This is a genomic window from Halorubrum amylolyticum (assembly GCF_004114995.1).
In the GTDB taxonomy this organism is placed as follows: domain Archaea; phylum Halobacteriota; class Halobacteria; order Halobacteriales; family Haloferacaceae; genus Halorubrum; species Halorubrum amylolyticum.
In genome coordinates this window covers 1-41865 of the sequence record NZ_SDJP01000026.1, presented here as the reverse complement: position 1 = coordinate 41865, position 41865 = coordinate 1, and the positions used below count along the sequence as shown (strand labels likewise).

Genomic DNA, 41865 nt, shown 5'->3' with positions numbered 1-41865 from the left:
GAGGATGTAGACTGACTCCCTGCTGGCAGACCATGTGTCTGTCATAGGCCACCACCTACGAGATAGTGACGAAATCAGACGGGGCTAAACACGTACTTTATTTAGATACAGAGACGGTGATAGATGTATTAGTATCAAATAATATTAACTTATTGTTGATGAATCGAACAACGTGGACGGCACGGCAAAACGAAATCGTACAGACGTACGAAAAACTAGGTTCTCAGACAGAAGTCGCAGAACGGCTCGAAATCAAACAACAGGCTGTTTCAAAAGCGCTTGACAGTATCTCTTACTCACAAACAAAACTGTTGAGAGATTACCTTCAGGAGGTAATTGCGGTGGTGTACGATGGATAACTCGCCCCGGGGAGGGGGATACATATGGACATATGATATGATATTTCTCGTTGGTGCCGTCCTGTTATGTATTGCTCAGCTATGGCTTGTCGACAGAACACCAGACGTGTTTGTGGATAAGACACCGTTGATTATAGGAGGACTCTTTCTTCTAGGTACGAGCACCGCCATAGTGAATTTCGGACTGAATAAATTAACGGGGAGTGATATCGATTCGAACGACGATCTCGATCAAGATACTGGATGGCTTATTGGAAAGTTGGAGAATGTCCTGATTATTTCGTTCGTCTATGTTAGTGCGTATACTGGCTTAAGCATCATATTTGCAGCAAAGTCGTTCGTGAGAAAACAAGATACAGGGAGTGAGGACACGACGTACTATTTATCTGGAACGCTGTTGAATTTCACATACTCGTTATGATTCGGGTTCTTATTATCTTCCTTTTGAGAATTTGCCGTTGTAGAACAAAGTACCCTCACCGCGACGCTCCGACGCAACCCTTACGCGTCGTGACCCGCTAAACCGGGTATATGACCGACGAACGCGACGACGACCGCCACGAGTTCTCCGCCGGGCAGGGCGTCGACGCCGACTACGAGGAGTTCACCCTCGACCCCGAGGAGATCGACGCCGACCCGAACACGGTCGACCCCGTCGACTCCCGCGTGCTCACCGACATCCTCGACCGCCGGAACGTCGAGAGCGACGCCATCGACGTCGAGCGGCTGATCGACGTGGGACTGTCGTACATGGGGATCAACCGCCACGAGGAGGCGACCGAGACGTTCGAGCGCGCCGCGCACTTCGCCGAGGAGGACTCGCTGGAGGCCCAGGAGGCGTGGGTGAACAAGGGCGCGGCCCACGCCGAGCTGGAGGAGTTCGACCAGGCGATCGGCGCCTACGAGGAGGCGCTGCGGATCGACGACGACTCCGAGCACGCCGCGACCGCCGAGACCAACCTCGCGTACGCGCTCTGGGAGTCGGGCCGCGGCGAGCAGGCGCTCGAACACGCCGAGCGCGCCGTCGAGACCGACCCGCGCTTCGCGGAAGCGTGGTACAACCGGGGGTTCCTGCTGGTCGAGCGCGGGCTCGCCGAGGACTCCGTCAGCTGCTTCGACAACGCGATCCGGCTCGGCTACCGGAGCGCGGGCGTGTTAGAGGAGAAGGCCCGCGCGTTAGAGGAGGCCGGCGAACACGAGCAGGCCGAGGAGGTCGCCGACCGCGCCGAGGAGATCCGCCGCGAGGCGGAAGAACAGATGGTCGAGGAACAGACCGGGCAGGCGCCCGGTCCCGGCGGACAGGGCCGTCAGGGCGGTCGACCCGGTCCCGGTGGCCAGCCCGGCGCAGGCGGGCGTGGCGGCCGCGGCGGAGAGGGTGGCGCGAGCGAGGAGCCGGAGCGAGAGCTTCAGGGCGAGGAGCCAGAGGGCTTTTAGATGCTCCTCCGCGAGCGAGAGACCGCCGAGGGACGGCTCGTCTCCGTCTGTGACGCCGACTGTCTCGGCGAGACGTTCGACAACGGGCGTGCGACGATCACCGTCAGCGAGGAGTTCTATGGCGGCGACGACGCGGTCGAGGCGACCGCCGAGGAGGTCGTCGCGGGGCTCCACCGCGCGCAGGTCGCGAACATCGTCGGCACCGAGGCCGTCGGCGTCGCCGTCGAGGCCGGGCTCGTCGACGAGGAGACCGTCTTGGAGTTCGAGGAGACCCGACACGCACAACTGCTCTGGCTGTGAGATCGGCGATGGCGCGATGAAGCGACTGACGAGAGCCGAACTGGCCGAGCGCGTGGGACCGCGACCGCCGTCGGACGCGTTCTGGGGCCGCGTGATCGCGGCCGAACGGGGGACGATCAGCGTCGGACCGGAGGTCGTCGGCGACGCCGACCGCCGGGCGCGAGAGAACCGGCGGCGGCGCGGCGAGGCCGGCGACGACGGCCCGCTATCTCCGGGCGACATGATCGACGTCGGCGAGGAGTCGTTCGTCGTCGTCGCGGTCGAGGAAACGGACCCGGGGGGTCGGCGGTACCGGATCGAACTCGTCGAGCCGCGGCAGGACGATTAAGAGGAGATTCCGACTAGTCGTCCGCGCTACAACCCGGCGACGTCTTCGATGACGTCGGTGAGCGCCTCGACGCTCTCGACCGTGTGCTCGCCCATGTGGCCGATCCGGAACGTCTCCTCGCCGAGCTGCGAGCCGTAGCCGTTCGAGAAGGCCATGTCGTACTCCGCGCTCACTTCCTCGATGGTCGCGGCGACGTCGATCCCCCGCGTGTTCTCGATGCAGGCGACCGTCTGTGACTCGTACCCCTCCTCGGGGAACATCGCGAAGTGCTCGTCGGCCCAGTCGTGGACGTACTCGGTCATCTCGCGGTGCCGCTCGTCGCGGGCGCGGTGGCCCTCGTCGAGCATGTGTTTCATCTGCTTGCGGTACGCCAACATGATCGGGATGGCGGGCGTCGAGTGGGTCTGGCCCTTCCGGTCGTAGTAGTCGGTGGTGCGGCGGAAGCCGCCGTACCACGAGGACTCGCCCTTCTCGACCTCTCGGTCGTAGGCGTCGTCGCTGACGACGCAGACCGCGAGTCCCGGCGGCATCGCGAACGCCTTCTGCGTCGAGGCGAAGATCACGTCGATGTCGTGCTCGTCGATGTCGACGTAATCGCCGCCGAGCGCCGAGACGGCGTCGACGACGAAGTAGGTGTCCGGGTAGTCGGCGACCACGTCGCCGATCTCCTCGACGGGGTTGCGGACGCCGGTCGACGACTCGTTCATCACGGTCGCGACCACGTCGTACTGTTTGTCCGTCGATTCGAGGTGAGCGCGGATGTCCTCGGGTTTGACGGCTTCGCCCCACTCGTACTCCAGCCGGTCGACGTCCTTCCCGAGCCGCTCGGCGACGTTGGCGTGGCGCTCGCTGAAGCTGCCGCAGGTCGGCACCAAGATGTTCTCGTCGACGAGGTTGAGCGTCGACGCCTCCCAGAACTCGGTGCCGGAGGCGGTGAGGATCACGACCTCGTTGTCTGTGCCGAGGAACGCCTTCGTGTCCTCGACGATGGTGGTGTACAGATCGGTCATCCGGTCCATCCGGTGGCCGAACATCGGCTCCGCCATCGCCTCGATCACGTCGTCGCGGACCTCGGTCGGGCCGGGGATGTACAGCGTCTTGTCGTCGTAGTCGTCGCGGTATTCGCGTTTCTCGGTCACGGGATCCACCTGATGGATCGTACCGCGTTGCGCGAGGGTATGGACCTTGTGATACGTTCAAAAACGCGGCGTCGATGCGATCGAGATCGATGGCCGGTTCGGAGGCCGCTTCCGCTACGCGGAGCGGTCGAGCCGGCGGATGATCGACCCGATCAACACCGCCACCGGAATGATCTCGAGGCGGCCAACCCACATGTTGACGATCAACATTGCTTTCGCCGTGTCGGGCATGGTCGGGCCGGTGATCCCTGAGTCCAACCCGACGTTGCTCTGTGCGCTCATCACGTCGAAGATCACGTACTCCAGCGGGTACGTCGGAGCGAGGACCCGCAAGAGGACGGCGACGCCGAGGGCGAGGAACGCGAGCCAGAGAACGAACACGACCGTCGCCTCGGTGTACTCGCGCTGCGCCTGCGCCTCGCTGAGGCGCCGGTCACCGATCCGGAGGTAGCTGATCGCGGTCTGGGGCCGGAACACGTCCCGTATCTGCCAGACCGTCCCCTTGATCAGGGTGATGACGCGGATGAGCTTGAGCCCGCTCACCGTCGACCCGGCCGCAGCGCCGGTGAGCATCCCGAGACACGCGAGAAGCGTCGGACCCGCGGTCCAGACCCGCTCGGTGCCGCCGCCGATCGCCGCGCTCCCGAACCCGGTGTTCGACGTCGCGGAGACAAACTGGAACAGGCTCACCCGGAACGTCTCTTCGAGCGTCGCGTACTGGCCGTTCGCGTAGAGGATCGCGGTGAGCGCGAGCGACCCGACGGTGAACCAGATGAACACCCACCGCGTCTGCAGGTCGGCGTAGAAGTTCCGGATCTCGCCTTTGAAGATCAGGTAGTGCACCGGGAACGCGATGCTCCCTGCGACCATGATCGGGACCGTGGCGTACTCGATCAGCGGGCTGCCGTAGTGGCCGATCGAGTCGGCGTGCACCGAGAATCCGCCGGTCGCGATGCCGGTCATCCCGTGGTTGATCGCGTCCCACAGCGGCATGCCGGCGAGGAGGAATAAGGCGATCGAGCCGAGGGTGAGACCGACGAAGATCTTCCAGATCTCCCGCACGGTCGTCACGATGCTCGGGTGGATCTTCTCGGAGCGCGCCTCGCTCTCGTAGAGCGTGTACGACCCGCTGCTCCCGTTTCCCCGGCGGAGGATCGCGACGGTCAGGACGATGACGCCGACGCCGCCGACCCACTCGATGAACGATCGCCACCAGTGGAGCGCGCGCGGGAGCTCCTCTTCGACGGCCGCCATCGTGAGTCCGGTCCCCGTGAAGCCGCTCATCGATTCGAACACGGAGTCGAGCGGGGTGAGGAAGATCGCGGTCGTCGAGTCCATCGGCGGCGTGTTCATCCAGGCGGGGAACGGATCTATCTGGATCGTCCACGCGATGAGGACGAACGGGAGCCCGCCGAGGACGCCGACGAGCGCCCACGCCGTGGCGGCGGTGACCATCGCCTCGCGTTTCGCCGGCGGGTCGGCGCCGCGGTATCGACGGACGAGGCCGGCACCGATCCCGGCCATGATGACCGCGGAGGCCACGAACGCCGGAACGGTGTAGAACTCGCCGTTGACCGCCGCCACGACGAGCGAGATCAGCATCATCAGCGACACCGCCTGGATGATTCGACCCACGTCGCGTCCGACGGTGTCCGTTTTGACCCTCATACCCCTCCTGCGTCGGATGGGTCGGCCCACGAGACCGGCTGGACGGTCACAGTCGCACCCCGTTCGAGCCGTTCTCCTGATCCTCATAGTGGCCGAAGACGTCCGTCACGTCCGGCGTCGCGCCGGTGCCGGAGTAGACGGTCAACAGGTCACCCGTCTCGACGCGGGTTCCCCCACGGGGCGTGATCGGCGAATCCGCGTCGTCTCGTTCGATGGCTACGACGAGCGTCTCGTCGCCGAGGAGCCCCTCCTCGTCGGCTTCGATCAGGGTCTTTCCGGCGATCGGCGCCCCGTCGGCGACCGTGATCTCGAACACCTCGGCGACCTCTCCGACCCGCATGTAATCGACGATGGAGGGGCGATCGACCGAGCGGAAGAGCGACTCCGCGATGAGCCGCTGCGGGTTCTGCATGGTGCTGACGCCGATCTGGCGGAACAGGTTCATGTGCTCGGGGTTGTGGACGACCGAGACGACGTTCGGGACCTCGAGCTCCCGTGCGAGCAGCGAGACCATCACGTTGGTCGCGTCCTGATCGGTCGTGGTAATGATCGCGTCCGCGCGATCGCTTCCGGCGTCGGTGAGGTTCTCTTTGACCGTCGCGTCGGCGTTGAGGACCATACAGTCGTGGTCGCTCGCGACCGCGTCCGCCTTCTCCGGGTCCGTCTCGATGACGACGACCTCGTATCCGGCGCGCGTTGCGATTTCGATGAGCGGTGTTCCGATGTCGCCGGCTCCGACGATGATGATGTACATGGATTGATCTGGTGTCTGGGTCAGCGGATTCCACAGGCGAGTTCCGGCCTCATTCGCACGCTCGCGTCTCGGCCGCGCGGAGGCCGGTCGCAACCGGCGACCGAGCCGATGGCCCGACGAGGCGATTCACGCATCGTCGGCCCCATCGGATGCGTCGTGAACCCGTCCGAGGTAGTGCCACCGGTACCCCCCGTCCCCCTCATCTCTCGCGGGGTCCCAACCGATCCTGTACGCGAACGGCCCGCGCGCGCTCCCCGTCTCGTTCGGACGCTCTACCACGGCGATCGTGTACGCGCCGTGGTCCTCCGCGTGAACGAGTTCCTCCTCGCCTCGCGACTCGATCGCGTCCGTTAGCGTCGGCTGCTCTCGGAGGAGTTGTTGCGCGTAATGGATGATCTCCCTGAGCTGCGTGTCGCTGCAATCCTCGAGCGCAGCGACCACGTCGTCGGAGACGCCGTCCGGGCGATCGGTGTCGGTTGAAGTCATATTTTGAGTGTGTTACGGCTGGTTGGATTCCGGTCGAGGTGGCTCCGGCGTGCGGCCGGGAAACACCACGGGCAGCATTTCGTTACGGAACCTGTATCGCCCGGTTGTTTTGCCTAAAAATAAATATTGCCATCGTATTTTTCCTAAGCGAATTAAAGACGGTGTATTATCTCTCCAGCAAAAACACCAATCTGCGGAAGTGAAATTATGAGAAATCCTTTGTGCCGTCTGACCGTAGTTCGAGCATGGGACACCGCATCGACGAGATCGACAAGCGCATCCTCTACTACTTCGCGGTGGACGCGCGGAACACGGCAACCTCGGACATCGCCGAGGAGATGGGGGTGACGCCGGCGACGATCCGAAACCGGATCGACCAGCTCGAAGAGCGGGGCATCCTCCGGGGGTATCTCGCCGACATCGACTACAAGTCGATCGGTGGGTACATCACCTACCTGTTCAGGTGTACGGCCCCGATCCCGGAGCGGACGCAGCTCGCGCAGTCGGCGCTCGACGTTTCGGGAGTCGTCGGCGTCCAAGAGCTGATGTCCGGTTCGGCCAACCTCTTGGTGACCGTGGTCGGCGCGGACACCGACGACATCAACCACGTCGCCGGCGAACTCTCCGACCTCGGGCTGACGATCGAAGACGAGAGCGTGATGCAGGGGGAGTACCACAGGCCGTACGACCCGTTCGGCCCCGAGACGGTTCCGAAGGGACCGTCGCTGACCGACTTCATGAGCCTCGCGGGCGACGCCGAGGTCGCCGAGTTCTCCGTCTCGGAAGGCGCCGAAATCGCGGGCAACACCATCGAACAAGCGGTCGAGGAGGGACAGCTCTCCCGAGAGACCCACGTGGTCGGCATCGAGCGGGAGGGGAACATGCTCACGCCGAAGGGCGAAACGACGTTTCAGGCGGGGGATGTCGTCTCGCTGCTCTCGACGGCGCCGTTCGAGAAGAACTCGCTGAAGGCGTTCGGAACGCAGCGGGAGTGAGAGCGCGCTCGGCCGCGAACCGACCGCCGGCGGTCGGGACTACCCCCAGTGCCAGAAGTCGTTCCCGTCCTCCTCGACGGGATCGGTTCGCTTGCGGAGGGCGTCGACGTCGTCCGCGGTCGGTTCGTGGTCGTCAGGAAGCGCCTCCATGCACTCGAAACAGAGGAAGAACTCCGAGCCGTCGGTGAGTTCGAGGGTCAGTCCCTGCGTCGACTCGAACGCGAAGTTCCACAGGTCGCCGATCCCGCCGGCGATTCTGACGGACCGCTCGCAGACGAAACACGGCTCCGAGGCCATACGCGAGGTAGGGGTTCACGGCGGTAATGCGTGTCGCTGTCGTACGTGGTTGATACTGGATCGGCGGTGAACACCTCCAAAGCCCCAGCCGCTCGGCTATACGTGGTTCCCGCGGTGAACACCTCCAAAGCCCCAGCCGCTCGGCTATACGTGGTTCCCGCGGTGAACACCTCCAAAGCCCCAGCCGCGAGGACTCGGTGCGCTCGCTGCGGTCCTCGACCACTCACTCCGTTCGTGGTCTGTGGTCCTTACGTCGCGCGCCGTCGTCCTCGCGGCTGCCCCTTTGAGCCCCATCCCGCACCGCTCCGCACCGCACCTCACGCCTCCCCAGCCTCGTCAGTCGCCCTCCCGCTTCGCTCCGGGCGACTGACTCCAGCGAGGGACCGAAGGTCCCTCTGGCAGTCGGGCGAAGCCCGACGACCTCGCACGCGCTGCTCGCGCCCACGGGGCGCTCGCAGGCGCGCGCCACCGCAGTTTTATTTGGAAAACAACCGTCCGTCATGCCCCGTCGACGCTGATCACATGCGCGTCTGCCGGGTCAAAGCCGACGACGACCTCGCCGGAGAGCGGGTCGCGCGTCCGGACCACGAGGTCGCGTCCGCCCCAGTCAAGGGTCACGCGAGTCGTCTCGCCGAGGAACTCCGCGCTCGCGACGGTCGCCCGAACCCGGCTCTCCCCCTCGTCGATCCGCAGGTACTCGGGCCGGACGCAGAAGGTGAGGCGGTCGCCCGGTGCGACATCGGTCGGTTCATCCACGGCGACCCGAAGGGTCTCGCCGCCGACATCGACGCCGGCGATTCGGGGGGCGTCGTCACTCTCGCCGCCGCCCGCGCCGCCCTCGGCCGCACCCTCCTCCACGTCGCCCACCCGTCCCGCGAAGGCGTTGTTGTCGCCGACGAACTCGGCGACGAACCGGGTGGCGGGCTCGCGGTACACCGTCCGCGGGGGGGCGACCTGCTCGGGGGTCCCGTCGCGCATCACGGCGACGCGGTCGGAGATCGCCAGCGCCTCCTCCTGATCGTGGGTGACGTAGACGGTGGTGATCCCGAGTTCCGACTGGATGCGCCGGACCTGCACCCGAAGGCGCTCGCGGAGCTGCGCGTCGAGCGCGCTCATCGGCTCGTCCAGTAAGAGGAGGTCCGGGCCGGGCGCGAGCGCGCGTGCCATCGCGATGCGCTGCTGTTGCCCGCCCGAGAGGCTCTCGGGGTCGCGGTCGGCGGCGTCCGGGAGGTCCACCAGATCGAGCAGCTCCGCGATGCGCTCCCCGCGGCTCATCCCCTCGGGCGGCTCCGCGAAGTTGAGCCCGTAGCCGACGTTCTCGCCGACGGTCATGTGCGGGAACAGCGCGTAGTTCTGGAAGACGACCCCCACGTCGCGGTCCTCCGGGGGGACGCCCGCGACCGACTCGCCCGAGAAGCGGATCGCCCCCGCGGTCGGCTCCTCGAACCCCGCGATCAGGCGGAGCGTCGTCGTCTTCCCGCAGCCGGAGGGGCCGACGAGCGTGAAGAACTCCCCCTCGCGCACCCGGAGGCTCACGTCGTCGACGGCGGCGGTGTCGCCGTAGCGCTTGATCACGCCGTCGAGTTCGACGGCGGGGGCGGCGGAATCAGTGAAGTCGGACGACGGGTCCGGCTCAGAGCCCACGCGTCTCACCCCCGAGCCGCTCGATGACGACGAAGCTGAGTCCGGTGACCACGAGGAGGACGACGCCCATCGCGGTCGCCGGTCCGAGCCGGCGCCCGATGAACCGTTCGATGGCGACCGGCATCGTGTACGCGTCGGCGCCGGTCGCGAGCACCACCGTCGCCGTGAACTCGCCGATCGAGATGGCGAAGGCGAACGCCGCGCCCGCGACGACGCCGGGCCACACGAGGGGGAGTTCCACGTCGCGGATCACCCGCGCCCGCGACGCGCCGAGCGCCCGCGCCGACTCGATCAGCGAGCGGTCGAGCCCCTCCAGCCCGGGCGCGACCGTCCGAACGACGAAGGGGTAGCCCGCGACCGCGTGCGCGACGACGATGGCGACCGCGCCGGTCGCCGCGAACCGCCACCCGGCGATCTCCACGCCGAAGACGAGCCCGCGGAGGAGCCCGAGCCCGACGATGATCCCGGAGACGGCGAGCGGCGCCATCGCGGCCGCGTCGACCAGCTTCCGCCCGCGGAACCGCCGCGTCGTCAGCACCGCGACGACGACCCCCATCGGGAGCGCGAGCAGGGTTGCGGCGCTCGCGAACGCCAGCGAGTTCCGGATCGCGGGCCACGGCCGCACCTGAAACGCCGCGCCCGTCTGCTGTCGGGCGAGGAGGAACCGGTAGTGGTCGAGCGTGAACGCGCCGTCCCCGCCCGTGACGCTCGCGAGCACCATCGAGGCGATGGGCGCGACGAAGACGAACCCCGCGACGCCGACGTAGGCGGCGAGGCCGAGCCGCGGGAGCACCTCCCGAACGGTCGGGGCGTCGGGGAGCAGGGACTTGCGCGGGAGGGGTCGAACGCCCCGCGAGCTGACGGTGTTGCGCGCCTCGTAGCGCAGGTACGCGAGCAGCACCCCCAGCGAGATCGCCAGCTCGACGATCGCCAGCGCGGCCGCCTCGGCGTAGCTCAGGTCGCGGACGAGCCGGTAGACGAACACCTCGACCGTCGCCAGCTGGAACCCGCCGAGCGCAAGGACGATGGGGAAGGTGCCGAACGTGAACACGAAGGTGAGCGCCGCGCCCGTCAACACGGCGGGGTACACCTGCGGCGCGACCACGTCGAAGAAGGCCCGGACCGGCCCCGCACCGAGGCTCCGGGCGGTCTCGACCGCGCTCGCGTCGACCGACTCCCACGCCGCGGTCGTCACCCGCGCGACGAGCGGCGCGTTGTAGAACGCGTGGGCGATCACGATCGCCTCCAGCGTGAACAGCAGGTCGACGGGCGGGAGTCCGACGGCGGCCAAGACCGCGTTGAGGGTTCCGTTGGTGCCGAACGTGGCGACGAAGCCGACGGCGACCATGATCGACGGGAGCACGAACGGGACGATCGTCAGCGACCGCAGGGTGCGTCGGCCGGGAAACTCGAAGCGCGCGAGGAGGTAGGCGGCCGGGAGCCCCAAGGCGACGCTGGCGACCGTCGAGAGCGCGGCCTGATACGCGGTGAACCCGACGATCCCGAGCCGGCGATCGGGCGAGGCGAGCGCCCGTGCGACCGCCGGCGGCGACTCGCCCGCGAACAGCCTCGCGAACTCCCCGAAGTAGAACGGGTCGCGGAACACCTCCGCGAACACCGCGAGGGTGGGGACGCCGTCGACGACGACCGCCTCTATCAGGACGGTTCCGACCGGGTAGTAGAACGCGGCGACGAGCACGGCGCTCGTGACGACCGCGAGCGCGGTCAGGAGGCGGCCGCGGAGGCGTCCTGCGACGCGCTCGCGAAGGGGTCGGGATCGGTCGCCGTCCGTCGCGTCGGCGGCGTCCGTCGCGTCGGCGGCGCCGGGGCTGGCGTCGGACACGCCGCCGTCAGTTCCCGGCGAACTGCCGCTCCCAGTCTTCGACCCACTCACTGACCGAGCCTTGGAGCTCGTCGTACGTGAACGTCACCGGGTCGGACGGCTCCTGCGCCAGTTCGGCGTAGTCCTCGGGGAGCTCGGCCGTGTCGGTCGCGGGGAACGCGACGTTGCGCTCGGCGATCTGCCCCTGCACGTCCGGCTCCAACATGAACGACATGAACTCGCGGGCGAGTTCGGGCTCGTCGGCGTCGGCGAAGACGGCCATCCCCTCCGGGTTGGCGTACGCCTGATCGTTCAGAAATCGGATCTGGTGTTCCTCGAGGTTCTCTCCCTCCATGTCAGCGAACACCTGATCGGTCGAGTAGGAGACGACCATCGGCGCCTCGCCCTCGCTCCAGGCGCTGTAGGCGTCGTCCCACGAGCCGAGCACGCGCACGTCGTTCTCCTGTAGCTCCGCCCAGTAGTCGAGGTAGTCGTAGTCGGGATCGCCGTCGCCGCCCTCCACCGCGCCGTCCGGGCCGTCGCCGAATCGGTGGACCGTGTGGAGCAGGAACGAGCGCCCCGTCGCCGAGGCGCCGGGGTTCTGCGCGATGAGCGCGCCCGCGTGCTCGTCGTCGAGGAGCCCGCCGAACGTCTCGGGCGCCTCGATCGCGGTGCCGTCGTACACGAGGCTCACGTAGCCGGTGTCGAAGGGGACGGCGCGGTCGAACGGGTCGAACAGCAGCCCGTCGCGCACGTCGTCGAACCCCTCGACCTCGCCGCGCTCGGCGAACAGGTCGTCGTCGAGCGTCTCGTCGACGCGCACGAGGTCCTCGGTGGTGAGCCCGACGTAGAGGTCGGCGTCGATCGACGCCCCCGAGCTGGCCCGCTCGACGTAGTGGTTCACCTCGTTGTTCGGGGTCGCCCACTCCAGTTCGGCGTCGACGCGCGACTCGAACTCCTCTTTGAGCCACTCGCCGGGGCTCACCGACGGCGCGTCGATGAAGCTGCTGTAGGTCGCGACCGTGAGGGTGGGAGTCTCCTCGTCGGCGCCGTCCTCGCCGTCCTCCTCGCTCTCGCCGTCACTTCCGTCCGTTCCGTCAGAGCCGTTACTCCCGTCCCCACCGTCGCTTCCGTCCCCGCCGTCCGTCGGCTCGGCGCTACAGCCCGCGAGCGCGACGACCCCCGCCGCGCCGCCGAGCGCGAGGAACCGCCGCCGGGTGGCGCGCCCGGCGTGTCCGGCGTGTCCGGTGCACCCGGGGCTCCCGGTGCGCCCGGGGCTCCCAGTGCGTCGATCTGTGCGTCGGCCGGCGCCACCGCTGGAGACCGTCTTCCGGTCGTCGGAGGCGTCACGCCGGTCCGTCTCGGTCGTGTCGTCGTTGGTCATTACCGAGTTGTTTCACCCGGTAGTTACATAAGCGATCCGTGTCGGCGGCGGCAAGGCGGGCGATGGGGCGACGATCGGTGGACCGACGCGACGCCGTCGATCCGGGACGGGTCCCGCGGCGGATCGGCGGTATCAGCCTCGATAGCGCCGCCGACACCGATTTACCGCGTCCCGGCTTTCGGGTCCTCATGAACGGGAGACCGGCCGGACGGGAAACGGGGGGGTCGGGGAGAAATTCGACCGGCGTCACGCGGCGCCGCCTGCTCGCGGGCGGCGCGGCCGTCGCCGTCGCCGGGCTGGCGGGCTGTCTGGGCACCCGCGACGGACCGGTGCCGGAGCCGGCGGTGACGAGCGACCGGATCGAGGACGGCTGGCGGCTCCTCGACGAGTCGGAGAGCACGGCCTTCGAGCAGACGTACGGCCCGGTGACGGTGACGGTGCTCGAACACACGCGGGTCTACGAGTACGTCTCCGTCGCCGAGGCGCTGTCGGAGGCGTTCGGGGCGAGCGGGTCGCCGGTCGTCTTCTTCGCCACGCGGATCGACGTCCGGCCGGCGATCGACAGCCTCCCGGCCGGTGTCGGGCGGGACCAGCTGCTGTCCGAGGTGGAGTCGGCCGCGGTCGACGCGTTCCGGTCGCAGCTGAACGCGAGCGGGATCGAGAGCGTCGAGGTCGTCGATCGGGGGACGAGCACGGTGGAGACCGGCCACACCGCGACGACGTGGCGGCTGGAGGGCGAGTTCGCCCTCGACGGCGAGGTTCCGCTTCCGGACGGGTCGACCGCGGCGCTCGGCGAGCGCGTGCCGATCGCGTCCCGGCTGGGCGTCTGGCACGACGGGACCGACGTGCTGGTCGCCGGCGGCGCGTATCCTGCGGAGCCGCTCACCGAGGCCGTCGGCGGCGCGTTCCCGGAGGCGGTCGACGCGGAGACCGCGATCGGGACGGTCGCGGACGCGGAGGCCGCCGACGCGCTCGCGACCGAGCCCGGGACCTTCGACGAGGAGATCTCGGCGCTGCTCATCTCGGTGGAGTGATCGCGGTCGCGGGTCGCGAATGCGGTTCGTGGATCTCTCTCGCGTGCCGCCCGAACCGACCCGTTTAATCGGCGCCCGCGACTGTGTCCCGGTATGAGCGGCTTCCCTTCCTTCGAGGTGATCCCCGCCGTCGACGTGCAGGACGGCGAGGTCGTCCAGCTGGTCGGCGGCGAGCGCGGCACGGGCAAGCGGTACGGCGACCCCGTCGAGGCAGCCGAGCGCTGGGTCGAGGCGGGCGCCCAGACGCTCCACCTCGTCGACCTCGACGGCGCGTTCGAGGGGGAGCGCGTCAACGCCGACGCGATCGAGTCGGTGGTGGAGGCCGTCGGCGGCGACGCGGACGGCGACGGCGGGGCCGACGACCGCGTCGCCCTCCAACTGGGCGGCGGCATCCGGACCGCCGAGGGCGCGCGCGACCTCCTCGATCTGGGGCTCGACCGCGTGATCTTGGGCACGGCCGCGGTAGAGACGCCCGAGATCGTCGCCGAGATCGACGAGACTCATCCCGACAGCGTCGTCGTCAGCCTCGACGCGAAGGACGGCGAGGTCGTCGTGAGCGGGTGGACGGAGGGGACCGGCCTCGACCCGGCCGAGGCGGCCGCCCGCTACGAGGAGCTGGGCGCGGGCGCGATCTTATTCACGAACGTCGACGTGGAGGGGCAGCTGGAGGGGATCGACCGCGGGGCGGTCGCGGGCGTCGTCGACGCGGTCGATATCCCCGTGGTCGCCTCCGGCGGGGTAGCGACGATCGAGGACGTGGTGGCGCTGAAGGAGGCCGGCGCGGCCGCGGTCGTGGTCGGGACCGCGCTGTACGAGGGCCGGCTCACGCTGCGGGAGGCGCAGGACGCGGCTGACGACGTTTAAACATCAGACCGCAGGTTCGTCGTTGATCGCTTATAAGTAACTGGCTGCGGATGAGAGTGTCACAGAACGATTCACACAAACCCTATATTTGTGACAAATAGAATTACAAGGCCCATGAAGTATATTGCTAAAACAAACATAGATACTGATAATAATTTGAATATAATACTCAATTTTCGAAGGGAATGCGGGAAAAATTCTGAGAAACCCCATAACAATAACGATAAGCTACCGGATATTACTATATACTCGACGGCACCTACGGAAGCAATCGCCAGTAAGGCGTCATAATTGAACAGTAAACCTAGAGAACCTACTACTAAGAGTCCAATCCGTTGATTGGTAGTAGTTTGTCTCTCTAAGAGTACCCTTTTTATACTCCCCAGCTGATCGTTTATTTCAGTCATTAATACGCTATCATGCTATTAGAATAAATGTGTTTCTCTAAATTTAATGAGAAGACACGTTTTGACGCTTAATCTACCGAATCTTGGATGAAGCCAAAGCCTTGCGAATAGTTCTATAACACCCTTGACTGCGGATTGTTGGTGAATACCTCCAAAGCCCCAGCCGGGAGGGCGGCGCACGCTCGCTGCGGTCCTCGGTCACTCGCTCTGCTCGTTTCCTGCGGTCCTTACGTCGCCTGCGCCGCCCTCCCGGCTGCCCCTTTGAGTCCCACCCGACCGCAGCCGCACCGCAGCCTCACGCCTCCCCAGCCTCGCCGCTCACGCCCTCGGGCGTTCGCGGCGTCCCTCGCGCATGCGACTCGCGGCCTTTCGGCCGCTCGCAGGCACGCGCCACCGCATCCCATTTATAAATAAACCCTCAACTCCCGCACCACGCTCACTTCTCTCGGACCCGAATCCCGCCGCACCCGCAACCGACTTACCAATCCCCCGTGACGGGTCAGTATGAGCGAGCACGACCGGAGCGCGGCCGTCACCCGCGAGACCAGCGAGACAACGATCGAACTCATCCTCGCGATCGACGGCGACGGCGACAGCGAGGTCGACACCGGGGTCGGCTTCTTCGATCACATGCTGGCGTCGTTCGCGAAACACGGCCTGTTCGACCTCACCGTCAGCTGCGACGGCGACCTCGAGATCGACGACCACCACACGGTCGAGGACGTGGCGATCTGCCTCGGCGAGGCGTTCGACGAGGCGCTCGGCGACAAGCGCGGCATCCGACGCTACGCCGACCGACGCGTCCCCCTCGACGAGGCGGTCGCGAGCGTCGTCGTCGACGTGGCGGGCCGACCGTACTACGAGTTCTCGGGGGAGTTCTCCCAGGAGTCGGTCGGCGAGTTCACCAGCGTCATGGCCGACCACTTCGCGCTGTCTTTGGCGCACAACGCCGGCCTGACCCTCCACGCCGCGATCGAGTGCGGCGACAACGCCCACCACGAGGTCGAGGCGCTGTTCAAGGCTCTCGCGCGGGCGCTCGACGACGCGACGCGGCTCGACGGGCGCCGCAGCGACGCGCCGAGCACGAAGGGGGAGCTCTGACGGACCGCCGAACGGTCCCGGCGCCCGCCGATCCCTTTTGAGCGTGCGAACCCTTCGTACGGCCGATCACGATGGAACTCCGCTGCGAGGGCTGCGCCGGCTGCTGCGTCGACTGGCGACCGCTCGCGCCCGAAGCGGCCGGCTCCGACCGCACCGACCGCCGCCCGCCCCTCGACGACGCCTACGACCTCGTGCCGCTCACGCGCGACGAGGTCGCCGGGTTCCTCGACGACGGCCTGGGCGACGTGTTAGTCCCCCGGCTGTTCGCGCCCGCGGAGGGCGACGCCGCGGTCGGGATCGACGGCGTCGAGGTCGCCGCCGCCGGCGACCGTCCCGTCTTCGCGGTCGGCCTGCGGAAGCCCCCGAAGTCGGTCGCGCCGATCGACGCAGACGGGCACCGCTGGCTCGACGCCTGCGTCTTCCTCGATCCGACCACGCTCCAGTGCCGGATTCACGGGGGAGCGCGCTACCCGCGGACCTGCTCGACGTATCCCGTCCACGGCCTCGAACTGGACGCCGAGACCGAGTGCGAGCGCGTCGAGGCCGCCGGCGGCGGCGACCGCCTCCTCGACGACGCGGTCCCCGACGACACCCCGCCGCTCCCGTTCGGCCCGCACGCCGCCGGCGCGACCGTCTTCGCGTACCCCGACCCCGACGACCTCGACGGCGTGATCGACCGGCTCCGCGGAGACCGGCTCACACCCGACGACCGCGCCCGGTTCGTCGGGGCCGCGGTCGGCTCCAGTCCCGGCTCGCTCTCCGTCGACCGCGACCGGATGGCCGAGGCGCGGGCTCGCGCCCGCGACGCCGACTCGTGGGCGGGCCGAGCGATCCGAGCGTGGAGCGAGCGAGCCGCGGGCGACGGCGATCCCGTCGGGCTCGACCCGGACGACCGCGAACGGCTGGTCCGCGAGCTGGAGGACGACGCGGGCGCCCCCGAAACGCCGGGGTGGGAGTGACGGCGAGACGGGAGGAGTCGATCCGGTGTCGCCGTGTCGGCCGGCTCACACCGCAACGGTCACCGACTCACTCAGCCACGGAGAGCACGTCGTACCCCTCTAACACCTTCCCGAGCCGGAACATCGAGGCGACGACGGCGTCGCACACCGGCCGGACCGCGTCCTTGGGAACGAACCCGATCGCGACCCCCGCGACCTCCAGCATCGGGAGGTCGTTCGCGCCGTCGCCGACCGCGACCGTCTCGGCCATCGGGATTCCGAGGTCGTCGGCGAGCGACGCCAGCGCGTCGTCCTTCGTCCCCTCGATGAGCGGCCCCTCGGCCTCCCCCGTGAGCGTTCCGCCGGCCATCGGGAGTCGGTTGGCGACGACCGTGTCGGCCTCGACGCCCTGCTTCGCGAGCGCGCGCTCCACTCCGCGCTCGAACCCGCCCGTGAGCACGGCGACGTGGTGGCCCTCGGCCTGCAGGCGCTCGATGAGTTCCCCGGCGCCCGGCCGGAGCACCACCTCGTCGAACGCGGCCGCGACCGCGTCCTCGTCGAGCCCGGCGAGCAGCTCCGCCCGCTGATAGAGGCTCTCGGCGTAGCTGAGTTCGTCGTTCATCGCCCGCTCGGTGATCTCGGCCACCTCGTCGGCGACGCCTGCGCGCTTCGCGAGCAGGACCGTCATCTCGGAGTCGGAGAGCGTACCGTCGAAGTCGAACGCGATGAGGCTCATGGGCTCCGTTCGACGTGGAGGGGTTTTGAAGCACCTGATCGCGCAACGGTGACGCGCCCCCGGTGGGCTTTTTGCCCGTCGCCGTCGTCGCTCCCGTCATGGACCGAACAGCCGCGGACCGCGCCGACGTCGACGTCGACGACCTCCTGAAGGTAATCCTCGTGCTCGCGATCGCGTGGCTTCTCTTGGAGATCGTTGACACGGTGCTCGACCTGACGTTCGCGCTCTTGGACGCGATCCCGCGCCTGATCGCCGTCGCTATCGTCGTGCTGATCGCCTTACGGCTCGCCGATCGGATCTGAGGCGTGTTCAGCCTGAACGTCCCGCTCCCGCCCGCCGTCGACCGGCTCGCGGCGGATCTCCACCCGAAACTATCGGGGTTCGAGCGGGTGCGCGACCGACGCACGCTCGTCTGCAAGCGATTCGGCGTCGAGGACGTGCCCGACCGCGTCGCGGGTGACGACCACGGTGGGGTCGGTGCGGGCGCGTCGGCTGGCCCTCCCGCCGGCGGACCGTCACCGCCCAAGCCCGCCGCCCTCGACGCCCTGCGCGACGACCTCCACCCGCTGCTTGCGGGGACCGATCCCTTCCCGGTCGCCGTGACGGGTATCGATGTCTTCGACGCGCCCGCGTCGGGGTCCGGACCGGTGCTCTATCTGGCCGTCGAGAGCGACGCGCTCGTCCGGGTCCATCGGCGGCTCTGCGCCGCCTACGGCGCGGTCGAGGGGATCGAGGGAGAGGAGTATGTGCCGCACGTTACCGTGGCGCGCGGTGGTGATCCCGAGCCGGGCGTCGTCGCCGACCTCGTCGGTGCCGAGTTCGAGCCGGTCCGGTGGCGGGTCCACGCGCTCGACCTGTACGACCCCGAGTTCCGCGAGGTCGCGGCGTCGATCGAGCTGTAAGTGGTTAGTGGTAGATCGGCGGCAGATGCGTCCAAAACACCGGCTGATCGTGGATATGTCATCGACTCCGCGGTGAACACTTCCAAAGCCCCGGCTGCCCCTTTGAGTCCCAGACTGCACCGCAACCCCACCTCTCACTCTCGGCCGATTGCGTCGGCATCTCCTTCGCCGTCGCTCTCGCCCGACTCGTCGACCGCGTGATGCGTCCCGACCGGGCAGTGCGTCGGACAGACGCCGGCGATCGGGGTCGCGTTGAGACAGCAGGCGCGCTGTCGGCTCGCGACGGCACCCCGCGAGAGGGGTTGCCCGCAGAGCCGGCAGTACGACTCCGTCTCGCCCGCCATCGCTCAGCGCTCGCGGATCCGCATCGGCACCGGGTGATCGGGGTGCATCGTCAGCGACCCGCGCAGCGAGAGGTCGGGCCCCTCGTACTCCAGATCGTACTGCGAACACACCTTCGCGAGGATCAGCTTGGCCTCCAGCAGGGAGAACGACTTCCCGATGCAGTGGCGCGGGCCGCCGCCGAACGGGAAGAAGGCGAATCGGGGGCGCCGGCTCCGGCGTTCCGGCTCCCACCGGTTCGGGTCGAAGGCGTCGGGGTCGTCGTACCACCGCGGCGAGCGGTGGACCACCCACTGCGGGCACATCAGCGTGGCACCCGCCGGAATCCGGTAGCCCCCCAGTTTCACGTCGACCTTCGGCTCGCGGAAGAGGGTGTAGACGGGCGGGTACAGGCGCATCGACTCGTTGAGGACGCGCTCGGTGTATTTCATCTCGCGGGCGTCGGCGGCGGTGGGGGCGCCGTCGGCGGCGGTCGCGTCGTCGGCGGCGGTCGCGTCGTCCACTGCGCGACCACCGCCGGTCGCCGCCGCGGCCTCCCGCGCGACGCGCTCTCGGGCCTCCGGATGGTTCGAGAGCAGGTAGAAGGTGTACGTGAGCGCGAGCGCGGTGGTGTCGTGGCCGGCCAACAGCAATGTCACCAGCTCGTCGCGGAGGTTCTCGTCGGTCTGCTCGCCGCGGTCGCGGGCGCGCAGCAGGACCGAGAGCAGGTCCATGGGGAGGTCGCCGTCGCCGTCTCCCGCGGGGCCGTCTCCCGCGGGGCCGCGCACCGCGACGCCCTCCGGGCCGGCCGGGTCGACGGCGGGGTCGCGCTCGGTCCCCTGCCGGCGCTCGACGATCCCGTCGATCACGGATTCGAGGGTGTCGACCGCGGCCGCGAACTCGCGGTTCTCGCGGGTCGGCGCCCAGTCCGGGATCAGGAACCGGCGCGGGTCGGGCTCGAACCGGGCGCCGAGCGGCTCCAGCTTCTCCTGAACGGTTCGGACCTCCTCGTCGGTGATGTCGGCGCCGAACATCGCCGAGACGATGATCCTGACGGTGAGCCGGGCGACTTCCAGCTGGACGTCGACGACCTCGCCGTCGGCCCAGTCCGCGAGCTGCGCCTCGGTGTGGTCGACCATCGTCCCCGCGAGCGCGCCGATCCGGCGGCTGTGGAAGGAGGGGTTCGCGAGCCTCCGTTGGCGCTGCCACGTCTCTCCCTCGCTCATGAGGAGGCCGTCGCCGAGCAGTCGCCCCATCGCGCCGTCGCCGAAGTTCGGCTTGCGGTACCGCTCCGCGTCGGCGACGAGCACGCGCTCGACGTCGGCGGGGTTCGCGAGCAGGTACGTCTCGCGCGGACCGAGGTCGAACCGGGTCACGTCGCCGTAGCTGTCGGCGCAGGCGCGCATGAACGAGAACGGGTCGTCTGCGAACCGGCGGCCGCTGCCGACGAGGGGGTCGCCGTGCGGGCCGGGCGGCGTGGCGGACATGGAGGGATCGGAGGGCTCGCCGCGGTTAAACGTTCGGCGGCGGGGAGAACGGGGACGACCGCTGGCGCCGCGAAGGGCGAACCCTGACGCCGCGAAGGGCGAACCCCGGCGCCGCGAAACCGGCCTACTGCTTCGCGTCGAGCCGCTCGACGCGGGTGATCAGCTCGTCGACGGCGACCTCCTGATCGTCGGTGGCGTCGACGATGCGGTCGGTCGCCTCCTCGGTGCGGTCGGAGCGCTCGCGGACCGCCTCCAGCGACGAGGTGAGCTCCTCGACGGTGGCGGCCTGATCGTCGGTCGTGCGTGCGACCTCGGCGACGCCGGCGGCGGCCTCGTCGACCGCGTCCGCGATGTCTTCGAGGGAGTCGAGCACCGTCTCGATCTCGGTGCCCGCGTCCTCGATGCGCTCGTGGGAGCGCTCGACCGCGGTGCTCGTCTCGTCGGACTGCGCCTGCAGCTCCGCGAGGCTCTCCGTGATCTCCTCGGTGTAGCCGCGGGTCTCGTCGGCGAGCTTCTTCACCTCCTCGGCGACGACCGCGAAGCCGTCCCCGCCCTCGCCGGCGCGGGCGGCCTCGATGTTCGCGTTGAGCGCGAGCAGGTTCGTCTGCTCGGCCACGTCGGAGATGACCTCGATGACCTCCTCGATGTCGTCCATGCGCTCGGAGAGCGCGCCGACGCTCTCGACGAGCTCGTCGCCGATCTCCACCACGTCCTCGGTCGCCTCGCGGGCGTCCTCGCTGGCGTCGAGCCCCTCGTCGGCGGCCTCGCTGGCCGCGACCGCCGCGGAGTCGACCTGGTCGGCCGTCGCGGCGACCTCCTCCATCCCGGCCGAGAAGGACTGCATCTCCGAGACGCTCTCCTCCAACAGCTCGTTCTGCTCGTCGACGTTCTCGGCGATGTCCGCGGCCGCGCTGCTGGCCTTCTGGACCGTCCGATCGATCTGGCGGGCCTGCTCGTGGACGCCCTCGGAGAGGTCCTGGAGGTTCTCGGCCATTCGGTTGACGACGTCGATGACGCTCAACAGCTCCTCGTCGAGGATCTCGCACTCCTCGTGACGGACGGCCCGCGCCTCGAGGTCCCCCTCGCCGATCGCCTCCGCCGTCTCGCGGACCTCGGTGACGAGGGTCTCGGTCGCCTCGCGCTGGTTGATGTTCTCCGTCCGGTCGATGACGACCTCGGTGACGCCGACGAGCTCGTCGCCCTCGTACAGCGGCGTCGCCGTGAACTCGATGTGCTTCTCGTCGCCGTGGCGGTCGACCATCGTGCTGGTGTCCCGGTAGCGGGTCTGCGCCGAGTCGCAGCGCTCGACGCCGTCCACCTCGTCGGCGGTCTCCGGCGCGTCGAGCACCTTGTCGGCGAGCGTGTCGGCCCGCCGGCCGTCGGGATAGAACAGCTCCGAGACGTGCGCGTGACCGACCGCGTCCTCGCGCTCGTTTCCGGTGAGCGACGCGATGGACTCGTTCCACTCCGCGACGTTCCCCTCGCGGTCGAGGATGAACGTCGGGACGCCGGTCGAGTTGAACACCTGTTCGAGACCGGCGGCGGCGAGCGTGCCGGCGCGGTCGGTCCCGTCTTCCTCCGTGACGTTGTACTCTCCCTCCCCCTTCGCGCCCGCGTCCGCGTCTCCCGAGCGTTCCGCCCCGGCCGAGTCGTCGACGACGACCCCGCCGTCCGGAACCGACCGCGAGTCCCGGTCCCGACCAAGCGCGCGTCGGAGCAGCCCTCGAAGTCCCCTCATATCTACGTGGGGCTCTCACAAGCACCCGCATAAACCGTTCCCCTCGGTACTCACGTTTGATAATTGGCGGGGCGGCCGTGACGGGAGCGGCGACGCGGCGCCGCCGTACCGGTCGCCCGCAGCGTTCAAACGCGTCCGGCGGCTACCGGGACCCGATGGACGCCGACGCCGTGCGCGAGCGGGCCGCAGACCTCCCGACCGACCCCGGAGTGTACCAGTTCCGGGCCGGGGAGGCGACCCTGTACGTCGGTAAGGCGGTCGATCTCCGCGACCGCGTGCGGTCGTACGCCGACCCGCGCTCGGGGCGCATTCGGGGGATGGTCGGGCGCGCCGACCGGATCGAGTTCGCGGTCACCGACACGGAGACGCAAGCGCTCCTGCTGGAGGCGAACCTGATAAAGCGGCTCCGGCCGCGGTACAACGTCCGGCTGAAAGACGACAAGTCGTACCCGCTGGTCGCGATCACGGACCACCCGGTCCCGCGGATCGAGGTGACCCGCGACCCCGAGGAGGGCGCGGTCGCGTACGGCCCCTTCACCGACGTGGGCCGCGTGGACGCCGTCGTGAAGGCGATCCGAGACGAGTACCGCCTCCGCGGGTGTTCCGACCACAAGTACGCGAACCGCGACCGCCCCTGTCTCGACTACGAGATGGGGATCTGCTCGGCCCCCTGCACCGGCGAGATCGATCCCGAGAGCTACGCCGAGGACGTGGCGGCCGCCCGCCGGTTCTTCGAGGGCGAGACGGGCGTCCTCGCCGACCCCCTGCGTCGGCGGATGGAGGCCGCCGCCGAGAACGCCGAGTTCGAGCGCGCAGCGAACCGCCGGGACCGGCTCGAAGCGGTCGAGGCGTTCCACGGCGAGGGCGGCGAGGCCGTGAGCGACCGCACCGACGACCGCACCGTCGACGTGCTCGCGGCCGCCGTCGAGGGCGACACCGCCCGCGTCGCCCGTCTCCACAGCGAACGCGGCCAGCTGGTCGACCGCAGCCGACACCGGTTGGACGCGGCGGCGGTGGGGGACGAATCGATCGACGGCGACACAGACGGGACCGATCCCGCCGACCCCGCCGTCCCCGACGCCAACACCCCCGCCGCGGTGTTGTCCGCGTTCCTCGCGCAGTACTACGCCGAGCGGGAGTTCCCGGACGCGGTCCTCCTCGCCGAGCGCCCCGCCGACCCGGACGTGATCGACTGGCTGGAGGCGGAGGGGGTCTCGGTCCGGGTCCCCGGCGCGGGACGGGAGGCGAAGCTCGTCGAACTCGCCCTGAAGAACGCCCGCAAGCGCGGCGGCCGCGAGGACCCGGTCGGCGCGCTCGGCGAGCGACTCGGGAGCGACCGCCCCGCCCGGATCGAGGGGTTCGACGTGAGCCACGCGCAGGGGACCGCGGTGGTCGGCTCCGACGTGTGCTTCGTCGACGGGAGCGCGGAGACGAGCGGCTACCGCCGGAAGAAGCTCACCGACCGCAACGACGACTACGCGAACATGCGCGAGCTGGTCCGGTGGCGCGCCGAGCGCGCGGTCGCGGGCGAGGACGACCGCCCGGACCCCGACCTCCTCCTGATCGACGGGGGCGAGGGACAGCTCGGAGCCGCCCGCGACGCGCTCGCGGAGACCGGCTGGGACGTGCCCGTCGTCGCGCTCGCGAAGGCCGAGGAGCTGGTGGTGACCCCGACCGGCACCCGCCGGTGGGACGACGACGCGCCCGAACTGCACCTGCTCCAGCGCGTCCGCGACGAGGCGCATCGCTTCGCCGTCTCCTACCACCAGACCGTCCGCGACGAGGTCACGACGGTCCTCGACGACGTGCCCGGCGTCGGCCCCGAGACGCGCCGCCGCCTCCTGCGCCGGTTCGGCTCGGTCGAGAGCGTGCGCGAGGCGTCCGTCGACGACCTCACGGACGTCGACGGCGTCGGCGACGCGACCGCCGAGACGCTCCGGAGCCACCTGTAATTAGATGTAATTAAGATTTATCAGGCCGGCGCGACACCCTCCCGGTAATGAGCGACTACACCACGATCTCGCTGCGCAAGGAGTTCGTCGCGGACGTCGAAGAGCACATCGAAGACGAGCCGTTCGGCTCGGTCAAGGAGTTCGTGAAACACGTGGTCGTTCGGGAGATGGAGGCGGACGACGCGATCTCCGAGTCGGAGGCTCGCCAGATCGCACAGCGGCTCCGGGACCTCGGGTACATGGACTGATGAGCGGGTCGACCGCTCTGGACCCGCCGAACGCCCCGGGGCGCGCCGACCTGCTGCTCGCGCTCGTCCCGATCCTGTTCGTCGGGGGGTACGCCCCCGCCGCGCTGGTCTTCGACGCCTGGGCGATCCCCGTCGCCGTCGCGTCCCTCGCCGCGAGCCTCCCGATCGCGGACGGCCTGTTCCTTCACCCCCCTCGCGGTCGCTGACGGGCGCCGCGCGCCGCGTGGATCGTCCGCGGCGGGCACCGGCAGCTTATTGCACAGCCGCGCCCGATCCGGGGTCGTCCATGCGCGCGTTCTTCGCCGTCGACCCGCCGGACGAACTCGCGCCCGCCGTCGCGGAGGCACAGACCGCCTTTGAGGACGCCGACGGCCTGCGGTTCGTCGATCCCGAACAGACGCACGTAACGCTGAAGTTCCTCGGCGAAATCGACGGCGGCGGCGAGAACAACGACGACGACACCACACCCGCACTCGACGACGTGATCGCCGCCGGCGAGCGCGCGGTCGAGACCGCCGACGTCGGCCCCTTCGAGTGCGCCGTCGAGGGGTTCGGCGTCTTCCCGAGCCTCGACTACATCTCGGTCGTCTGGGCGGGGATCGACGCGGGGAGCGCGGAGCTGACCGCGCTCCACGAGGCCCTCGAGACGGAGACGACAGCGCTCGGCGTCGATCCCGAGGACCACGAGTTCACGCCGCACGTCACGCTCGCCCGGATGAACGACGCCCGCGGGAAGGAGCTGGTTCGGGAGGCCGTCCGCGAGCGCGACCCCGAGATCGGCCGGTTCGAGGTCGACGCAGTCCGACTCGTCTCGTCGACGCTGACGAGCGACGGCCCGGAGTACGAGGCCGTCGCGTCGATCGGACTCTAGCGGCGGAGAGCGGCGGAGGAGGGCGGTCGCTGTCGCCACCGACGGCGAGGGTCGACCGGCTCGACGCCTCGGTTCCGAGTTCTCGTCCGTGATACTCGCGGGGGCACGTTTAATCGCGGGGGCGACCGACGCGGCGACAGATGGTTGACGACTCGCGATCGGACCGGGGCGGCGGCGAGCGTCCGCGGGCGTTCGCCCTGCTCGACGAGGGCAACGACGCGGCGACCAGGCTGGAGGGCGTGGAGGCGCTCGGGAACCCGTCGAGCTCGATGGCGGGGAGCGAGCGCCGGATCGCCGACCGGCTGCTTCGAGTCGTGCTCACCGACGAGGACGTCGCCGTCCGCGCGGAGGCCATCGACGCGCTGTACTTCCACGGGGACCGGTACGTCGACGAGCTGGTGTCACGCGTCGCCGACGCGGTGCGGCAGCGCGACGACGACGACCCGGTGGCGGTGTTCTCCCGGTGGCTGACGAGCGACCACGCGGCCTACCGGATGGCCGGCGCGACCGGGCTCGGAGCGGTCGGCGTCGAGGGCGCCTCGGACGCGATCGACCGGCTCCGCGGGGCGTTCGACGACGGCGACGCGCGGGTACAGGCCCGCGCGGCCCGGTCGTACGCGCGGCTCGGGGGCGAGGCCGTCGAGCCGCTCCGGCCGCTGCTGTTGACGCGGAACGGACTCGTCCGCCGGGCCGCCGTCGACGCCCTGGTGACGGTGGGGACGAACGAGGCCGCGGAGCTGCTGGCGGCCGCGGCCGACGACGGGAGCGAGCGCCTCCGGACGACCGTCGTCGAGCGACTCCACGGGCTCGATCGCCCCGAGTCGGCGACCGTCCTGCTCGACGCGGTACGGGACCCCTCGGCCGCGGTCCGGCGCGCCGCCGCGGCGTCGCTGGCGCGGCTCGTCGCGGAGGGCGACGCCGTGCGGGGGCGGGACGTCCGCGAGCGGTTGGTAACCGACCGGGCGCCTCGGCGCGACGGGGACGTCTCGGCCGCGCGGCTGCTCTACGAGGTCGCGTCGGGCGACCGGGCGGACCGCGTCACCGCGGCGACCGAGCGGCACGCGATGTGGCTGTGCTGTGAGCTCGTCGAGCGGGACGAGGGGGGACCCGGACGCGCCGCCGTCCCGTGGCTGCTCGACGCGCTCGCGCACGACGACCCGTACGTCGCCGACATCGCGGCCGCCTACCTGCCGCGGCTCGACGCGCCGCCGCTCGAACGGGAGGTCCGCGCGCTCGCCGGCGATCCCGACCGGGACCCGGACGCGAGGGAGCGGGCGCGGTCGGTCCTCCGGCGGCTCAAGCGACAGACCGCGGCGTCGGCCGCGGACCGGTCGATCGAGTACGTCTACGTGCGGCGTCCGGCGGACTACACGGAGAAGCACGCCGAGTAGTCCGAGCGCACGAGCCGGGGGACGCGGGAGGTCACCCCCGCCGCACGAACCGCCCGTCGTCGGCCGCGACCTTCAGATCGATCTCGTCGTCGAGGAAGTTCAGCACCGTCGAGACGTTCGGGTCCGCGTCGGCGTCGACGTACAGCTGGAGGACGCCGCCGTCGCCGTCCAGCCGGGCCGAGAGCATCCGGACGAAGTCGCAGGCGGTCCGGAGGTCGAACGAGCGCACGATCTCGTGGAACACGCTGACCTCAAGGGATATCTCGTCGCCGTCGACCCGGTTGGCGTCGATGATCCGCGACACCGTCTCGCCCAGGTCGTCCGGCCCGAGCCGGGGGTCGAGCTCGACGACCTCGATGGGGACCTCGGAGAAGTCGAGGTCGGGCGCCTCGTCGAACGGGTACGCCTCCGTGCTGACGACGACGGTCCGCCGCGGCCACGCGTCCAGCTCCTCGTGGAGCAGGCGGACGGTTCGCTCCGGGTTCGCCGTGACCGCGATCACAAGGTCGCCGCCCGCGTGGAAGTGAGCGCGGAGCGCGTCCGCGTCCGCGCTGTCGACCGGCGCGGCGACCTGAACCGTCCCGTCCCACGAGACGCGGTCGGCGACGTGGACGCCCTCCTCGATCCGATCGGCGACGTGCTCGTGGAGGTGCGCTTTGAATTCCTCGACCGCGCCGTCGGTGTCGTAGGCCGTCTTCGCCGTCGCGCAGTACGGGCAGTCCCACGTCGTCCGGAAGTCCGACCGACTGACGGCCTCGGAGTGATGCGCGAGCAGGTGCGGGCCGGTGACCTCCCGCATCGACTCGCGGTCCGGCGTCCACGCGACGAACCCGCACCGGTCGCACCCCCATCGAGCCATCATGATCGAGAACGTATACGATCAGATTCCGTCCGACGAATATGTATGTTGTGTTACGAGAAATCGACGACTCGGCCGAGTCACTCGTCGTCGCTCTCGGTTCCGATCCTCGGATGCCCGACGCGGACCCGCGTCACTTGCGTCGCGATCGCGCCCGTGACCGCGAGCGTCTCGACTCTCGCGCGTGAGGGACGAGGAAGCGATGCGAGTCTGCGCGCAGCGCCGACAGCGCCCGCGCGTCGGACACGATCGGCGGACGGGACCGGGAAGCGGATCGGCGGACAGCGAAATCCGGACCGGACGATCGGTACCCACGAACGAGGGGGTTCCATCCGAAACGAAGGGGTTCGAGATCCGCGATCGCGGATCGCCATGGCCGGCAAAACGGAGCGATGAGGAAAGGGTTAACCTCGCGCCGCCGGTGAAACCGCCCATGAAGGTACTCGTGACCGACCCCATCGCGGACGCGGGGTTGGACCGACTCCGAGATGCCGGCCACGAGGTCGAAACGGATTACGAGGTCGAGGGCGACGACCTGCTCGACGCCGTGAGCGACGTCAACGCGCTGATCGTCCGCTCCGGGACCGACGTGAACGAGGCAGTCTTCGAGGCCGCCTCGGGGCTCGTCATCGTCGGGCGCGCCGGTATCGGTGTCGACAACATCGACATCGAGGCCGCCACCGACCACGGCGTCATCGTCGCCAACGCGCCCGACGGGAACGTCCGGGCCGCCGCCGAGCACACGGTCGCGATGACGTTCGCCGTCGCGCGCTCGATCCCGCAGGCGCACGGCCGCCTCCTCGGCGGCGAGTGGGCGAAAGGCGAGTTCCTCGGCACCGAGGTGAACAACAAGACGCTCACCATCGTCGGCCTCGGTCGCGTCGGGCAGGAGGTCGCTAAGCGGCTCGACTCGCTCGGGATGGATCTCGTCGTCTACGACCCGTACATCTCCGAGGAGCGCGCCGACCGCCTCGGCGCCGAGCTCGTCGAGGACCTCCACGAGGCGCTCGCGCGCGGCGACTTCGCGACGGTTCACACCCCGCTCCTCCCCGAGACCGAGGGGATGATCGGCGAAGACGAGCTGGCTCAGCTGGAGGGCGGCTACCTCATCAACTGCGCCCGCGGCGGGATCGTCGACGAGGACGCGCTCGCCGAGGCGGTCGACGACGGGGTCCTCGCGGGCGCCGCGCTCGACTCCTTCGCCGAGGAGCCGCTCTCGCAGGACTCGCCGCTGCTCGACGTCGAGGAGATCGTCTTGACGCCGCACCTCGGCGCCTCGACGGAGGCCGCACAGGAGAACGTCGCGGTTGACACCGCGGAGGCCGTTCTCTCGGCGTTCGACGACGAGCCCGTGCTCACCGCGCTCAACGCGCCCTCCGTCGACGAGACGGCGTTCCCGCGGATCAAGCCGTACATCGCCGTGGCGGAGACCGCCGGGAAGGTCGCCGCGCAGCTGCTCGACGGCCGGATCACGGAAGTGGAAGCGACCTACGAGGGCGACATCGCCGCGGAGGACGTGGAGCTCGTCACCGCGAGCGCGCTGAAGGGCGTCTTCGAGCCGCTGGAGTGGCAGGTGAACTCGGTGAACGCGCCCCGGCTCGCCGAGGAGCGCGGCATCGACGTGACCGAGTCGAAGACCCGTCAGACCGAGGACTTCCAGAGCCTCGTGCGCGTCACCGTCCACAACGGCGAGGACTCGATCGCGGTCGAGGGAACCCTGTTCGCCGGCGAGGACCCGCGTATCGTCCGGATCGACGGCTTCCGCGTCGACGCGGTCCCGTACGGCCACATGCTGGTCGCGCGCAACACCGACGAGCCGGGCGTCATCGGGCTCATCGGCACCGTGCTCGGCGACCACGACGTGAACATCGCCGGGATGTACAACGCCCGCGAGACGCAGGGCGGCGAGGCGCTCACCGTTTACAACCTCGATCACCCCGTTCACGACGAGGCCGTCGACGCCCTGCTCGCCGACGATCGGATCGTCGAGGTCACCGAGATCACGCTGGACGAGGCCGACGAGCGACAGGCGGAGTAGCGAACCCCGCGCCGCGAACCGGATCTCGAACCGCTCTCCCCGCACCGCAAGTCCCGGTCAGTCGCACTCGGTCGGCGGCTCGCGCTCCTGGTCCGTCCCCTCGCTGATGCGGGTGATTTCTGCGTCCGGCGCCACGATTCGGCTCTCGGCGGCGACCATCGATATCGACCCGTATCCGGTGGCGACGACGAACGCCGCGCCGCCGTCGACGCCCTCCGAGAGCGCGAGCGGCCAGCCGTGATCGACCGCGGTCTCCCGGACTGCGGCGAGTCCGATTCCGGTGCCGGTGTCGCTTCCCGAGTGTCCCCTGTCGAAGACCTGCTCGCGGTCGGCTAGCGGGACCCCCGGCCCGTCGTCGGCCACCACGAACCCGTTCTCCGTGACGGCGACCGTGATCGACACGCCGGCACTGTCGGCCGCCTTCGAACCGGTCTCGTCATCCGGCGACGCGTGCTCGATTGCGTTCCGGAAGAGGTTCTCGAAGAGGCCGCGGAGCCGTCCGGGGATCGTCTCCGTCTCGCCCTCTCCGCGAACGCTGAGCGTCGCGTCGCCGGACGAGATAGAGCACCACGCGTCACGGGCTATCGAGTCGATCGAGACGGTTTCGGATCCCGCGAGAACGGCACCGTCGGTGTCGTCCGTGGCCGACGCCAGCGTCTCGTCGATGATCGCCCCCATCCGCCGATGAGCGTCTTCGATGCGGTCGTAGGCCGTCTCGTCGCCCTCCCGTGCGAGGTCGTGGAAGCCCCGCGCGACCGACAGCGGGTTCCGGAGGTCGTGGGCGATCGCGTTCGCCATCGTCTCCAGCCGTTCGTTCGCCGCTGAGAGCTCGCGTTCGCGCCACTTGAGCCGGGTCACGTCGCGGACGACGACGAGGCGACCGACCGGCCGGTTGCCGATCTGCGGGAGGGGATCGACGAGCACGGTCGCGTACCGGCGCTCGCCGTCGATGTCGAGGCCGACGGGGTCTCGGATCGGCTCTTTCCGGCGGTAGGCGTCGGCGATCGGCGGACTCTCCTCGAAGACCGCGGCCGCCGAGTCGCCGACGGACGCGTCCCCGATCCAGTCGTTCGCAGCCGGATTCGACTCGACGAGTCGGTCTCGACCGTCGAAGACGAACACCGGGTCCGTGAGCCCCTCGACCACGCGGCGTCGACCGACTGGGGCGACTTCGAGGAACCGGGTCCATCGGATCGCGGCCAGGAACACGAGGCCGGTGACGCTGAACAGCAGTTCCGGGCGGATGGACGAGGCGCCAGCGAGCAGGGGAAACTGCGCGAGCCACGGGACGGCGGCGCCCGCGAACAGGGCGGTCACCTGCAGCCTGAAGTGGCCCGCGGAGTCCCACGCGCCGTACGCGAGCCCCGCGAAGCTTCCGACGATCAGCACCTGCGTGTACAGCCAGCCGACCCACCAGACCGGTCCCGGTTCGCGGGCGAGGAGGAGGTCCCCTCCGTGGGCGACCACTTCGGCCGAGGTACGGACGAGCCCGTGGATCGGGTTCGTCCAGCTTAGCACCGCGAGAACGGCGATCGGGGCCGCGAGTGCGACGAGACGACGGTCGGTGAGCCGGGCGTCGTAGCCGAGGTACGTGGCGACGAACGCGAGGGAGGCGACCGGGAGGACGACGACGGGCACGTACTGGACGTTGAGCCAGAACAGCTTCCCGGCGAGCGTCGTCGCCGCGACCTCCAGCGCGACGCCGGCGACCCAGACCGTCGCGGTGAGGAGGTACACGGTCGCGTACGTCCCCCCGGGGGCCTCGCGGTGTCGCCACGCGGCCCCGGTCGCCACGGCGGTGATCGCCGCGGTCGCTGCGGCGACGAAGACCGTGGGTGAAAATTGCATCCGATTGTTCGCTAGACCACTATCAGATATTTAATTGAAACGGAGACAGTATCTCTCTCGGGTAGAAAGTATAATTAACATTCATTAATAATATCCAATCGCATGGTAGACGCGGAGGTCCACGTCCTCGACCGCGGCGGGCTGTACTGTGACATGAACTACATGATGGAGGCGAACACGATCGGGAGCCACGACGAGTCGAACCCCGACACCGAGTACGACGAGATCCCGGTGTGGAACCTCGTCATCGACCACCCCGAGGCGACGATCCTCTGGGACACCGGTTCGCACCACGACGCCGCGGACGGCCACTGGCCCGAGGGGCTCGTGCAGGCCTTCTATCCGCACGACGCGAGCGAGCACCGCCTCGACGACGATCTGGAGGCGGCGGGCTACTCGCTCGACGACATCGACGCGGTGTTCCAGAGTCACCTCCACCTCGACCACGCCGGCGGGCTGGAGTTCTTCGCGGGCACCGACACGCCGGTCTACGTCCACGAGGAGGAGCTGAAGTTCGCCTACTACAGCGCGAAGACCGACGAGGGGAGCGGCGCGTACGTCCTCGACGACTTCGACCACGACCTGAACTGGCGGGTGCTCCACCGCGACCGCGAGGAGCACTTCACCGACCTGGAGTTCGTCCGATTCCCCGGCCACACGCCCGGGCTCACCGGCTCCGTGATCCACCTCGACGCCGACGGCACCGTCGTGTTCACCGGCGATCAGGTGTACATGGACGAGAACTACGAGGCGGGGACGCCGCTCGGCGGCCCCCTTATCTGGCAGAAGGAGGAGTGGCGAGAGAGCATGAACCGCATCCGTGAGCTGGAGCGACACCACGACGCCGAGGTCGTGTTCGGGCACGACCCGGAGCAGTTCGAGGCGATCCTGCCGGGGTGGGGCGTGTGAGCTACGAGCGCTCCGTCTCCGCCGATCCGCACCGGCTCTCGCCGGAGACCGTCTGGGAGGTGCGGATGCCGGCGATCCGCGTGGGGGCGGGCGCGGCCGACGAGCTCGGCTATCAGCTCGGCCAGATCGGGCTCTCCGGTGAGGGGCGCGGACTGATCGTCACCGATTCGGACCTCGTCTCGCTGGGGCACGTCGACCACGTCGCCGACGAGCTGGAGGCCGACGGGTTCGACGTCGACGTGTACGACGGCGTCGAACGCGAGCCCAGCATCGAGGCGGTCGAGGAGTGCATCGCGTTCGTCCGCGAGGAGATGGGCGAGGACGGGTACGACTTCTACCTCGGACTGGGCGGCGGCAGCTGTATGGACACCGCGAAGGCGACGCGGGCGATCGTCGCCAACGGCGGCGACGTGCTCGACTACGTGGCCGCCCCGACCGGCGCGGGCGAGGACCTCACCGAATCGGGTCCGCCGCTGATCCTGTTGCCGACGACCGCGGGAACGGGCTCCGAGATCTCGCCCGTGGCGATCCTCTCGGTGCCCGAAAAGGGGATCAAAGAGGGGATCTCCAGCACGCACGTCCGGGCGGACGCCGCGGTGCTCGACCCGACGCTCACCACGACGCTGCCGCCGGATCTCACGGCGAAGACCGCGATGGACGCGCTCGGCCACGCGATCGAGGGGTACACCACCCACCGCTACGACGACCTGCTCCGGCCCGAAGACCCCGCCGACCGCCCCGTCTACGCCGGCCGCACCGGCTTCACGGAGATGTTCAGCGAGAAGGCGATCGATCTCCTCTCGTCGAACGTGCGCCGCGTCGTCAACAACGGCGACGACATCGAGGCGCGCGGCGCGATGCTGAAGGGCGCGCTGTTCGGCGCGATAGCCGGGCTCACCGCCGGCGCGAGCCTCGCGCACGCGATGGCGTACCCCGTCGGCAACAACTACCACACGTACCATGGGGAGACGATCGCGGCGCTCACGCCCGCGAGCACCCTCGGCTACAACGTCGCCAGCGACCCGCCGCGGTTCGCGAAAGTGGCGGAGATGCTCGGCGCCGACACCTCGGGGATGAGCACCCGCGAGGCCGCCGACGAGGCCCGCGAGGAGTTCGTGCGGCTCCAGCGGGACCTCAACGTGCTCCCGAGCGGGCTCAACGAGCTGGCGGGGATCACCGTCGACGACACCGGTGCGCTCGCCGAAAGCACCGTCGAGAGCCAGCAGCGGCTGCTCCGATGTAACCCGCGGCCCGTGACGAAGGAAGACGTCGAAGAAGTGTTCCAAGACGCGCTCCACAACTGGGAGTAGCGTGCGCGGTCGGCCCGAACCGGCCGCGCGGGCCCGGATCGAGGTGGCCGCGCGAGTCGATCAGTCGCGCAGGTGCTCGACGACGGCGTCCACGTCGTTCGGGACCGGCTCGGGGTCGCCGCCGGCCTCGTAGGCGGCGTCGGGGTCTTTCAGGAGGTGCCCCGTCGTCAGGCAGACGACCCGCTCGTCGTCGTCGACGACGCCCTCGCGGCGGAGTTTCCTGAGCCCGGCGAGGCTCGCGGCGGAGGCGGGCTCGACGCCGACGCCCTCCTCGGCGAGGGCGCGCTGCGCGTCGGTGATCTCGTCGTCGCTGACGGCGACGGCGGTGCCGCCCGTGTTCCGGATGCCCGGGATCGCCTTCGGCGCGTTGACCGGGTTGCCGATGCGGATCGCGGTCGCGCGCGTCTCGACCTCCTCCCAGCGCCGGACCTCGTCGTTCCCCTCTTCGATCGCTTCGACCATCGGCGCCGCGCCCGCGGCCTGCACGCCGGTCAGCTTGGGGACCTCCTCGACGGCGAGCGCGCCCGACTGGACCAGCTCGCGGAACGCCTTGTACAGCGCCGAGGTGTTTCCCGCGTTGCCGACTGGGAGGACGATCCGGTCCGGGAAGGCGCCGTAGTCGTCGCGGAACGCCTCTAAGATCTCGAAGCCGATCGTCTTCTGGCCCTCCAGGCGGAACGGGTTCAGGGAGTTGAGCAGGTACGCCTCGCCGCGGGCGGCGAGTTCCTGCACGATGTCGAGGCAGGCGTCGAAGTTGCCGTCGACTTCGAGGATGCGGGCACCGTGGAGGCTCGCCTGCGCGATCTTCCCCGCGGCGACCTTCCCCTCCGGGAGGAGCACGAGCGTCTCCATCCCGCCGCGACCGCCGTACGCCGCGAGCGCCGCTGAGGTGTTGCCGGTGGACGCGCAGGCGAGCGCGCCGACGCCCAACTCCTCGGCGACGCGGACGCCGACGGTCATCCCGCGGTCCTTGAACGAGCCGGTGGGGTTCATCCCCTCGTGTTTGATCCGGAGCGCGTCGACGCCGACCGACTCCTCGATCCGCGGGACGCGGTGGAGGGGGGTGTCGCCCTCGGGGAGCGTCACGCCCAGGTCGAACGGGAGCGCCTCGCGGTAGCGCCAGACGCCGCGGTCGGGGCCCTCGGAGGAGGCGCCCGCGCCGAACTCCGCAAAGGTCGGCGGGTCGGCGTACCGGACTTCGAGCAGGCCGTCGCACTCGTCGCAGGTGTACCGGACGTCCTCGAAGGGGGCGAACGTCTCGTCGCACGCGATGCAGGCGAGCCACGTCCCGTCGTCGGCGCAGTCGGGCGCCGTCGGGGCCGGGGCGTCGATGGCGAGGTCCATTACGTCGCCGTCCGTGCCGCCGCGGCTTAAGACGGGCGGTCGGGACGGACGTTGCCGTGCGGACGGGAAGCGTGGACGGCCCCCGGCCGCTCAGTCGACGATGATCTCGGAGCTCTCGTCGGACTCGTCGGGGCCGGAGCCGAGCCGGTCCTGATAGCGCTGAATCCAGTCGGCGAAGCAGTCGGGACAGAGCCGCTGGGTGTCGATGTTCGCCCGGTCGACGCTCAGCCGGACGACGCGTGCGAGCGCGTCCGTGGTGGGGTCGCCGCAGCCGTCGCAGGGCTCGGTCGTCGGCGCGTCGCTCATACGCATCGGTCGCGCGGGCGGCTCTTAAAAGTACGTCGGGAAAGCGGCGTCGTGTTAAGTTAGTGAATGAGGCGGTCAGAGTTTCAGATTCCTATGGCCGAAACCGACCGCCTCACCGAGTGTACCGAGTGGATCGACTTGGGTTTTGTGGAGCGAGAACGGACACCCCGCGAGTTCATTGAAAAGGGTATTCGACATCACCTTACCTTCTTTCAGCGAGAGAATCCCGCCCTTCAGGGCGGGCGTGAATCGCGTACGCTTCGTGCCGCAACCGCGGTAAGTGGCCGGGATGGAACCCCAACGTTTAGTATCGGCCGTGCCGACGGTCCACACACGGGTTCCGCCGACTCGCGCCGTCGATACGCGGGGCGAGTCGGACCGCATTCCACCCATGTCTGCGGTGCTCCGCAAGCCCGGGTGATGGCCTTCGGCCGACAAGGTGTGACCGGAGCCGGCACGGAACCGCCAGGTTCGACCGCTTGGGAGAGAGCCGCGTCGAGAAACCGCGCGGCGATGACTCGCTTGCGGATGGGAGCACATGTGACGGTGCCATAGGACGCTCCCGGCCGAGGGACGAAACCCGCCCCGCCGACGCCGGGAGAGACGGTCCTGGAACTGAACCGGAACGACCGGGTTCCCCGCTGTGGAAGGGAACCCCCGCCGTTCACGGCGGGCGAGGACGTCACGATGACCTGCATTCACAGTCAAGTCAGCGAGTCCTTCAAGAACTCGCTGAGGCGTTCAACGGCTGGGACGGTAAACGACGCAACGGAGACACGAGAGCGAACCCGCCCGGCTACCGCAAACACGGTGACGAACATCCGCGTTCGACGGTGACGTTCAAAACTGCCGGCTTCAAACTCGACACCCACTACAACCGAGTTCGGCTCTCAAAGGGGGCGAATCTCAAAGAGTACTGGTCAGACTTCATCCTGTGCGAATACCAGACTCGCTCCGATGTTGATCTCTCTGCCGTAGAGAGCGTTCAACAGGTGAGAGCGGTTTGGACGGGTGATGAGTGGGAACTGCACTTCGTGTGCAAGGTCGAAATCGAGGTGTCTGAAGCACCCGGTGAGAAGTCCGTGGGTGTCGATCTCGGGATCACCAACTTCGCCGCACTCGCATACGAGGACGGCCACAGCGAACTCTACCCACTCAACTGCCTGAAGGAGGATGACTACTACTTCAGCAAGCGGATCGCCGAGTGTGATGATTCGAACTCAGAGCAAGCGACCCGTTTGAACCAGAAGAAGTCGGCTCGCCGCACGCACTATTTCCATACGCTCTCAAAACATATCGTTCAGCGGTGTGTGGACGAAGGTGTCGGAACAATCGTGGTTGGGGATCTCTCCGGCATTCGTGAGAATGAAGAGAACGGCGAGTCGAAGGATTGGGAAAAACACGGGAACCTCGACCTTCACTCGTGGGCGTTCGACCGGTTCACAGATTTGTTAACCTACAAGGCCGAAATGGAGGGTATCACTGTCGAAGAAGTGTCTGAGGAGGACACGTCCAAATCATGTTCATTCTGTGGACGAACGAGTGACACGAACCGTGTTGAACGCGGGCTGTACGTGTGCGATACCTGCGGTACAGTGGCGAATGCAGATGTGAACGGTGCTGAGAACATCCGACAAAAAGTACCTCCGAATCTCGCCTCTGACGGGGGAGATAGGAGTAACGGTTGGTTGGCACAGCCATCGACGTTCCTGTTTAACAAGGAAACTGGTGCATTCGCACCTCAAGAACAGGTCACGTCGTAAACCACAATATCCCACCGGCAGTCGGGAATCCTCGCGCTTCAGCGCGGGGAGGATGTCAATCCGTGCTGTTCGATTTCGCACCGATGAGCATCGACTCCCCTTTGCCCTCTCGGATGGGTGTCTCCGTGACGGAGAATCCGTGTGATTCGAGGGTGGCACGGATATCCGCCACCGAACTCCCCTGTTTTTCGAGTCGGTCCGCGTGTGTCTCACAGTACACTAACCGGCAGTCGGGGCGCGACAGCGTTGCTTCTAACCCGTCGAGCACTGCCTGTTCGGCGCCTTCGACGTCGATCTTGAAAACGGTCGGACGGGGAAGGTCTTCCTGAGCGATCAGCTCGTCACTGCGGATCTTCGGAACCGTGATCGACTCGAGGTCCGGGGACCAGTCGGATACAAGCGTGTGGCCGGCCGACCCGACTTTGTCCAACGCGATCGTGAGATCCGCTTCTCCCGTAGACTCGGCGAGCGCACGCCGGAAGACGGAGATGTCAGCTCCGTTGAGATCGGCGTTGTCTTCGAGCCGGTCGGCGTTGCCGGGATGGGGCTCGAACGCGATAACGGGCCGGGTCACGACATCCGCCACCAGACAAGAGTACAGCCCGAGATTGGCACCGACGTCGTAGAAGACGTCATCGCGACGCAGGTTCGACACGAGATGGTCGAGGATCGGTCGTTCTTTGACCGTCCGAAAATCCGTCCACTCGTTCCGTGTCGGGATGTGGAATCGCGCGCTGGCGCTCCCGACTTCGACCCCGTACGTCTCTCCAGCCAATCGGTACTGGAGGCCACCCCACCAACGGTAGAGCGGCAGCACTACTGGTTTAAGACCGAACGACTCGACGAAGTGCCGCCCCCAGCGGTACAGTCGTGAGGTTACGGAGCCCATACTTGGCACGGTCCGGTACCAGTCGTATTAGTATATATTTGCTAACGCACGCCATCACCCACTCGTGGGGCGATCACCGTGTAACTCTCGTTACCGTGTGTCCCAGATCGTCGCGGCGCGGGATTCACCACGCGCTGGGAATGCGATGGACGCCGGACAGATCCGATTCTCCCGGGAGCACCCGACTGATCGCGGCGTTTCCACACTCGATCGGTCTCGCGAGTCAGCCGCGCGAGTCGATCAGTCGCGCAGGTGCTCGACGACGGCGTCCACGTCGTTCGGGACCGGCTCGGGGTCGCCGCAGCCGTCGCAGGGCTCGGTCGTCGGCGCGTCGCTCATACGCATCGGTCGTGCGGGCGGCTGTTAAAAGTACGTCGGCGGGAAGCGTCGTGAAAAACGCGGTCCGTCGTCAGATGTGAATCCCTGTTCGGGATGGGACCGGTCCTGATACGGCGTTCGGCGGCACACCGCGGGTATGATCGACGACCTCCGTCGAGAGGTGTCGGACGCGGGCCGGTGGTACTGGGACACGCGCCGGAGTCAGGGCGAGGAACAGCGGCGATCCGACAGCACGGCTCGCGGCGAGCGAGCAAAAGTGCTCGGCGGGGGACAGATGGACGGCTTCGCTGGCCTCGTGGAGGACATTCTCGTGGACGAAGCCGACGTTCCGCGGAATTCGGTGAAACACGACTACCACGCCACGCTTCCGGGATACTACCGTCACGAGAAGGAGTGGGACACGGCGGTCGTCCACGACGGAGAACTGCTCGCGGCGATCGAGTACAAATCACAGGCGAGTTCGTTTGGGAACAACCTCAACAACCGGACGGAGGAAGCGCTCGGCAGCAACACCGATCTGATTCAGGCGTACGAGGAAGGGTTGTTCGCCCCGTCACCGCAGCCGTGGATCGGGTACCTGTTTCTCATGGCCGACGTAGAGGAGTCGCGCGAACCGAAGTCGCTCCGCGAGCCAAACTTCGACGCAGACGATGCGTTCAAAAGCGCATCTTATGTCGATCGGATGGAGATCCTGATGACGCGGATGGTCCGACAGCGGTTGGTTGACAACGCGGCGTTCATTCTCAGCGACCCGGAGCGAGGTACAAACGGCGAGTTTTGGGAACCCAACGAAGAACTTCAGTTCAACCGGTTCGCCCGGTCGCTCGCCGCCCAAGTAGCAGGTAACATCGATATCCAGCAGGAGTTCGACGAGTAGAACGGGGAGGTGGTTCACGCACATTCAAGTGCCGAGACGACCCATTCGGTATCGAATGAAGGGGCACGTCCCGACACCGGACGATCTGGCGGAGAAGATGGTCCGACGGGTGTTTTGCGATCATCCGCCCGATACCGGCGACAGCGTGCTGTATCCGGGAGCGGGGACTGCACCGTTTGCTGCGGCCGTCGAACGGATTTGTGAGACACGCGAATGGGAGACGCCCGAAGGGTATGGGGTCGAGCCAAATCCGGATCACCTCAGCGAAGCCAGAGACCGCAGGCTGAAACACGTTACATTCGACGAGCGAGACTTTTTGGCCCCAGAGATGCTCGAAGAGGGACCGTTCGAGTACGTGATCGGCAATCCACCGTACGTGCCGATAGAGGGGCTGTCAGAGGACGAAAAGAAACGATATAAAGACAGCTTCGAGACGGCGTCCGGGAGGTTCGATCTGTATCTCTTATTCTTCGAGCGAGCGCTTTCGCTGCTCGCACCCGACGGAGTATTGTCGTTCATCACTCCCGAAAAGTTCGAGTACGTCGGCACGGCCGCGCCGCTCAGACGCTTACTGACAAGCGGAACGTATCATGTCATAGAGATCGAACACGTCGCCGAAGATGCGTTTTCCGGACTCGTGACGTTCCCGTGCGTGACTACTGTTCAACGCGGCGGGTCCGGCAAGACGACGATCCGGCTTCGAGACGGCACGACACACGAGACGACACTGACGACGGGAGACAGCTGGGCGCCGAAGATACGTAACGCGGACTTCGAAGCGATGCAGACGGGAGCGACGCTCCGAGACATTACCGAACGGATCAGTCCGGGGATCGCGACCGGAGCCGACCACGTGTTCGTATTTGACAAAAACGAGGTACCTGAGGAAGTCGACGAAAAGTGGCTCCGGCCGACTGTATCGGGGAAACAGCTGCGAGAGTTCGACAGTCCGTACACCAACTCCGTGTTCGTGTGTCCGTACGGTGACGACGGATCGTTGCCCGACGAAGACGAACTGGGGTCGTTCGGCGAGTGGGCTGAAGGGCATCGTGACCGGTTAGCGGAGCGATCGTGCGTGAAGAAAGGCGGAAAGCGGTGGTACGCGTGGCACGAGACGCCCCCGATGGAGGACATTCTGCAACCGAAGATCGTGTTCAAGGACATCGCGAAGGAACCTCGGTTCTGGATCGAAGAAACGGGCGACGTCATCCCGAAACACAGCGTGTACTATCTGATTCCGCGGGAAAGCGTCCCGTTCGACGGGCTCTTGGAGTATCTGAACACACCGAAAGCTCGGATGTGGATGGAGGCGAACTGTCAACGGGCACACAACGGATACTACAGACTACAGTCGCGCGTCCTCGGTGATCTCCCGGTTCCGGCCGAGTGGGCGGACACGTTTCAAGCGACGCTGTGACCCGAGAATCGATCGCGTCTTTCATAGTGATTACTGCGAGTCTTTACCGCCGTGGCGATCTGCATCGGCACTGAGATCCGCCGAATCGGCATCTCTCGAGACCGTCCCTGAAACTATTCGCAGTAATCACTATCAGACCGTCCGGAACGCGCGGTCGCCCGCGTCGCCGAGTCCGGGGAGGATGAACCCGTCGTCGTCGAGGCGGTCGTCGATGGCGACCGTCAGCAGGTCGGCCTCGGGCACCGACTCGCTCACGCGAACGAGCCCGTCGGGCGCGGAGACCGCCGAGAGGACGAACAGGTCCTCGAAGTCGTCGGCGTCGTCGAGGACGTGGTCGAGGACGGCGCACATCGTCGATCCGGTGGCGAGCATCGGGTCCGCGACGATCACGGTGTCCTCGGGCCGGATCTCGGGGAGCTTCACGTAGTCGATGGTGATCGGGAACTCGCCGTCGGCGGTCATCCCGGCCTCCTCGTCGCGGCCGGCGGAGATGACGCCCTGTTTCGCGCGGGGGAACGCCTTGAGGAGCCCCTCGACGAACGGGGTGGCGGCCCGGAGCACGTTGATGATGACCACGTCGTCGAGCCCCTTCACGCACTCGCCGGTGGTCTCCGCTAAGGGGGTCTCGACCGGGACGTACTCGGTCTCCATCGCGCCGTCGATGATCTCGTAGCCGCAGATCCGGCCGAGCTTCACGAGCCCCTTCCGGAACGCGACCTGCTCGGTCTCGACGTCGCGGAGCCGCGAGAGGGTGTCCTTCGCCAGCGCGTGCGTGATGAGGTGCGCGTCGTCGCGGTCTTCGATCGTCATTGTCGGGAGAAGCACCGCGTTCGAGTTAAAGGATGGCGAAACTCGCCGGTACGTCGGAGCGCGAGGGAGTCATATTCTCCCCTCGCCGCGCTCACCGCAACACGGTGACGTACGTCAGCGCGAAGACGATCAGCGCGAGGGACGCGACGTTGGTCGCGGTGACCTCGGCGATGTCGAGCAGCTGGAGCCCCCAGAACGCGGTCCACGCGAACATGCCCGAGAGGACCGCGTTCAGGAGCAACACCACCCGCGGATCGCCCTTCGACCCCTCGACGCCCTCGCGAATTCCCTTCGGGTCCCCGCTCGTTCCCTTCTGATCGTCGCTCATACGCCTACGCCCGGCGGAGCGTCACTTAGCTTTTCGCCACGGTGCCCGCGACGCTCTTGGTCCTGCGGGCCGAAGGGCTACTCACACCGATCGAGATGCACGGTCACATTGACATCCTCCCGCGCCTTTAGGCCTGTCTCTTACCCATAACTCACTATCAGAGCGTAAATTCAATGTGGAGAGGTGAGAGAAGAATGAATTGGTCAGATCTCCGTCAATATCTACCCA

40 protein-coding genes and 1 pseudogene are annotated in these 41865 nt (G+C 67.9%); 22 read left to right on the top strand and 19 right to left on the bottom strand.

What is annotated here, in order from left to right; genetic code table 11:
• Positions 1–351: 351 nt before the first annotated feature.
• From ESO89_RS14725 to ESO89_RS14710, 4 genes are all read left to right on the top strand, one after another.
• Positions 352–780, top strand: a complete 429-nt coding sequence (locus tag ESO89_RS14725) for a hypothetical protein (RefSeq protein WP_128906219.1) — start codon at positions 352–354, stop codon at positions 778–780.
• A 110-nt stretch (positions 781–890) separates the two neighbouring features.
• Positions 891–1793 carry a tetratricopeptide repeat protein gene (locus ESO89_RS14720; RefSeq protein ID WP_128906218.1) on the top strand — a complete coding sequence of 301 codons (903 nt, stop codon included), beginning with the start codon at positions 891–893 and terminating at the stop codon, positions 1791–1793.
• Positions 1794–2093, top strand: coding sequence for a DUF424 domain-containing protein (locus ESO89_RS14715; RefSeq protein WP_128906217.1), 300 nt, complete (start codon positions 1794–1796; stop codon positions 2091–2093). It abuts the gene before it with no gap.
• A gap of 16 nt (positions 2094–2109) precedes the next feature.
• The gene (locus ESO89_RS14710; protein ID WP_128906216.1) at positions 2110–2421 is read left to right on the top strand and encodes a hypothetical protein; all 312 of its coding nucleotides are present in this window, start codon (positions 2110–2112) and stop codon (positions 2419–2421) included.
• 26 nt (positions 2422–2447) lie between these two features.
• Here ESO89_RS14710 and ESO89_RS14705 read toward each other — a convergent pair whose 3' ends face one another.
• From ESO89_RS14705 to ESO89_RS14690, 4 genes are all read right to left on the bottom strand, one after another.
• Positions 2448–3560, bottom strand: coding sequence for a pyridoxal-phosphate-dependent aminotransferase family protein (locus ESO89_RS14705; protein ID WP_128906215.1), 1113 nt, complete (start codon positions 3558–3560; stop codon positions 2448–2450).
• A gap of 114 nt (positions 3561–3674) precedes the next feature.
• A complete protein-coding gene (locus ESO89_RS14700; RefSeq protein ID WP_128906214.1) occupies positions 3675–5228 on the bottom strand; it encodes a TrkH family potassium uptake protein in 1554 nt (517 codons plus the stop codon).
• 46 nt (positions 5229–5274) lie between these two features.
• Positions 5275–5982: a potassium channel family protein gene (locus ESO89_RS14695; RefSeq protein WP_128906213.1), complete on the bottom strand. Its 708-nt coding sequence runs from the start codon at positions 5980–5982 to the stop codon at positions 5275–5277.
• A gap of 126 nt (positions 5983–6108) precedes the next feature.
• The gene (locus ESO89_RS14690) at positions 6109–6468 is read right to left on the bottom strand and encodes a hypothetical protein (RefSeq protein WP_128906212.1); all 360 of its coding nucleotides are present in this window, start codon (positions 6466–6468) and stop codon (positions 6109–6111) included.
• A gap of 245 nt (positions 6469–6713) precedes the next feature.
• Here ESO89_RS14690 and ESO89_RS14685 point away from each other — a divergent pair, with 245 nt between their 5' ends.
• Positions 6714–7463 (top strand): winged helix-turn-helix transcriptional regulator, encoded by a 750-nt coding sequence (locus ESO89_RS14685; protein ID WP_128906211.1) that lies wholly within the window; start codon positions 6714–6716, stop codon positions 7461–7463.
• A gap of 39 nt (positions 7464–7502) precedes the next feature.
• Here ESO89_RS14685 and ESO89_RS14680 read toward each other — a convergent pair whose 3' ends face one another.
• From ESO89_RS14680 to ESO89_RS14665, 4 genes are all read right to left on the bottom strand, one after another.
• Complete coding sequence (locus tag ESO89_RS14680; protein WP_128906210.1) at positions 7503–7760, bottom strand: DUF7561 family protein; 258 nt, start codon at positions 7758–7760, stop codon at positions 7503–7505.
• A gap of 498 nt (positions 7761–8258) precedes the next feature.
• Positions 8259–9404, bottom strand: coding sequence for an ABC transporter ATP-binding protein (locus ESO89_RS14675; protein WP_128906209.1), 1146 nt, complete (start codon positions 9402–9404; stop codon positions 8259–8261).
• The gene (locus ESO89_RS14670; protein ID WP_128906221.1) at positions 9394–11247 is read right to left on the bottom strand and encodes an ABC transporter permease; all 1854 of its coding nucleotides are present in this window, start codon (positions 11245–11247) and stop codon (positions 9394–9396) included. Before ESO89_RS14670 ends, ESO89_RS14675 begins: the two co-directional genes overlap by 11 nt.
• 7 nt (positions 11248–11254) lie before the next feature.
• Positions 11255–12610 (bottom strand): thiamine ABC transporter substrate-binding protein, encoded by a 1356-nt coding sequence (locus ESO89_RS14665; protein WP_128906208.1) that lies wholly within the window; start codon positions 12608–12610, stop codon positions 11255–11257.
• A gap of 188 nt (positions 12611–12798) precedes the next feature.
• Between ESO89_RS14665 and ESO89_RS14660 the strand changes: the two genes are divergently transcribed.
• From ESO89_RS14660 to ESO89_RS14645, 4 genes are all read left to right on the top strand, one after another.
• On the top strand, positions 12799–13644 hold the full coding sequence (locus ESO89_RS14660; RefSeq protein WP_128906207.1) for a DUF6517 family protein: 846 nt from the start codon (positions 12799–12801) through the stop codon (positions 13642–13644).
• A gap of 93 nt (positions 13645–13737) precedes the next feature.
• Positions 13738–14508: a 1-(5-phosphoribosyl)-5-[(5-phosphoribosylamino)methylideneamino]imidazole-4-carboxamide isomerase gene (gene hisA / locus ESO89_RS14655; protein WP_128906206.1), complete on the top strand. Its 771-nt coding sequence runs from the start codon at positions 13738–13740 to the stop codon at positions 14506–14508.
• Positions 14509–15419: 911 nt separating this feature from the next.
• A complete protein-coding gene (hisB, locus tag ESO89_RS14650; protein WP_128906205.1) occupies positions 15420–16016 on the top strand; it encodes an imidazoleglycerol-phosphate dehydratase HisB in 597 nt (198 codons plus the stop codon).
• Between the two features lie 71 nt (positions 16017–16087).
• Positions 16088–16975 carry a YkgJ family cysteine cluster protein gene (locus ESO89_RS14645; protein WP_128906204.1) on the top strand — a complete coding sequence of 296 codons (888 nt, stop codon included), beginning with the start codon at positions 16088–16090 and terminating at the stop codon, positions 16973–16975.
• Positions 16976–17042: 67 nt separating this feature from the next.
• Here the strand turns inward: ESO89_RS14645 and serB are convergent, their stop codons facing one another.
• Complete coding sequence (serB, locus tag ESO89_RS14640; protein ID WP_128906203.1) at positions 17043–17690, bottom strand: phosphoserine phosphatase SerB; 648 nt, start codon at positions 17688–17690, stop codon at positions 17043–17045.
• A gap of 98 nt (positions 17691–17788) precedes the next feature.
• Between serB and ESO89_RS14635 the strand changes: the two genes are divergently transcribed.
• Together ESO89_RS14635 and ESO89_RS14630 are read left to right on the top strand one after the other, a co-directional pair.
• Entirely contained in the window at positions 17789–17992 is a 204-nt protein-coding gene (locus ESO89_RS14635) for a DUF7554 family protein (RefSeq protein WP_128906202.1), read from the top strand.
• Positions 17993–17995: 3 nt separating this feature from the next.
• Positions 17996–18592, top strand: a complete 597-nt coding sequence (locus ESO89_RS14630) for a 2'-5' RNA ligase family protein (RefSeq protein ID WP_128906201.1) — start codon at positions 17996–17998, stop codon at positions 18590–18592.
• Between the two features lie 134 nt (positions 18593–18726).
• Here the strand turns inward: ESO89_RS14630 and ESO89_RS14625 are convergent, their stop codons facing one another.
• The 3 genes from ESO89_RS14625 to ESO89_RS14615 all read right to left on the bottom strand — a co-directional run bounded on the left by ESO89_RS14625 (position 18727) and on the right by ESO89_RS14615 (position 22138).
• Positions 18727–18936, bottom strand: coding sequence for a hypothetical protein (locus ESO89_RS14625; RefSeq protein WP_128906200.1), 210 nt, complete (start codon positions 18934–18936; stop codon positions 18727–18729).
• A 3-nt stretch (positions 18937–18939) separates the two neighbouring features.
• Positions 18940–20400, bottom strand: coding sequence for a cytochrome P450 (locus tag ESO89_RS14620; RefSeq protein WP_128906199.1), 1461 nt, complete (start codon positions 20398–20400; stop codon positions 18940–18942).
• Positions 20401–20524: 124 nt separating this feature from the next.
• A complete protein-coding gene (locus ESO89_RS14615; RefSeq protein ID WP_128906198.1) occupies positions 20525–22138 on the bottom strand; it encodes a methyl-accepting chemotaxis protein in 1614 nt (537 codons plus the stop codon).
• Positions 22139–22293: 155 nt separating this feature from the next.
• Between ESO89_RS14615 and ESO89_RS14610 the strand changes: the two genes are divergently transcribed.
• The 5 genes from ESO89_RS14610 to ESO89_RS14590 all read left to right on the top strand — a co-directional run bounded on the left by ESO89_RS14610 (position 22294) and on the right by ESO89_RS14590 (position 26600).
• Positions 22294–24090: an excinuclease ABC subunit C gene (locus tag ESO89_RS14610; RefSeq protein ID WP_128906197.1), complete on the top strand. Its 1797-nt coding sequence runs from the start codon at positions 22294–22296 to the stop codon at positions 24088–24090.
• Positions 24091–24137: 47 nt separating this feature from the next.
• Positions 24138–24338 (top strand): hypothetical protein, encoded by a 201-nt coding sequence (locus ESO89_RS14605; protein WP_128906196.1) that lies wholly within the window; start codon positions 24138–24140, stop codon positions 24336–24338.
• Entirely contained in the window at positions 24338–24544 is a 207-nt protein-coding gene (locus ESO89_RS14600) for a hypothetical protein (RefSeq protein ID WP_128906195.1), read from the top strand. Before ESO89_RS14605 ends, ESO89_RS14600 begins: the two co-directional genes overlap by 1 nt.
• An 80-nt stretch (positions 24545–24624) precedes the next feature.
• Positions 24625–25209 (top strand): RNA 2',3'-cyclic phosphodiesterase, encoded by a 585-nt coding sequence (thpR, locus tag ESO89_RS14595; RefSeq protein WP_128906194.1) that lies wholly within the window; start codon positions 24625–24627, stop codon positions 25207–25209.
• A gap of 140 nt (positions 25210–25349) precedes the next feature.
• Positions 25350–26600 carry a HEAT repeat domain-containing protein gene (locus tag ESO89_RS14590; RefSeq protein WP_128906193.1) on the top strand — a complete coding sequence of 417 codons (1251 nt, stop codon included), beginning with the start codon at positions 25350–25352 and terminating at the stop codon, positions 26598–26600.
• A 31-nt stretch (positions 26601–26631) separates the two neighbouring features.
• On the opposite strand, the gene ESO89_RS14585 is transcribed toward ESO89_RS14590, so the two are convergent.
• Positions 26632–27462: a DUF7504 family protein gene (locus ESO89_RS14585; RefSeq protein ID WP_128906192.1), complete on the bottom strand. Its 831-nt coding sequence runs from the start codon at positions 27460–27462 to the stop codon at positions 26632–26634.
• 430 nt (positions 27463–27892) lie between these two features.
• On the opposite strand from ESO89_RS14585, the gene serA reads away from it, so the two are divergent.
• The gene (gene serA, locus ESO89_RS14575; RefSeq protein ID WP_128906190.1) at positions 27893–29497 is read left to right on the top strand and encodes a phosphoglycerate dehydrogenase; all 1605 of its coding nucleotides are present in this window, start codon (positions 27893–27895) and stop codon (positions 29495–29497) included.
• A gap of 57 nt (positions 29498–29554) precedes the next feature.
• Here serA and ESO89_RS14570 read toward each other — a convergent pair whose 3' ends face one another.
• Entirely contained in the window at positions 29555–31345 is a 1791-nt protein-coding gene (locus ESO89_RS14570) for a sensor histidine kinase (RefSeq protein ID WP_128906189.1), read from the bottom strand.
• A gap of 102 nt (positions 31346–31447) precedes the next feature.
• Between ESO89_RS14570 and ESO89_RS14565 the strand changes: the two genes are divergently transcribed.
• Positions 31448–32254, top strand: a complete 807-nt coding sequence (locus ESO89_RS14565) for an N-acyl homoserine lactonase family protein (RefSeq protein WP_128906188.1) — start codon at positions 31448–31450, stop codon at positions 32252–32254.
• Positions 32251–33564 (top strand): hydroxyacid-oxoacid transhydrogenase, encoded by a 1314-nt coding sequence (locus tag ESO89_RS14560; RefSeq protein ID WP_128906187.1) that lies wholly within the window; start codon positions 32251–32253, stop codon positions 33562–33564. Before ESO89_RS14565 ends, ESO89_RS14560 begins: the two co-directional genes overlap by 4 nt.
• A 60-nt stretch (positions 33565–33624) precedes the next feature.
• Here ESO89_RS14560 and thrC read toward each other — a convergent pair whose 3' ends face one another.
• Complete coding sequence (gene thrC / locus ESO89_RS14555) at positions 33625–34908, bottom strand: threonine synthase (protein WP_128906186.1); 1284 nt, start codon at positions 34906–34908, stop codon at positions 33625–33627.
• Between the two features lie 90 nt (positions 34909–34998).
• Positions 34999–35214 (bottom strand): DUF7569 family protein, encoded by a 216-nt coding sequence (locus tag ESO89_RS14550; protein ID WP_128906185.1) that lies wholly within the window; start codon positions 35212–35214, stop codon positions 34999–35001.
• A gap of 680 nt (positions 35215–35894) precedes the next feature.
• On the opposite strand from ESO89_RS14550, the pseudogene ESO89_RS14540 reads away from it, so the two are divergent.
• Positions 35895–36977: pseudogene (locus ESO89_RS14540) on the top strand (RNA-guided endonuclease InsQ/TnpB family protein); the annotation flags it as partial.
• Between the two features lie 55 nt (positions 36978–37032).
• Here the strand turns inward: ESO89_RS14540 and ESO89_RS14535 are convergent.
• Positions 37033–37866: an FkbM family methyltransferase gene (locus tag ESO89_RS14535; protein ID WP_128906184.1), complete on the bottom strand. Its 834-nt coding sequence runs from the start codon at positions 37864–37866 to the stop codon at positions 37033–37035.
• Between the two features lie 475 nt (positions 37867–38341).
• On the opposite strand from ESO89_RS14535, the gene ESO89_RS14525 reads away from it, so the two are divergent.
• Positions 38342–39082 (top strand): PaeR7I family type II restriction endonuclease, encoded by a 741-nt coding sequence (locus ESO89_RS14525; protein WP_128906183.1) that lies wholly within the window; start codon positions 38342–38344, stop codon positions 39080–39082.
• A 55-nt stretch (positions 39083–39137) separates the two neighbouring features.
• On the top strand, positions 39138–40499 hold the full coding sequence (locus tag ESO89_RS14520) for an Eco57I restriction-modification methylase domain-containing protein (protein WP_128906182.1): 1362 nt from the start codon (positions 39138–39140) through the stop codon (positions 40497–40499).
• A 132-nt stretch (positions 40500–40631) separates the two neighbouring features.
• Here ESO89_RS14520 and upp read toward each other — a convergent pair whose 3' ends face one another.
• Positions 40632–41309, bottom strand: coding sequence for a uracil phosphoribosyltransferase (upp, locus tag ESO89_RS14515; RefSeq protein ID WP_128906181.1), 678 nt, complete (start codon positions 41307–41309; stop codon positions 40632–40634).
• 91 nt (positions 41310–41400) lie between these two features.
• Entirely contained in the window at positions 41401–41637 is a 237-nt protein-coding gene (locus ESO89_RS14510; protein WP_128906180.1) for a hypothetical protein, read from the bottom strand.
• Positions 41638–41865: the final 228 nt, after the last annotated feature.

What these genes read in the sequence shown, in the direction of transcription:
- ESO89_RS14600 (WP_128906195.1), top strand. Translation starts at nt 24,338, where the DNA reads ATGAGCGGGTCGACCGCTCTGGACCCGCCGAACGCCCCGGGGCGCGCC.
- ESO89_RS14625 (WP_128906200.1), bottom strand. Translation starts at nt 18,936, where the DNA reads ATGGCGGGCGAGACGGAGTCGTACTGCCGGCTCTGCGGGCAACCCCTC.
- serB (WP_128906203.1), bottom strand. Translation starts at nt 17,690, where the DNA reads ATGAGCCTCATCGCGTTCGACTTCGACGGTACGCTCTCCGACTCCGAG.
- ESO89_RS14510 (WP_128906180.1), bottom strand. Translation starts at nt 41,637, where the DNA reads ATGAGCGACGATCAGAAGGGAACGAGCGGGGACCCGAAGGGAATTCGC.
- ESO89_RS14525 (WP_128906183.1), top strand. Translation starts at nt 38,342, where the DNA reads ATGATCGACGACCTCCGTCGAGAGGTGTCGGACGCGGGCCGGTGGTAC.
- ESO89_RS14610 (WP_128906197.1), top strand. Translation starts at nt 22,294, where the DNA reads ATGGACGCCGACGCCGTGCGCGAGCGGGCCGCAGACCTCCCGACCGAC.
- ESO89_RS14535 (WP_128906184.1), bottom strand. Translation starts at nt 37,866, where the DNA reads ATGGGCTCCGTAACCTCACGACTGTACCGCTGGGGGCGGCACTTCGTC.
- ESO89_RS14685 (WP_128906211.1), top strand. Translation starts at nt 6,714, where the DNA reads ATGGGACACCGCATCGACGAGATCGACAAGCGCATCCTCTACTACTTC.
- ESO89_RS14700 (WP_128906214.1), bottom strand. Translation starts at nt 5,228, where the DNA reads ATGAGGGTCAAAACGGACACCGTCGGACGCGACGTGGGTCGAATCATC.
- ESO89_RS14665 (WP_128906208.1), bottom strand. Translation starts at nt 12,610, where the DNA reads ATGACCAACGACGACACGACCGAGACGGACCGGCGTGACGCCTCCGAC.
- thpR (WP_128906194.1), top strand. Translation starts at nt 24,625, where the DNA reads ATGCGCGCGTTCTTCGCCGTCGACCCGCCGGACGAACTCGCGCCCGCC.
- ESO89_RS14645 (WP_128906204.1), top strand. Translation starts at nt 16,088, where the DNA reads ATGGAACTCCGCTGCGAGGGCTGCGCCGGCTGCTGCGTCGACTGGCGA.
- ESO89_RS14635 (WP_128906202.1), top strand. Translation starts at nt 17,789, where the DNA reads ATGGACCGAACAGCCGCGGACCGCGCCGACGTCGACGTCGACGACCTC.
- serA (WP_128906190.1), top strand. Translation starts at nt 27,893, where the DNA reads ATGAAGGTACTCGTGACCGACCCCATCGCGGACGCGGGGTTGGACCGA.
- hisA (WP_128906206.1), top strand. Translation starts at nt 13,738, where the DNA reads ATGAGCGGCTTCCCTTCCTTCGAGGTGATCCCCGCCGTCGACGTGCAG.
- ESO89_RS14680 (WP_128906210.1), bottom strand. Translation starts at nt 7,760, where the DNA reads ATGGCCTCGGAGCCGTGTTTCGTCTGCGAGCGGTCCGTCAGAATCGCC.
- hisB (WP_128906205.1), top strand. Translation starts at nt 15,420, where the DNA reads ATGAGCGAGCACGACCGGAGCGCGGCCGTCACCCGCGAGACCAGCGAG.
- ESO89_RS14715 (WP_128906217.1), top strand. Translation starts at nt 1,794, where the DNA reads ATGCTCCTCCGCGAGCGAGAGACCGCCGAGGGACGGCTCGTCTCCGTC.
- ESO89_RS14710 (WP_128906216.1), top strand. Translation starts at nt 2,110, where the DNA reads ATGAAGCGACTGACGAGAGCCGAACTGGCCGAGCGCGTGGGACCGCGA.
- ESO89_RS14690 (WP_128906212.1), bottom strand. Translation starts at nt 6,468, where the DNA reads ATGACTTCAACCGACACCGATCGCCCGGACGGCGTCTCCGACGACGTG.
- ESO89_RS14550 (WP_128906185.1), bottom strand. Translation starts at nt 35,214, where the DNA reads ATGAGCGACGCGCCGACGACCGAGCCCTGCGACGGCTGCGGCGACCCC.
- ESO89_RS14615 (WP_128906198.1), bottom strand. Translation starts at nt 22,138, where the DNA reads ATGAGGGGACTTCGAGGGCTGCTCCGACGCGCGCTTGGTCGGGACCGG.
- thrC (WP_128906186.1), bottom strand. Translation starts at nt 34,908, where the DNA reads ATGGACCTCGCCATCGACGCCCCGGCCCCGACGGCGCCCGACTGCGCC.
- ESO89_RS14695 (WP_128906213.1), bottom strand. Translation starts at nt 5,982, where the DNA reads ATGTACATCATCATCGTCGGAGCCGGCGACATCGGAACACCGCTCATC.
- ESO89_RS14620 (WP_128906199.1), bottom strand. Translation starts at nt 20,400, where the DNA reads ATGTCCGCCACGCCGCCCGGCCCGCACGGCGACCCCCTCGTCGGCAGC.
- ESO89_RS14520 (WP_128906182.1), top strand. Translation starts at nt 39,138, where the DNA reads ATGAAGGGGCACGTCCCGACACCGGACGATCTGGCGGAGAAGATGGTC.
- ESO89_RS14570 (WP_128906189.1), bottom strand. Translation starts at nt 31,345, where the DNA reads ATGCAATTTTCACCCACGGTCTTCGTCGCCGCAGCGACCGCGGCGATC.
- ESO89_RS14720 (WP_128906218.1), top strand. Translation starts at nt 891, where the DNA reads ATGACCGACGAACGCGACGACGACCGCCACGAGTTCTCCGCCGGGCAG.
- ESO89_RS14590 (WP_128906193.1), top strand. Translation starts at nt 25,350, where the DNA reads ATGGTTGACGACTCGCGATCGGACCGGGGCGGCGGCGAGCGTCCGCGG.
- ESO89_RS14660 (WP_128906207.1), top strand. Translation starts at nt 12,799, where the DNA reads ATGAACGGGAGACCGGCCGGACGGGAAACGGGGGGGTCGGGGAGAAAT.
- ESO89_RS14725 (WP_128906219.1), top strand. Translation starts at nt 352, where the DNA reads ATGGATAACTCGCCCCGGGGAGGGGGATACATATGGACATATGATATG.
- upp (WP_128906181.1), bottom strand. Translation starts at nt 41,309, where the DNA reads ATGACGATCGAAGACCGCGACGACGCGCACCTCATCACGCACGCGCTG.
- ESO89_RS14585 (WP_128906192.1), bottom strand. Translation starts at nt 27,462, where the DNA reads ATGATGGCTCGATGGGGGTGCGACCGGTGCGGGTTCGTCGCGTGGACG.
- ESO89_RS14605 (WP_128906196.1), top strand. Translation starts at nt 24,138, where the DNA reads ATGAGCGACTACACCACGATCTCGCTGCGCAAGGAGTTCGTCGCGGAC.
- ESO89_RS14565 (WP_128906188.1), top strand. Translation starts at nt 31,448, where the DNA reads ATGGTAGACGCGGAGGTCCACGTCCTCGACCGCGGCGGGCTGTACTGT.